The sequence below is a fragment of the Planococcus sp. RAB007_Raresut genome, assembly GCF_057369535.1.
Genome location: NZ_JBXYIF010000001.1, coordinates 518,858 through 575,596 on the forward strand (window position 1 = coordinate 518,858; position 56,739 = coordinate 575,596).

General features: G+C 44.2%; 62 protein-coding genes (1 of these 62 running past the window's edge). 14 read left to right on the top strand and 48 right to left on the bottom strand.

The features are described 5' to 3' along the window. From AC2Q9J_RS02540 to AC2Q9J_RS02630, 19 genes are all read right to left on the bottom strand, one after another. On the bottom strand, positions 1–140 hold the 5' portion of the coding sequence (locus tag AC2Q9J_RS02540) for a small basic family protein (RefSeq protein ID WP_084244998.1). 223 nt of this gene lie to the left of the window's left edge; the window shows 140 of its 363 coding nt (coding positions 1–140); it begins with the start codon at positions 138–140; the stop codon falls past the left edge of the window. Positions 141–142: 2 nt separating this feature from the next. Then, the gene (locus tag AC2Q9J_RS02545) at positions 143–859 is read right to left on the bottom strand and encodes a DUF881 domain-containing protein (RefSeq protein ID WP_282020765.1); all 717 of its coding nucleotides are present in this window, start codon (positions 857–859) and stop codon (positions 143–145) included. Positions 860–875: 16 nt separating this feature from the next. Beyond that, positions 876–1,601, bottom strand: coding sequence for a DUF881 domain-containing protein (locus AC2Q9J_RS02550; RefSeq protein ID WP_282020766.1), 726 nt, complete (start codon positions 1,599–1,601; stop codon positions 876–878). Then, positions 1,579–2,364, bottom strand: a complete 786-nt coding sequence (locus AC2Q9J_RS02555) for a cell division protein FtsQ/DivIB (RefSeq protein ID WP_084244992.1) — start codon at positions 2,362–2,364, stop codon at positions 1,579–1,581. The genes AC2Q9J_RS02550 and AC2Q9J_RS02555 overlap by 23 nt, the downstream gene beginning before the upstream one ends. A gap of 194 nt (positions 2,365–2,558) precedes the next feature. Beyond that, on the bottom strand, positions 2,559–3,917 hold the full coding sequence (gene murD, locus AC2Q9J_RS02560; protein WP_499036910.1) for a UDP-N-acetylmuramoyl-L-alanine--D-glutamate ligase: 1,359 nt from the start codon (positions 3,915–3,917) through the stop codon (positions 2,559–2,561). Next, on the bottom strand, positions 3,918–4,886 hold the full coding sequence (mraY, locus tag AC2Q9J_RS02565; protein ID WP_084244988.1) for a phospho-N-acetylmuramoyl-pentapeptide-transferase: 969 nt from the start codon (positions 4,884–4,886) through the stop codon (positions 3,918–3,920). 24 nt (positions 4,887–4,910) lie between these two features. Next, a complete protein-coding gene (locus AC2Q9J_RS02570; protein WP_499036912.1) occupies positions 4,911–7,151 on the bottom strand; it encodes a penicillin-binding transpeptidase domain-containing protein in 2,241 nt (746 codons plus the stop codon). Continuing rightward, the gene (ftsL, locus tag AC2Q9J_RS02575) at positions 7,148–7,510 is read right to left on the bottom strand and encodes a cell division protein FtsL (protein WP_499036914.1); all 363 of its coding nucleotides are present in this window, start codon (positions 7,508–7,510) and stop codon (positions 7,148–7,150) included. Before ftsL ends, AC2Q9J_RS02570 begins: the two co-directional genes overlap by 4 nt. A gap of 12 nt (positions 7,511–7,522) precedes the next feature. Next, the gene (rsmH, locus tag AC2Q9J_RS02580; RefSeq protein WP_499036915.1) at positions 7,523–8,461 is read right to left on the bottom strand and encodes a 16S rRNA (cytosine(1402)-N(4))-methyltransferase RsmH; all 939 of its coding nucleotides are present in this window, start codon (positions 8,459–8,461) and stop codon (positions 7,523–7,525) included. Positions 8,462–8,482: 21 nt separating this feature from the next. Beyond that, positions 8,483–8,914 carry a division/cell wall cluster transcriptional repressor MraZ gene (mraZ, locus tag AC2Q9J_RS02585; RefSeq protein WP_499036917.1) on the bottom strand — a complete coding sequence of 144 codons (432 nt, stop codon included), beginning with the start codon at positions 8,912–8,914 and terminating at the stop codon, positions 8,483–8,485. 148 nt (positions 8,915–9,062) lie between these two features. After that, positions 9,063–10,703, bottom strand: coding sequence for a bacillithiol biosynthesis cysteine-adding enzyme BshC (gene bshC, locus AC2Q9J_RS02590; protein ID WP_499036919.1), 1,641 nt, complete (start codon positions 10,701–10,703; stop codon positions 9,063–9,065). Between the two features lie 83 nt (positions 10,704–10,786). Then, positions 10,787–11,164, bottom strand: coding sequence for a DUF3397 family protein (locus AC2Q9J_RS02595; protein ID WP_499037337.1), 378 nt, complete (start codon positions 11,162–11,164; stop codon positions 10,787–10,789). Continuing rightward, the gene (locus tag AC2Q9J_RS02600) at positions 11,164–12,024 is read right to left on the bottom strand and encodes a 2-dehydropantoate 2-reductase (RefSeq protein WP_499036921.1); all 861 of its coding nucleotides are present in this window, start codon (positions 12,022–12,024) and stop codon (positions 11,164–11,166) included. Before AC2Q9J_RS02600 ends, AC2Q9J_RS02595 begins: the two co-directional genes overlap by 1 nt. 80 nt (positions 12,025–12,104) lie before the next feature. Beyond that, positions 12,105–13,655, bottom strand: coding sequence for an acyl-CoA carboxylase subunit beta (locus AC2Q9J_RS02605; protein ID WP_499036923.1), 1,551 nt, complete (start codon positions 13,653–13,655; stop codon positions 12,105–12,107). A gap of 31 nt (positions 13,656–13,686) precedes the next feature. Continuing rightward, complete coding sequence (locus AC2Q9J_RS02610) at positions 13,687–13,902, bottom strand: acyl-CoA carboxylase biotin carboxyl carrier protein subunit (protein ID WP_084244969.1); 216 nt, start codon at positions 13,900–13,902, stop codon at positions 13,687–13,689. Further along, positions 13,899–15,248: an acetyl-CoA carboxylase biotin carboxylase subunit gene (locus AC2Q9J_RS02615; RefSeq protein WP_499036924.1), complete on the bottom strand. Its 1,350-nt coding sequence runs from the start codon at positions 15,246–15,248 to the stop codon at positions 13,899–13,901. Before AC2Q9J_RS02615 ends, AC2Q9J_RS02610 begins: the two co-directional genes overlap by 4 nt. 194 nt (positions 15,249–15,442) lie before the next feature. Then, the gene (locus AC2Q9J_RS02620) at positions 15,443–16,195 is read right to left on the bottom strand and encodes an enoyl-CoA hydratase/isomerase family protein (RefSeq protein WP_499036926.1); all 753 of its coding nucleotides are present in this window, start codon (positions 16,193–16,195) and stop codon (positions 15,443–15,445) included. A gap of 420 nt (positions 16,196–16,615) precedes the next feature. Continuing rightward, positions 16,616–16,792 (bottom strand): 50S ribosomal protein L32, encoded by a 177-nt coding sequence (rpmF, locus tag AC2Q9J_RS02625; protein ID WP_033541041.1) that lies wholly within the window; start codon positions 16,790–16,792, stop codon positions 16,616–16,618. 24 nt (positions 16,793–16,816) lie between these two features. Beyond that, positions 16,817–17,350 carry a YceD family protein gene (locus AC2Q9J_RS02630; RefSeq protein WP_499036928.1) on the bottom strand — a complete coding sequence of 178 codons (534 nt, stop codon included), beginning with the start codon at positions 17,348–17,350 and terminating at the stop codon, positions 16,817–16,819. Between the two features lie 127 nt (positions 17,351–17,477). Between AC2Q9J_RS02630 and AC2Q9J_RS02635 the strand changes: the two genes are divergently transcribed. Next, a complete protein-coding gene (locus tag AC2Q9J_RS02635) occupies positions 17,478–18,680 on the top strand; it encodes a nucleotidyltransferase (RefSeq protein ID WP_499036930.1) in 1,203 nt (400 codons plus the stop codon). Here the strand turns inward: AC2Q9J_RS02635 and AC2Q9J_RS02640 are convergent. From AC2Q9J_RS02640 to rsmD, 3 genes are read right to left on the bottom strand one after another with little or no spacing between them, the layout of a single operon-like run. Further along, complete coding sequence (locus tag AC2Q9J_RS02640; protein ID WP_499036932.1) at positions 18,668–19,693, bottom strand: SepM family pheromone-processing serine protease; 1,026 nt, start codon at positions 19,691–19,693, stop codon at positions 18,668–18,670. The two genes, AC2Q9J_RS02635 and AC2Q9J_RS02640, sit on opposite strands and share 13 nt — an antisense overlap. A gap of 54 nt (positions 19,694–19,747) precedes the next feature. After that, complete coding sequence (gene coaD / locus AC2Q9J_RS02645; RefSeq protein ID WP_084244957.1) at positions 19,748–20,227, bottom strand: pantetheine-phosphate adenylyltransferase; 480 nt, start codon at positions 20,225–20,227, stop codon at positions 19,748–19,750. Then, positions 20,220–20,795: a 16S rRNA (guanine(966)-N(2))-methyltransferase RsmD gene (rsmD, locus tag AC2Q9J_RS02650; RefSeq protein ID WP_282020775.1), complete on the bottom strand. Its 576-nt coding sequence runs from the start codon at positions 20,793–20,795 to the stop codon at positions 20,220–20,222. The genes coaD and rsmD overlap by 8 nt, the downstream gene beginning before the upstream one ends. Before the next feature lie 84 nt (positions 20,796–20,879). Between rsmD and AC2Q9J_RS02655 the strand changes: the two genes are divergently transcribed. Beyond that, the gene (locus AC2Q9J_RS02655; RefSeq protein ID WP_499036935.1) at positions 20,880–21,260 is read left to right on the top strand and encodes a DUF7147 family protein; all 381 of its coding nucleotides are present in this window, start codon (positions 20,880–20,882) and stop codon (positions 21,258–21,260) included. Here AC2Q9J_RS02655 and AC2Q9J_RS02660 read toward each other — a convergent pair whose 3' ends face one another. Continuing rightward, the gene (locus AC2Q9J_RS02660; protein ID WP_084244951.1) at positions 21,261–21,533 is read right to left on the bottom strand and encodes a YlbG family protein; all 273 of its coding nucleotides are present in this window, start codon (positions 21,531–21,533) and stop codon (positions 21,261–21,263) included. Between the two features lie 162 nt (positions 21,534–21,695). Here AC2Q9J_RS02660 and AC2Q9J_RS02665 point away from each other — a divergent pair, with 162 nt between their 5' ends. Further along, complete coding sequence (locus AC2Q9J_RS02665) at positions 21,696–22,601, top strand: glycerophosphodiester phosphodiesterase family protein (protein ID WP_499036937.1); 906 nt, start codon at positions 21,696–21,698, stop codon at positions 22,599–22,601. 189 nt (positions 22,602–22,790) lie between these two features. Here AC2Q9J_RS02665 and AC2Q9J_RS02670 read toward each other — a convergent pair whose 3' ends face one another. Then, positions 22,791–23,237: a YlbF/YmcA family competence regulator gene (locus AC2Q9J_RS02670; protein ID WP_499036939.1), complete on the bottom strand. Its 447-nt coding sequence runs from the start codon at positions 23,235–23,237 to the stop codon at positions 22,791–22,793. A gap of 74 nt (positions 23,238–23,311) precedes the next feature. On the opposite strand from AC2Q9J_RS02670, the gene AC2Q9J_RS02675 reads away from it, so the two are divergent. Then, positions 23,312–23,794 (top strand): PaaI family thioesterase, encoded by a 483-nt coding sequence (locus AC2Q9J_RS02675; protein ID WP_499036941.1) that lies wholly within the window; start codon positions 23,312–23,314, stop codon positions 23,792–23,794. Positions 23,795–23,800: 6 nt separating this feature from the next. On the opposite strand, the gene AC2Q9J_RS02680 is transcribed toward AC2Q9J_RS02675, so the two are convergent. After that, the gene (locus AC2Q9J_RS02680; protein WP_499036943.1) at positions 23,801–24,865 is read right to left on the bottom strand and encodes a CAP domain-containing protein; all 1,065 of its coding nucleotides are present in this window, start codon (positions 24,863–24,865) and stop codon (positions 23,801–23,803) included. Positions 24,866–25,007: 142 nt separating this feature from the next. On the opposite strand from AC2Q9J_RS02680, the gene AC2Q9J_RS02685 reads away from it, so the two are divergent. Beyond that, the gene (locus AC2Q9J_RS02685) at positions 25,008–25,373 is read left to right on the top strand and encodes a YugN family protein (protein ID WP_499036945.1); all 366 of its coding nucleotides are present in this window, start codon (positions 25,008–25,010) and stop codon (positions 25,371–25,373) included. A 146-nt stretch (positions 25,374–25,519) separates the two neighbouring features. After that, a complete protein-coding gene (gene ytvI, locus AC2Q9J_RS02690) occupies positions 25,520–26,578 on the top strand; it encodes a sporulation integral membrane protein YtvI (RefSeq protein WP_499036947.1) in 1,059 nt (352 codons plus the stop codon). A gap of 51 nt (positions 26,579–26,629) precedes the next feature. On the opposite strand, the gene AC2Q9J_RS02695 is transcribed toward ytvI, so the two are convergent. The 7 genes from AC2Q9J_RS02695 to cyoE form a co-directional block, all read right to left on the bottom strand. Continuing rightward, positions 26,630–27,094, bottom strand: a complete 465-nt coding sequence (locus tag AC2Q9J_RS02695; RefSeq protein ID WP_499036949.1) for a DUF420 domain-containing protein — start codon at positions 27,092–27,094, stop codon at positions 26,630–26,632. A gap of 24 nt (positions 27,095–27,118) precedes the next feature. Further along, positions 27,119–28,042: a cytochrome c oxidase assembly factor CtaG gene (gene ctaG, locus AC2Q9J_RS02700; RefSeq protein WP_499036950.1), complete on the bottom strand. Its 924-nt coding sequence runs from the start codon at positions 28,040–28,042 to the stop codon at positions 27,119–27,121. 208 nt (positions 28,043–28,250) lie between these two features. After that, entirely contained in the window at positions 28,251–28,583 is a 333-nt protein-coding gene (gene ctaF, locus AC2Q9J_RS02705) for a cytochrome c oxidase subunit IVB (RefSeq protein ID WP_499036952.1), read from the bottom strand. A 1-nt stretch (position 28,584) separates the two neighbouring features. Beyond that, the gene (locus tag AC2Q9J_RS02710) at positions 28,585–29,211 is read right to left on the bottom strand and encodes a cytochrome (ubi)quinol oxidase subunit III (protein WP_499036954.1); all 627 of its coding nucleotides are present in this window, start codon (positions 29,209–29,211) and stop codon (positions 28,585–28,587) included. Next, positions 29,198–31,087 (bottom strand): cytochrome c oxidase subunit I, encoded by a 1,890-nt coding sequence (locus tag AC2Q9J_RS02715; RefSeq protein ID WP_499036956.1) that lies wholly within the window; start codon positions 31,085–31,087, stop codon positions 29,198–29,200. The genes AC2Q9J_RS02710 and AC2Q9J_RS02715 overlap by 14 nt, the downstream gene beginning before the upstream one ends. Before the next feature lie 33 nt (positions 31,088–31,120). After that, on the bottom strand, positions 31,121–32,203 hold the full coding sequence (coxB, locus tag AC2Q9J_RS02720) for a cytochrome c oxidase subunit II (RefSeq protein WP_499036958.1): 1,083 nt from the start codon (positions 32,201–32,203) through the stop codon (positions 31,121–31,123). Between the two features lie 47 nt (positions 32,204–32,250). Continuing rightward, a complete protein-coding gene (gene cyoE / locus AC2Q9J_RS02725; RefSeq protein ID WP_499036960.1) occupies positions 32,251–33,168 on the bottom strand; it encodes a heme o synthase in 918 nt (305 codons plus the stop codon). A gap of 348 nt (positions 33,169–33,516) precedes the next feature. Here cyoE and AC2Q9J_RS02730 point away from each other — a divergent pair, with 348 nt between their 5' ends. Beyond that, complete coding sequence (locus AC2Q9J_RS02730; RefSeq protein WP_499036962.1) at positions 33,517–34,428, top strand: COX15/CtaA family protein; 912 nt, start codon at positions 33,517–33,519, stop codon at positions 34,426–34,428. A 33-nt stretch (positions 34,429–34,461) separates the two neighbouring features. On the opposite strand, the gene pyc is transcribed toward AC2Q9J_RS02730, so the two are convergent. The 3 genes from pyc to AC2Q9J_RS02745 form a co-directional block, all read right to left on the bottom strand. Continuing rightward, the gene (pyc, locus tag AC2Q9J_RS02735; protein ID WP_499036964.1) at positions 34,462–37,902 is read right to left on the bottom strand and encodes a pyruvate carboxylase; all 3,441 of its coding nucleotides are present in this window, start codon (positions 37,900–37,902) and stop codon (positions 34,462–34,464) included. Positions 37,903–37,917: 15 nt separating this feature from the next. Continuing rightward, the gene (locus AC2Q9J_RS02740; RefSeq protein ID WP_499036965.1) at positions 37,918–39,084 is read right to left on the bottom strand and encodes an FtsW/RodA/SpoVE family cell cycle protein; all 1,167 of its coding nucleotides are present in this window, start codon (positions 39,082–39,084) and stop codon (positions 37,918–37,920) included. Positions 39,085–39,150: 66 nt separating this feature from the next. Beyond that, positions 39,151–39,432: an Fpa/YlaN family protein gene (locus tag AC2Q9J_RS02745; RefSeq protein ID WP_084244919.1), complete on the bottom strand. Its 282-nt coding sequence runs from the start codon at positions 39,430–39,432 to the stop codon at positions 39,151–39,153. Between the two features lie 167 nt (positions 39,433–39,599). Here AC2Q9J_RS02745 and AC2Q9J_RS02750 point away from each other — a divergent pair, with 167 nt between their 5' ends. Genes AC2Q9J_RS02750 through AC2Q9J_RS02760 form a run of 3 tightly spaced genes read left to right on the top strand, consistent with a single transcriptional unit; the run spans position 39,600 to position 40,771 of the window. Further along, the gene (locus AC2Q9J_RS02750; protein WP_499036967.1) at positions 39,600–40,106 is read left to right on the top strand and encodes a peptidyl-prolyl cis-trans isomerase; all 507 of its coding nucleotides are present in this window, start codon (positions 39,600–39,602) and stop codon (positions 40,104–40,106) included. A 12-nt stretch (positions 40,107–40,118) separates the two neighbouring features. After that, positions 40,119–40,322 (top strand): YlaI family protein, encoded by a 204-nt coding sequence (locus tag AC2Q9J_RS02755; protein ID WP_499036969.1) that lies wholly within the window; start codon positions 40,119–40,121, stop codon positions 40,320–40,322. After that, a complete protein-coding gene (locus AC2Q9J_RS02760; RefSeq protein WP_499036971.1) occupies positions 40,322–40,771 on the top strand; it encodes a hypothetical protein in 450 nt (149 codons plus the stop codon). Before AC2Q9J_RS02755 ends, AC2Q9J_RS02760 begins: the two co-directional genes overlap by 1 nt. Here the strand turns inward: AC2Q9J_RS02760 and AC2Q9J_RS02765 are convergent. Together AC2Q9J_RS02765 and typA are read right to left on the bottom strand one after the other, a co-directional pair. Further along, a complete protein-coding gene (locus tag AC2Q9J_RS02765; RefSeq protein ID WP_499036973.1) occupies positions 40,765–41,091 on the bottom strand; it encodes a YlaH-like family protein in 327 nt (108 codons plus the stop codon). The two genes, AC2Q9J_RS02760 and AC2Q9J_RS02765, sit on opposite strands and share 7 nt — an antisense overlap. Positions 41,092–41,113: 22 nt before the next feature. Continuing rightward, on the bottom strand, positions 41,114–42,961 hold the full coding sequence (typA, locus tag AC2Q9J_RS02770) for a translational GTPase TypA (RefSeq protein ID WP_499036975.1): 1,848 nt from the start codon (positions 42,959–42,961) through the stop codon (positions 41,114–41,116). Positions 42,962–43,070: 109 nt separating this feature from the next. On the opposite strand from typA, the gene AC2Q9J_RS02775 reads away from it, so the two are divergent. Beyond that, the gene (locus AC2Q9J_RS02775) at positions 43,071–43,256 is read left to right on the top strand and encodes a YlaF family protein (RefSeq protein WP_499036977.1); all 186 of its coding nucleotides are present in this window, start codon (positions 43,071–43,073) and stop codon (positions 43,254–43,256) included. 107 nt (positions 43,257–43,363) lie between these two features. Here the strand turns inward: AC2Q9J_RS02775 and AC2Q9J_RS02780 are convergent, their stop codons facing one another. Continuing rightward, a complete protein-coding gene (locus tag AC2Q9J_RS02780) occupies positions 43,364–44,155 on the bottom strand; it encodes an inositol monophosphatase family protein (protein ID WP_499036979.1) in 792 nt (263 codons plus the stop codon). Between the two features lie 86 nt (positions 44,156–44,241). Further along, positions 44,242–44,436, bottom strand: coding sequence for a YkzI domain-containing protein (locus tag AC2Q9J_RS02785; protein ID WP_499036980.1), 195 nt, complete (start codon positions 44,434–44,436; stop codon positions 44,242–44,244). 164 nt (positions 44,437–44,600) lie between these two features. On the opposite strand from AC2Q9J_RS02785, the gene AC2Q9J_RS02790 reads away from it, so the two are divergent. After that, positions 44,601–45,218: a YktB family protein gene (locus AC2Q9J_RS02790; RefSeq protein WP_499036982.1), complete on the top strand. Its 618-nt coding sequence runs from the start codon at positions 44,601–44,603 to the stop codon at positions 45,216–45,218. A gap of 54 nt (positions 45,219–45,272) precedes the next feature. Here the strand turns inward: AC2Q9J_RS02790 and AC2Q9J_RS02795 are convergent, their stop codons facing one another. Both AC2Q9J_RS02795 and AC2Q9J_RS02800 read right to left on the bottom strand, forming a co-directional pair. Continuing rightward, on the bottom strand, positions 45,273–45,548 hold the full coding sequence (locus tag AC2Q9J_RS02795; RefSeq protein ID WP_499036984.1) for a UPF0223 family protein: 276 nt from the start codon (positions 45,546–45,548) through the stop codon (positions 45,273–45,275). A gap of 14 nt (positions 45,549–45,562) precedes the next feature. Beyond that, complete coding sequence (locus AC2Q9J_RS02800) at positions 45,563–46,528, bottom strand: NAD(P)H-dependent flavin oxidoreductase (protein WP_499036986.1); 966 nt, start codon at positions 46,526–46,528, stop codon at positions 45,563–45,565. Positions 46,529–46,662: 134 nt separating this feature from the next. Between AC2Q9J_RS02800 and AC2Q9J_RS02805 the strand changes: the two genes are divergently transcribed. Further along, complete coding sequence (locus tag AC2Q9J_RS02805; protein WP_499036988.1) at positions 46,663–48,132, top strand: aminotransferase class I/II-fold pyridoxal phosphate-dependent enzyme; 1,470 nt, start codon at positions 46,663–46,665, stop codon at positions 48,130–48,132. Between the two features lie 38 nt (positions 48,133–48,170). Here the strand turns inward: AC2Q9J_RS02805 and AC2Q9J_RS02810 are convergent, their stop codons facing one another. From AC2Q9J_RS02810 to AC2Q9J_RS02835, 6 genes are all read right to left on the bottom strand, one after another. After that, positions 48,171–49,022, bottom strand: a complete 852-nt coding sequence (locus tag AC2Q9J_RS02810; protein WP_499036989.1) for a polysaccharide deacetylase family protein — start codon at positions 49,020–49,022, stop codon at positions 48,171–48,173. Positions 49,023–49,158: 136 nt separating this feature from the next. After that, positions 49,159–50,568 (bottom strand): dihydrolipoyl dehydrogenase, encoded by a 1,410-nt coding sequence (gene lpdA / locus AC2Q9J_RS02815; protein WP_499036991.1) that lies wholly within the window; start codon positions 50,566–50,568, stop codon positions 49,159–49,161. A 4-nt stretch (positions 50,569–50,572) separates the two neighbouring features. Beyond that, complete coding sequence (locus tag AC2Q9J_RS02820; protein ID WP_499036993.1) at positions 50,573–51,964, bottom strand: dihydrolipoamide acetyltransferase family protein; 1,392 nt, start codon at positions 51,962–51,964, stop codon at positions 50,573–50,575. Between the two features lie 27 nt (positions 51,965–51,991). Continuing rightward, a complete protein-coding gene (locus tag AC2Q9J_RS02825; RefSeq protein WP_499036994.1) occupies positions 51,992–52,969 on the bottom strand; it encodes an alpha-ketoacid dehydrogenase subunit beta in 978 nt (325 codons plus the stop codon). A gap of 3 nt (positions 52,970–52,972) precedes the next feature. Beyond that, positions 52,973–54,085, bottom strand: coding sequence for a pyruvate dehydrogenase (acetyl-transferring) E1 component subunit alpha (pdhA, locus tag AC2Q9J_RS02830; RefSeq protein ID WP_117312506.1), 1,113 nt, complete (start codon positions 54,083–54,085; stop codon positions 52,973–52,975). Between the two features lie 255 nt (positions 54,086–54,340). After that, positions 54,341–54,985: a YkyA family protein gene (locus AC2Q9J_RS02835; protein ID WP_499036996.1), complete on the bottom strand. Its 645-nt coding sequence runs from the start codon at positions 54,983–54,985 to the stop codon at positions 54,341–54,343. Between the two features lie 146 nt (positions 54,986–55,131). Between AC2Q9J_RS02835 and def the strand changes: the two genes are divergently transcribed. Then, a complete protein-coding gene (gene def, locus AC2Q9J_RS02840) occupies positions 55,132–55,698 on the top strand; it encodes a peptide deformylase (RefSeq protein WP_499036998.1) in 567 nt (188 codons plus the stop codon). A gap of 47 nt (positions 55,699–55,745) precedes the next feature. On the opposite strand, the gene AC2Q9J_RS02845 is transcribed toward def, so the two are convergent. Next, positions 55,746–56,516, bottom strand: a complete 771-nt coding sequence (locus tag AC2Q9J_RS02845; protein ID WP_499037000.1) for a Cof-type HAD-IIB family hydrolase — start codon at positions 56,514–56,516, stop codon at positions 55,746–55,748. Between the last annotated feature and the right edge of the window lie 223 nt (positions 56,517–56,739).

Here is a 56,739-nt window from a genome sequence, read left to right on the forward strand (position 1 = left end):
GCTCTAATGCCTCCGAAGAGAGTGTCCAAAGCGGCAAGAACTGCGATTGACAAATAATTGGCGTATTCCGGCGGTATCCGTATATCTGTCAACAGGCCAAGTGATAAGCCAAGAATCAGCCCTAAAATTGAAAGCCACACCGCTATTCCTCCTCCGCCGCTTCTAAATATTCGAGCTCAAGCTCGCCGTCGTAGCCTTCTACTGTAATTTCTTCCTGCGGCTCCATCACATTCACTGAAAAATTGTCGATATAAAAATTATCCAGTATTGGAGATGCTTTTAGATGATTGGAAAGTTTCTCTGCATTGTCCAGTGTACCTGCCGCAATTTTCATCTTAAAAGGCGGTGTACCGATCGGCTTGCCGTTGATCGTAGTCCGTCCGTTAATATCACGGATAGGGCTTGTGTTGATCATCCTTTTTCCATCTATTGACAGCTCGATCCCTTTGAATCTGTTGATCTCGTTAACAAACCGGATCAACAGAGCCGGTGAAATCTGTTCTATATTTTGACCCGTAACTATCGCTTCCTGTGAAGGTTCGATATGTACTTCGAGGCCCGGACCAGTTATTTCAGTCAGACCGGCATCCTGCCGCAGCACTTCCACTGTTTCTTTTAAAACTTGTTCAGGACTGTCATTTGCTGCTTTTTCATATTTTGATAATGTTTCATCCAATGTACCGATTTCTGATAATAACTCAGAGTGAAGCTGCTTTTCCCTTGCTAATTCCTGTCTGATTTCCCAAACATCCCGAGTATCCCTTGAATCTGGTTCGTTGACGGTATTAAACTGGATGGCGGTCATCAGGCCGATGACGAATAAAATCATCGTAAACCGGGAAATAACTTTCTTTTTCATGCAACTCCCCCCTCAATCATGATTCCGACAAAAGGGCAGGCATTGTTATATCCAAGCCCTCGTCCATTGTGACGACGATATTATCGTTGACCAGCTGATCGAGGACTCCACCCGGCAGCTCCAAAGAAGCTGCGAGCACTTCGGGTTTGCCGATTGCTTCAATCGTAAATGGCGCTGGGTATTTCACTCCATCGACTTCAATGACCGGTCCCGTGCAAACGATCGTAGAATTCGAATGAATCCGCTGGCCGTTTACCGCGACTGCTTCCGCCCCGGAAATATACATCTCGTGGATCACCTGAAAAACATGGCTCTCATGGACAATATAATCATTCGGATTTACAGTTTGCGACCCGTATTCTCCGTCTTCCAGGATAATTTTCAGCCCTTCTCCTTCGACTGGCATCAAACCGACGTAGCGCCGCAGTTTTTCTGCTTCCGCAGCAATTTCACTGTAGTTTTCCTGGCCGGATGAAAATTCACTTTCAAACTCCTGCAATACATCCTGCTTCGACTGCATTTCTTCCCGCAGCGTCTTATTGCGCTCCTGCTGTTCGATCAATTCTTCACGGAACTTTACTTCCTTTTCGAATTGTGAATTTGCAGCAAAGTTATCACCGCCATCGTTGGACTGTGAAAGACTGTAGGAATAGGAGAGGATGAAACCGAGAACCAAAAACACAAGAGAGAAAATGATGGATTTGCTGACGTTCTCCCGCTTACGGCTGTTCGGTTTCTTCATCTTCCACGACCTCCTTCGGCGGGCCATAGACGTCATCATAGGAGCGGAATGTTATGCCGACTTCCATATCAAAAACGCCTTTTTGGCCATCTTCCAGCTGGGCAGTCAGTGAAGGGTAATAATCAAGTTTTTCCGCAAGACTGTTCAATTTTGCACGGATTTCATTGCCGTCAGTCATGTATAAAGTGATATTGGCTGATGCTGTTTCGCCTTCAGTCAAGATAAGCTGTGACAGCATATTCGAAACTTCAGGATCAAGCTGCTCCAATTGCGATGAAAGTTCGAGCCGTGTTTCTTCGGTTTCAAAATTAGTGAAGATGGGGCCATCCACTTTATCCACAGGCAATTCAACCGCGTAGCCATTGGCCAATAATTTCTGATAGCCTGCTTCTTTTTCCAAATAACCGATGGCTGGATATTCTTCTACTGTAATCTCTACACCCGTCAGCCATTTTTTGTCTGCCGAGGCATTTTTGACCCAGTCAAGCTCTGAAATATCTCCCGCCACTTCTTCAGTATTGAAAGACCACATCGAATCGCCGACATCCAGCTTGCTCGCTGTGATGTATTCCGTTTCCTCATACAAGTCCTCTCCGTTTACTGTAATGGATTGGATTTTACTGTATTTTGTCTGGCTGTAAACCAAGACCATCAATATAATCAGAAAAATGAACAGCAATGCCAGGAATTTGCGATTGGTTCTTTTTCGCCGACGCTCACGAAGCGTGGGGATGCGTTCTTCTATATCAATCACTTTATCCATAATTGCTGCTCCTTTCTTTATGATCTGGATGTCTTATGCCTCACAGAGCTGAGCGGCCGCTTTCGCTTTTCTCGGTGTCCAGACTTAGCGGCCAACTCCTCGAGTCGTAAGCCACTTTGGCTGTGCGGCTGAAAACATGCCGCTTCGCCAAATCGTCTTACGCTTGTCGGAGCTGAGCGGCCGCTGTCGCTTTTCTAAGCTTCCGTCACTTTTCTTACCGCTTCGATGAAAGCATCTCCACGGATTTCAAAATTTTCGTATTGGTCCCAGCTTGCGCAAGCCGGCGATAAAAGAATCGTGTCGCCGTTTTCAGAATGGCTTACAGCTTTTTCTACTGCGCTGAGCATGTCTGAGACCTTTTCAACTCGCTGCACACCGCAATCGGCTGCGAATTCCCCGAACCGGTCGGAAGTTTCACCGAATGTTACAAGGGCCTTCACTCTATTCATATAAGGCCTTAATTCTTCCAGCGAATGATTGCGTTCAAGACCGCCAGCTAATAACACGATATTGCCGGGGAAAGCTTCCAATGCGCTTTTCGTTGCCAGCGCATTTGTGGCCTTTGAATCGTTGTAGAATTTGCGGCCTTTCCAGTTAACGACGAATTGCGAACGGTGCTTGACTCCTGTAAATGACGACAGTACACGGATAATGGTTTCTTCCGTTCCTCCCCATAGGAGTGCAGCTGCCGCTGCCGCTAAAATATTTTCAAGGTTATGCTGTCCACCGAGCATAATTTCGGAACGGTCAATCAGCTTTTTCCCTTGCCAATAGACGTATTCGTCATCTGCGCTGATGCTTTCTTCCGTTTTCCCTTTCAATGTAAAAGGGATGAGCTGAGCTTTGCATTTTTGGGCGTAAGCCGCCAAGTGAGGCTGATCGGCATTATAGATGAAATAATCTTCGGATGTCTGATTTTGTGTCAATTTCATTTTTGATGCTTCGTAATCCTCTTTTGTACCGTGGTAATCAAGATGCGCTTCATAAAGATTCGTGATGATGGCGATGCGCGGACGGAACGATTCCGTTCCTTTCAATTGGAAAGAAGATAATTCGGTGACAATCACATTATCAGCTTCCGCATGTTCCGCAACGCCGCTGGCCACTGTCCCAATATTCCCCGCTATCAAAGGTTTCTTTTCATCCTGATTCAGCATATGGAAAAGAAGTGTCGTAGTAGTCGTTTTGCCGTTCGATCCTGTAATCCCGATAAATGGAGCTTCACTGATCTTATATGCAAGCTCTATTTCAGTCCAAACTGGAATCCCTTTTTCTTCCGCAGCGCGAATCATTGGATTGGTATACGGAATACCCGGGTTTTTAACGAGAAGTTCGAATCCTTCATCCAGTAAATCTTCCGGATGGCGGCCACAAATGACCGTTACACCCAGATTCAATAACTCTTGCGCTTCGGGATTTTCTTCAAATGGCTTGGCATCATTCACTGTTACAAAGGCGCCGAGTTTATGCAAAAGCCGGGCAGCTGTAAAACCGCTTTTCGCCAGTCCGAGAACCAATACCTTTTTTTGATGAACCTGTACTAACTCTTTCATTTACATGACCTCCAAAACAACGGCAATAATCGCGGCAATCAAGCCAACGAGCCAAAACACCGTAACGACTTTCCATTCAGACCAGCCGCTCAATTCGAAATGGTGATGGATCGGACTCATTTTGAATATGCGTTTTTTTCTTAATTTGAAGCTGCCGACCTGCAGTATGACTGAAGCCGTTTCAATTACAAACACAAGACCGATCAACAATAGCAGCAATTCCTGTTTCAGGAGAATCGATACCATTGCCAGTGCACCGCCCAAGGCAAGGGATCCTGTATCACCCATAAATACTTTTGCAGGGTATTTATTGAAGATAAGGAAGCCGATTAACGCTCCGGCTGTGATGAAAGTGAATAGAGCAATCGCGTTTTCGTCCTGTCTGATAGCCAAGACTCCAAAAGCGGCAAAGGCGATTGAAGCTGTTCCAGCCACCAAACCATCCAAGCCATCTGTCAGGTTGACGGCATTCGAGAAACCGACCAGCCAGAATATGATGAACAATACATACAAGCCTGACAGCTCAATAGAAATGTCAGTAAATGGAATAACTAATCCTGTATCGAATTCTATCATGCCCAATAACAGGAATGAAACAACAGCTATGACAATCTGAGCGATAAGCTTTTGCAAAGATGTCAAACCAAGATTGCGCTTCAGCACAACTTTGATAAAGTCATCGAGGAACCCGATGAGCCCATAACCGAACAGCACCAATAAAAGAATCATCAGTTCCACTGTCAATAAATCTGTGAAAAAGGCTACCCCAAATGCCGTCAAAATGATGGCTATGAGAAATACAAGTCCCCCCATGGTCGGCGTCCCTGTTTTTTTCATATGCGATTCTGGGCCTTCTTCGCGGATGCTCTGCCCGAATTTCATCCGTTGAAGCAACGGGATGAAAACAGGCATCAATCCGGCAGTTAACAATAAAGCAATTCCAAATCCGAGTAATAAGTAAACGTCCATTAGTTTTCTCCTTTAAACATCTTCCTATTCAGATGTATCTTCTGTAATTATTTCTTCAGTATTTTCTTCTTCAGGGATGCCCTCAGGCCCATCAGTCATTTGGACTTTATAGGAATCTTCAGGAGTCTGAAGACGGACCACTACAGGTTCACCTTCGGCAATTTTCACTCCTGCCGACAAGCTCTGATTCACTGCATAACCCTGTCCCACAATTTCCAATGATAATCCGCTGAGAGCCTGAAAAGCAAGCAATTCCCGTTTAGACCAGCCTTTGAAGTCCGGTAAAACAGTCTCTCCTTCAGTTTGCAGGATGACCGTCCCGCCGGCCAGCAGCATTTCCCCTTTTTCAGGGTACTGGGCACTGATTTCTCCAGCACTTCCAGTGGTGGCTACTTTAATGTTTCGTGAACCCAATTCCGCCGCAACTTCATCAGATGTTTTACCGGCATAATCGCCGATTTCGACAACAGGCGTTTCTTCAATATCTTCCGGTTCGATGTTTAAATACTTCAAACCGTTCTCCATTACTGAAGTGAAAATATCTGCAACAGGTTTTGAGCCATGTTCAGTCACATCCATATTCGGTTGTTGTACCCCGACATACATGACCAGTTCAGGATCTTCAGCAGGCGCCATGCCCACAAACGAGAAAAGATAATTATCTTTTCCGGTCATATATCGGCCATCATCGCCTGGTATCTGAGCAGTACCGGTTTTACCTGCAACTGTGTAATCCTGCAGAGCAAAACGTTTACCGGAACCTTCTTCAGCAGTTACAGTCGAAGCCATTACATCACGGACAATCTTGGCCGTTTCAGCTGAAATCGGCTGTCCTGCCTCTTCAGGCTTACCTTTTAATGTAACTTCGCCAGTGTCCCGATTTTTTATTTCGTCTATAATATATGGTTTCATCATTACGCCATCGTTGGCAAAAGCTGTCGTTGCCTGAATCATTTGGATAGGTGTAACGGTGGATCCCTGACCGAATGTCAAAGTCAGTTTATTGATTTCCCGTTCATCAAGGATTTTTCCTGCCGCTTCTCCCGGGAGATCGATGCCCGTCTTTTTGCCGAAACCGAAAGCGTCGATGTAATTCATGAACGTATCAGGTCCGATGCGTTCGAGCAGATAAGCCATAGATACGTTCGAAGAGCGCTGGAAACCTTCCAGATAACTGATGGTGCCCCAGCCTTTTCTTCCGTTATGATCTCCTATGACCGTGTTGCCGAATTGATAGGATCCCGACTGGTACGTGGCATTCGGATTCCATTTCCCTTCTTCAACCGCTGCAGCCAATGTGAACATCTTCATCGGCGAACCCGGTTCGATGGTCAGTTGGATACTTTCGTTAAGCCAGTTGTCTGATAGGCCTTCACGTGTATTCGGATTGAATGAAGGACGTTGTGACATCGCCAGTATTTCACCCGTTTTAGGATTCGCGATCAAAGCGATCATCCGTTTTGGATCATATTCTTCCTGAACTGAAGACATGGCATCTTCCAAAAAGTTCTCCAATGTCTTATCCAGTGTCAATTTGATATCGGCTCCATCAACTGCCGGCGTGACAGCCGATTCACTGTTGGGCAGCAAAAAGCCCCATTTATCAGTGTCAAACTCCACTTTCCCGTTTTCACCGGTTAAAATATCATCATAAATCAATTCAAGCCCCATTTTCCCTTTCGTCACCATATCCCCATTTTCCAGCTCTTCTTTCATTGCAAAACCGATTAAATGGGAAGCGAATACTCCATTGGGATATAAACGCTTAAGGTTTTGGATAAACAGGACGCCCGGCAGCTCTTCTTCTTTCATCTCGAGCATTTGGGTGTGGCTGATTTCCCGTCCGGCAGACCCGAATTCAACCTGGTAACGGCCAGCTTCCTGCCCTTGTTTTAATGTTTCATAAATTTTTTCTCTTGGCGTTTCAATATATTTTGAAAGGATATCAGCTGTTAAATTGATATCCGTCACATGGCGTGGGTCACTCGTCTTTTGAGTGGCCTTTTCATCTACTACAGCAACAAGTTTATAAGACAGCGTATCTTCTGCAATAATTTCTCCGCTGCGGTCGAGAATTTTTCCCCGTTCCGCCGTAAGCACTTCTTCCTGGCTATATTTGGCGGCAGCTTTGGCGGCCAATTCCTGACCTTCGACCTGTCCTGTCGCCTGAATAGTTACAATTCTTGCCAATAAAAGGAAAAAGAGCCCTGCGAAAACTAAAAACAGCAGAAAGGCTCCCCATTGAAATCGAAACTTCTTCTTCATTGCCCAGGCACCACTACTTTTACATTTTGCTCATCCATTTTCAAGCCAAGCTCTTTCGCTTTTGCCCAAATGCGCTCATATGTAGATAGTTCACTTACTTGCACTGTCAAGTCCGTATTTTGTTTCTGAATTTCACTAATATCATTTTCAATTGTTTGAATTTCATGGGTGGTCGCCTGAATAGTGGCTTGATTTTGAAGAACCAGCAATGCGCACAAAACGAATACAGCCAGGAAAGAAAGATACAATACTTTTTCGCCTTTTGTAATAAGGCCCTTTTTTCTGACCGGCTGTTGATTCGGAATGTGAGGAACGGCCGGCTGTTGGATATAGGTTTCTTTTCTTGCATTCAACGCCATAAAAACACGTCCTTATTCTCTGATTTTTTCTGCGATTCTCAATTTTGCTGAGCGTGATCGATTGTTATGCGCCAATTCTTCTTCCGAAGCTAGGATTGGTTTTCTTGTAATCAGCTTCAGCATTGGCTCTTGTCCTGATGGAATTACTGGGAAATTTGGCGGTAATTCAGGAAGTGATGAAGCTTCCTTGAAAATCGTCTTACAAAGTCGGTCTTCCAGCGAGTGGAAAGTTATGACACTGATTCGTCCTTTTGGAGCCAATAGTGTAATGGCATCCTGCAAGGAAGTTTCAGCTGCCCCAAGTTCATCATTGACCGCTATACGAATTGCCTGGAAAACACGTTTCGCGGGATGTCCGCCTGTTCTTCGGGCAAACGCAGGAATACCGTCTTTTATGCATTCCACTAGCTGGCCGGTAGTTTCGATTGGCGCTTTGTTTCTGGCAGCCTCTATTTTCCTCGCGATTTGTTTGGAGAATTTCTCTTCTCCGTAGCGGTAGAAAATCCGTACCAAATCTTCAAAAGCCCATTCATTTACAACTTCATATGCGCTTAGAGAAGCGCTTTGGTCCATCCGCATATCAAGCGGAGCATCGTTATGATAGCTGAATCCACGTTCAGGCGTATCCAGCTGAGGAGATGAAACGCCGAGGTCATAAAGAATGCCATCGACTTTTTCAATCCCCCGCTCTTCAAGTTCACTTTTGATATCCTTGAAGTTCGCGTGTATAAAAGTGATTCTATGTACATAATCTTTCAGCTTTTCCTTTGCGTGCTCGAGTGCCGTCATGTCCTGATCAAAACAGAACAGATGACCTTCATCGGAAAGCTGTTGGACCAAATACTCACTGTGTCCTGCGCCTCCAAGAGTGCAATCCACATATATGCCGTCAGGACGAATGTTCAGTCCATCGACAGTCTCATGGAGTAAAACCGTGGTGTGGTTGAACAATCCATTCCCTCCGTTTCTAATTTAAAAGTCGAAATCCACCAAGTTTTCTGCGATGTCGTTAAATGAGTCTTCAGAGTCTGCAAAATATTCTTCCCAAGAGTCTTTTGCCCAAATTTCGAATCGATTGGAGACACCCAGAATGATGCATTCCTTTTCAAGTTTTGCGTAAGTTACCAAAGTTGAGGGGATGTTGACGCGCCCTTGTTTATCGAGTTCCACTTCAGTGGCCCCCGAGAAAAAGAATCGGGTAAATGCACGTGCGTCTTTTTTTGTGACAGGAAGTTCTTTCAGTTTCTCTTCGATCTTCTGCCATTCATCCATAGTGTAACCAAATAAGCATTGATCCAGGCCTCTGGTGATCACAAAATTCTCACCAAGTAGTTCACGAAATTTAGCGGGCACGATTAATCGTCCCTTTGAATCAACGCTATGTTGATATTCGCCCATGAACATACCCTTCACCCCACTTATTGTAATTAATGTACCACAATCCCCCACTTCCCACCACTTGTTTTTGAAATATTTCATGAATGTTACAGATTAATATCTCATATTAACTTCTTGAAACAAAAAAAAGCCTGCCGCAGCAGACTTTTAAGCATCAAAAATAGATTATCTTGTGATTTTTGTCATATTTCAAATCCAGCGCCAAAATTCGAGTTACAAGGTCTAAACCATAATCGTTCATGTATGGAATTGGATTAAAGATTCTCTCTTGCAAAGAGCCATTCGGCAATATTTCATTTTCAAGCAAATCATAATGTCCGAATTGAACACTATTTTGCAGCACCACTTCATCTTCCAGTTTATGTTTGAGGAAGTCGAGCTGTTTCAAATGAAACTGAAGATTTTTTTCCACCAATGGTGCCAATCCTTTGCTGACTTCAGCTATTCGCTTTTGGATCGAATCATAATCCGTCTGGATCTTGGCTTCCAAATCCTCTATCATTTTTTCAGCTTCTTTTTCCCTGACAGCATCAAGCAGATCGGCTTTTAATACCCGTGTTTTCTGTTTGATCGCCACATCTTCAAAATTCAATTCGTATTTCTCAAGCAGCAGCTGCACTTTGCGGTTGACCAATGTCATCCCGAGACGCGGCATAATGACCGGCATTTCCATTCCGAGAGTTTCAAATGCTTTTTTAAACAAGCTCCAATAAGCGATTTCTCCCGGTCCGCCGACAAAAGCGAGAACAGGGAAAACCATTTCCTGCATTAACGGGCGCGTCACGACATTATTACTGAGCATTTCCGGTGACTGCTCCGCTATATCAAGCAATTCATTTTGGCTGAAGCGAACCTTCCCGTCATTGCCTATAAAAGCATCACTATCCCTTTTAAGGAGAATCCGTTCCCCTTTGACGGTAATGAAAAGATGTGCTGCATCTTCTTCGGCGGATAGTGGGGGATTATATCCTTTTTCCACAAGTTCCTGCTCAGCCGTGTAGACCTCTTTAGCGATAGATGGAGAAAGCTTGATAAGACGTTTAAAAAATTCCGACTCATACTTTCTCATTTCCGGATGAGCCGCGTCGATCATCAAAAGCCCTTCCTCATCAAAGAAGTGATTCAGCAATGCTGAAAAGAATTCAGTATACGTTTCAGTTGATTCCAGAAAACCGAATATCAGCTGCTGCAAATCTTTCGAATGCGAAGTTTCAGGCAGGCTTCTGAAATACTCATTCAGGAAATCCGAGATTTTTGTTTTATTTAATATTGCAGTGGTGGCCGTTTTCTTACCGTACTCCACATGCGGAAAGTTCAATTTTTCAACCCGCCCATTGATTTCCCTGTACAGATGGCTTATTTCAGCTAGATCATGGTCTTCTCCGGCTATCCAAAAAACCGGCACCACTTTCGCGTTCAACTGTTCTTTGGCTTGCTTTGCCAGTACGATTGCTGAAATGGCTTTGTGTATCGTATAAAGTGGACCTGTCAGAAGACCTGCCTGCTGACCGGTGACTACTACCGAAGCCCCGTCCAGAAAATCCTGCAGATGCTCTTCCGTTTTTTCGGAAATTCCGTAAGGTTCCATATAATTCCGAATAACCGTACTTAAGCGCTGCCGGTCTACATCATGGTTCTGAAGCTTTTGCTGCCTGCCGGCAAAAGAATTTACATCTGGATTGTAAGAAAAATAACGGCGCAGGTTTTCATCGCCGTTTATGTAATCATTCATAAGTTTGCTTGAAGGCGGTACGAATTGCTCTATTAATTTCATCTTGCGAATCCCCTTTTCCATTACATACCACCTACTATATCAGACCGTGCATTACTTTTAAAAAAAATTAGCTTGTGATCAATAAAAAGACATCGACAGCTGCATCAGATGAAACTGATGACCGTCAATGTCAAACCTGCCAACCATATAAGAACGTAACTCATTGACAACAAGAGGAAATACAGACGCCAGGTCTTTCTGATATATTTCAGCACTTCGATTTCCTTTGACTTCTTCCACTCAATTATAAGCAAAATAATTGCGATTAGAATTGCTGTTACAGAAACAGCAAATGAGATATTCACTCCCCATAATGCTTCCATAGAAACGGGTACTGATACAAACAGCAGAAAGGTCGTCACATCAGCCGACAAGCCTATCGCTCTTCTTTTGAGCTTTTTACGGGTGAGGAAAATAAGCAAAATGAATGCAAGAAACGGAGCAAAGATAAAAATTGCGCCTATTGTATGTATCAAGTTCATCACTCTTTTTCAGCCGCCTTCAGTAAATGATAGAATGTCTGCAAAATAGGCAGTGTGTAAGGCGACCGCCTGATTGTATACAGCAGGATTGTATCCAATTCCAATGGTCGTCCAGCCAGTTTATCCGCAAGCATTGAAGACGTGTTTTCCGCTGTCGAGGCGCATAATGCGGTTACTTGCTCAAAAGGTAGGAGCGTTTCAATTTCCGGAAATGCGGAATACAATTCCGTATAAATATTCTTCAACAGCTCATAAGCATGGGGATTGCTTAACAGTTCCCCGTTTTTTATAGACAGCAGTGCAGTCAGGGGATTGATCATCGTATTCAGCAAGACTTTCCGAAAAAGCATTTTGTCCGCGTCAGCATGCCATTCCGACTTTACTCCGTTGATATTGAGTAAAGGAAGGAAGCGTTTTTCATCTCCACTTAATAAAGCGAACTTAAACAGGCCTTTACCGGTGTGCTTGACCTCTATGTCATTAACTTTCAGCGCTCCATGTTCCACGATGCCTGCGGCGATATTTTTTTGCGGCAAGTTCGGAATCGAGTCTACATGCATCATTCCGTTTTGCATGAAGACGATGGAATTATCGACACAATTGCTTTTAAGCTTTTTAATGACATTAGGCAATTGCCCATATTTTACGGCAATTAATATGAAAGCATTGGGTGGTATACGGTCCCATTCCGTATAGGCATCGATAAACTGGATTTTCCCATCACGATTGATGCCTCTTGCATTGATCTTTTCTGCTTGTTCCGGCGTCCGGGTGATCAATTGGACACCGCAGCCTGCCTCTTTTAACAGCGAAGCTGTCAGCATACCTACTGCTCCTGCTCCAATAACAGCAAAATTCATGATAACCCTCCCACCCGCGAAATCTGATCTTTTTAAAAAGAAGCCTGCCTATAAGGCAGACTTCACTTTCATACAATTCATTATACAGGAGTAATTGCGTGTTTTCGATAAGGCATCGGTAAATCTTTTGTTTCATATATCGACAGCCTTTGCGACAACACTTGGCGAAGATCGGATGGCGCCACAATTTCATCCACGATGAGTTCGGAAGCCAAACGGTAGATATCAATCTCTTCTTTGTATTCCTGATGTTTTTCCTGAACGTATTTCAAACGTTCTTTCGGATCTTCAATCGCTTCGATTTTATTCGAATAAACCGCATTGACCGCAGCCTCCGGTCCCATTACGGCAATCTGTGCTGTAGGCAATGCGATGCAGACATCCGGTTCAAATGCCGGGCCAGCCATTGCGTAAAGTCCTGCTCCGTACGCCTTACGGACGATAACGGATATCTTCGGCACAGTAGCTGAACTCATCGCAGCGATGAATTTCGCACCGTGGCGGATGATCCCTGCCCGTTCCACTTTTGTTCCGATCATGAAGCCTGGAACATCAGCAAGGAATAAAAGAGGGATCGAGAACGCATCACAAAGATTGATGAATTTCGCTCCTTTATCCGCTGAATCACCGAATAATACGCCGCCTTTCACTTTCGGCTGGTTCGCCAAAATGCCGACCACCTGGCCGTCAATGCGGGCAAGTCCTGTAATCAGTTCCGGTGCGAAAAGCTTTTTGATATCGAAGAAAGAACCTTCATCGATCAGCTGATCGATCAATTCGTACATATCAAAAGGCGCGTTTTGGTTTTCAGGAATAATCGCTTCCAGCGTACGTCCTGCTTTCGCAGCCTTCGCTTCAATTTTTTCAGGTTTGATGGCGAAGTTCGCCGGGAAGTTCGTCAAATAACGGCGGGCTTCCGATATCGCTTCTTCTTCTGAAGAAACAAGTACATCGCCCACCCCGCTGACTGTGCAATGCATGCGGGCTCCGCCCATTTCTTCGAGTGTCACTTTTTCCCCGATGACTTTTTCAGCCATTCGCGGAGAACCAAGATACATCGAAGCGTTTCCTTCGACCATGATGACAATGTCACAGAAGGCCGGTATGTAGGCTCCGCCTGCGGCTGAAGGTCCGAATAATAAGCATACCTGCGGCACCATGCCGGACATTCTTACTTGGTTGTGGAAAATTTTACCCGCCCCTCTGCGGTTCGGGAACATCTCCAATTGATCTGTAATGCGCGCTCCTGCAGAGTCGACCAAATACAGCATCGGAACCTGCATTTTTTCAGCAGTTTCCTGTATGCGGATGATTTTCTCTACTGTGCGGGAACCCCATGATCCCGCTTTAACCGTTGAGTCGTTAGCCATAACGCAGACCGTCTGGCCATTGACTTTTCCGATTGCTGTTACAACGCCATCAGCCGGTAGGCCTTCAGCCTCCACATTCGCAAAGCGTCCATCCTCAGCGTAGTTTTCATCATCGAAAAGCAATTTCAAGCGATCACGCACGAATAGCTTATTGCTTTCCTTCATTTTTTCATGGTATTTCGGTGCGCCACCGGCAAATATTTTTGCCAGCTTTTCTTCAAGCCGTTCATTATACCCCGTTGTTTCAGTTGTTTTAGTCATTATGCCTGCCCCCTTTGCTAGTCGATAGCGATTATTCCCCTAAAGTCACCAAAGTGTCGCCTTCGTTAACGAATCCGCCAACTTCAACATTCACTTTCTCAACGCTTCCTGCAAATTCGGCTTCAACCGGAATTTCCATCTTCATGGACTCGATAGTCAAGATTGCCTGGCCCGCTGTTACCGCGTCGCCTTCTCCTACTAATACGTTTAATACTGTACCTGCCATTGTCGCTTTAAGTTCTTTCATATTGTTTTTTCCTCCTTCGATTTTTCCATCCATTGCGGCAATACAGCTGTCGCGTATTCCCCCGAGATGAATTCCTGTGATTCGATGAATTCCTTAAATAACGGAATATTCGTTTTTACCCCATCAATTGTAGCATGATTGAAAAATTTCTGTGATTTCGATAATGCATCCATCCGGTCTTTGCCCGTGATGATCACTTTTGAAATCATCGGATCGTAAAACGGTGTGACCGCATTCCCTTGTTCGTAGCCGGTTTCGATTCGGGCACCTTCGCCCCATTCGATTTTTTCAAGCTTGCCGGGCGATGGAAAGAAAGTTTTTGGATCTTCCGCATAAATCCGGTATTCAATTGCATGGCCTTTAGTCGTTATCTCATCTTGCGCCGGCAGCTTGCCGCCTCTTGCCACATCAATCTGCCATTCAACCAGGTCAAGCCCTGTCACTTCTTCAGTAACCGGATGCTCCACCTGCAAACGCGTATTCATTTCAAGGAAATAAAATTCATTTGATTGATCGACGATGAATTCGACTGTACCGGCGTTGCTGTAACCTACCGCTTCACCCGCACGGATTGCGGCTTCACATAGGCGTTCGCGCACATCCTGCGGAAGATGAGGTGATGGTGATTCTTCAATCACTTTCTGGTTGCGGCGCTGCACAGAACAATTGCGCTCAAATAAATGAACGATATTGCCATTTGAATCACCGAATATCTGAACTTCGATATGGCGGGCATCCGCGATGAATTTCTCAAGATACACGACATCGTTGCCAAAATAAGCTTTAGCACGGTTTTTTACGGAATCAAATTGCTGACTGAGCGCTTGCTCACTTTCACAGCGCACCATTCCGATGCCGCCCCCGCCTCCGCTGGCTTTAAGCATCAGTGGATAGCCGATTTTATCAGCTTCTTCAATCGCTTCATCAAGTGAAGCTACGCCTTCTTCCGTTCCCGGTACAACAGGCACTCCAGCTTTGATCATCGCGCGGCGGGATTCGATTTTGTCACCCATCATGTCAATGATGCCACTGTCCGGACCGATGAAGATCAATCCGGCTTCCTGCACTTTGCGGGCAAATCCGGCGTTTTCGGATAATAGGCCATAACCTGGATGAATTGCGTCCGCATTATGTTTTAGAGCCGTTTCAATGATTTTTTCTGCCTGTAAATATGACTGCACCACCGGATTCGGACCGATCAGCACAGCTTCCGTTGCTTCACTTACATATGGCAGATCCCCATCTGCCTCAGAGTGGATAGCAATCGTTTCGATACCGAGGCGTTCGCATGTACGAATAATGCGTCTTGCAATTTCTCCCCGGTTCGCAATCAGGATTTTCTTCATATTTGAAATACCCCCTATGTTTTCTCCCTTCTATAGCATATATGAAGTTTGTAAGCGATTTCAACTATTGGCTGAAAATATTTCTGAATATACGGGCATCGGATATCCTTTTATAACAGGAATAGAAGGATTATTTACTGTTAAAATTAAACAAATAAAAACCTGTCACTGGATGAGCAACAGGTTCAGCCTTCTTATTTTTTTGGTTTTTCAAGGAATCTTGCTACAGCTTCATGATGGGCTGTGCTTGCCCATAACTGGGCACAGCGCCGGATTTCAGCTTCCACACGTTCCTTAAGGTTTGTCGCGCGCCAGTTTCTGACCGCTATTTCCTTATAAGCACGATGCACTTCAGGAAGTACGCCCCGGAATAAAGCGATAAAATCTTCGATATCTGCATCCTCTCGGATGATTGCAGTTGCCCAGCCGTTTTCAAGCAGTTCTTCCGCCGAATACAGTCGGGCTTCACTAAGCATCTTTAAAGCACGGTCATGCTGAAGCGCTTCAAACAAGTAAGTTCCGCCTCCCCAGCCGCTGGTGATTGCCAAAGTTCCTTGGATAAAGCCGGCTTTCACATGGCTGCGGACGAGTCTGTAATCGCAGGCAGTTGCTATTTCACAGCCGCCTCCCACTGCTGTTCCGTTGACAAGAGCAGCGACAGGCACGGGCAAAGTTTTAATCTTGTAAAGCACATCTCCCATCCGATTAAGCATGGGATATGCTTGTTCTTCTGTTTCTAAAGCGTGAAAAACCGACAGATCTCCACCGGAGCAGAATGCTTTTTCACCGGCAGCTGTAATGATGACCAGACGCGGCAACTCTGTTGATGCCCGTTCAATCAGTTCTTCCAAACCTTCTATCACTTCCGCATTGACAGCATTGCGGATTTCCGGCCGGTCGATTGTAAATGTCATAATACCTTCGGCTGTTTCGATCTTATAGGCCATTTCAATTCACCTCGTGAGTGTGAGTATGTAAATATAAACGCTTTACTTTTGAAACAATATATACCGCTTCGGCGCTTAGGACAGTGCAAAGATTATGCTCCTGCGCACTGCTCGTCGCAAAGGATGCGCCATCTTCGTATGGCGAACCTTGCCTCCCGCAATAAGCCGAGAAGACCACTCGTCTTTGCTCCGTCGGCATTCGCCTGCTCCATAGGCGCGCCTTTGCTGAGAGAAATTTCTAAAGATATGGAGCAAAACAGCGGAGACTCCCAGGCGACCAAGCTCAGTGCAAGCAGCCAGGAAAGCGTAGCTGTTTTGCGGAATATCTGTTTTATAGTTATTTCATTTAATCTTATGTACAGAGAAAAAGGCTATCGAGAGCCATGGCCTCTCAATAGCCTTTTAGCAGCAAATACTGTTTTATTTGCTTGCTACAACTTCTTTCCCTTTGTATGATCCACATGCTTTGCAGACGTGGTGAGCCAATTTCGATTCGCCACAGCTTGGGCAAGTTACCATGCCCGGCACGGACAATTTGAAATGCGTACGGCGTTTTCTTTTAACGGTTTTGGACGTTCTTCTGAACGGTACAGCCATTGGTGACACCTCCTTACAGTGATTCTATTCATCTGACTGATCGAAATACTTTGCTAAATCAGCAAGTCTTGGATCCGGTTTTGGTTGTGCTTCTTCTTTCTCCGCCTGAACTTCTTCGTCTGTCGAATATGACCATTCTTCGCCGCCTTTGATAACGGCTTGATCGGCATCTTCCTTAAAGACCTGCATCGGTATTTCCAGAAGGATAAGTTCTTCGAGGACCGGCTGGAAATCTATTGTTTCCGTTTTGACCGCGTGAACATTATCGTCTGTATCTCCCAGGCCATGTTCTGACCAATTGAAGATTTCAACCGATTCAATATCTACAGGAAACTCGACATCTTCCCAAGTTCGTGCGCAAGGCAAGATTAACATGCCTTTGAGCTGAAGCTGGCACGTGAGTTGTTGCGAACCAATTGTGCAATGTCCTGTGACGTGGATGGGTGAAATATCACGAATATCGCTATTGCGTTTTTTCACTTCATCAAGATTGACCATCTGGTCGATCTTCATCCCGTCTTTGCGATGCTTTTGAAGCTGTTGAATCGCTATTTTCATAAGTAATCACCTCAAGACAACAAAGTTGATTATATAATGAGCAGAAAAAGATGTCAAGAAAAAATCTTGTCACACTATTCCTGGCATCGTTATACTTAGACTTAAGTTTACCAAAGGAGTTGGGCGAATGAAAGCTGCAGGCATCATAGTTGAATATAACCCGTTTCACAATGGCCATCTGCATCATGCCAGAAGTGCCAAAAAAAGTTCAGGAGCCGACATATTGATTGCTGTTATGAGCGGCCAGTTTCTGCAGCGCGGCGAACCGGCATTCGCCGATAAATGGAAACGGACTGAAATGGCCCTCGCCAACGGTGTCGATTTGGTCATTGAACTGCCGTATGTTTATGCTACTGCACAAGCATCGGATTTTGCGAGAGGATCCATCACCCTGCTCGATGCCATCGGCTGTGAAGCTTTTTGCTTCGGAAGTGAACAAGGTGACATTGAACCTTTTCTTAAATCCCGTCAATTGCTGAATCGGGAAAATCTTGATTATCAGCAAAGAATCCATGAAGCGGTCCAGTCAGGCATCAGCTACCCCAAGGCAATGAACGAAGCCTATCAGGCTGTGACAGAAGGACAGGAAGGCTTTGCTGATTTGACGCAGCCGAATAATATTCTGGGCTATCATTATATAGAAGCGGCAGAGCGAATTTCGTCTTCAATGCAGCCGCTGACGATCCAGCGGATTGGCGCAAATTATCACGATCCGATTCAAGAGGGCTTGTCCATCGCCAGTGCGACGGGAATTCGAAAAGCTTTTTTTGAAGGCGGATCGCTTGATGAACTTTCCACTTACCTGCCTGCTTATTCAATCGAAGCACTTCAAAACTTTGCAGAAGAGTACGGCCGTTTCGGCAGCTGGGAAACTTTTTATCCAATGCTCCGCCATACTATATTGAGAGATAAACCGGAAAACCTCCGTCGATATGCAGAGGTGACAGAAGGAATCGAAAACCTTATTTATGAAGCCGCCACAAAAGAACATGATTTTGAAGCATTTATTGGCCGAATAAAGTCAAAACGTTTTACCAGAACCCGTATACAGCGAATGCTGACCCATATTTACACTGGCTTTACATGGGATATGCTTAAATCCTTCGAGCAGCCCTCTTATTTGCGTTTGCTCGGCATGACACAAAACGGCCGTCAGTATTTGAATGCACAAAAAAAGAATATCAGCCTGCCCATCATCAGCCGCGCCGCCGATTTGGCGGACAACAGCATGGGCAAACTTGATATTCACGCCAGCAGTCTCTATATACTGGGTCTTGGAAGCAGTAATTTGAAAAAAGAATTTACAACACCGCCGATTTATTTCGGTTGAAGCTGCTCTAAATAATCGAGCGCATCCTGCAGCGTTTTAACCGGCACGATTTCCATATCCGTGCCGATTTTTTCTGCAGTTTCCACTGCCACGTCATAATTGCTTTCGCTGTCAGCGGACACTTCGTCATCCGGCGCAAAGAATATATCCATGCCATCGTTGTCAGCCGCCATCACTTTTTGATCGATCCCGCCGATGCGCCCCACTTCTCCTTCACTCTCCATAGTCCCAGTGCCAGCTACATCGTAGCCTTTGGTGATATCTTCTTCGAGCAGCTGGTTGATGATTTCCAAAGTGAACATCAAACCGGCGGATGGCCCGCCAATTTCTTCGGAATCGATGGATACTTCCGGTTCTGTGGTAATCGTTTTATCTTCTACAAAGGATATTCCGAGGCCGGCCCGCTCAAGGTCAGTCGGAAGAGGTTCCAATGTAATTGTCTCGATCAATTCCCGCTCATTCCGTTCAATCACCAATTCCACAGCATCCCCGACCTGTTTTTCAGCCAGATAATCAATAAAGTTCTGTTGACTCTCAAAATCATTGCCATCAATGGACAGCACCCGGTCACCAGCTTTCAGGCTTTCATCAGCCGCTCCGCCTTCCAGTACATTCAAGACAAAGACACCCGCCGTTTTCACTTCGTACGGCATTTCAGCAGTTTCAAACGCCGCTTTTAAGGCATTGACCTGCGAATCAGACATCAATTTCAATTGGCGGACATTATACTCTTCTTCTGTTTCATGCGGACTGCGAACCTGTTCTGGCTGCAATACCTTATAGCCATCCTGAAACTGGGCATATACATAAAGCGCCGGAGTTGCATTCAGCATCGATACAGTCATCAGACTGAAGCTTCCTTCATCATCTTCATCGCCATTTTCAACTTCCACAAATGGTGACAGCTCATAAGCGCTGCCCGGACGCGTAATATAGCTGTCCATCCGGTAGAAGGAAATAAAGACGACAACTGCCATTAATATCAAATACATGATCATACGTTTATTTTTCATGAGATTACCCTCTCTATTCAAAAAAGAATAACAAAAAAGCCACGGAATCGTGACTTAATCGAATTTTTTCTTCAAGGCTTTTTCAACAGCTTCCGGCACCAGGCCGGAAATATTGCCGTTGTATTTCGCCACTTCTTTAACGATGCTCGAACTGAGGAACGAATATTGATTATTTGAAACCATAAACAATGTCTCTATATCTTCATTCAGGAAACGGTTCATCGAAGTGATCTGCATTTCGTATTCGAAATCCGATACTGCCCGCAGTCCCCTGATGATCGCATTCGCTTTGACTTCCACCGCGTAATCAATCAGCAAGCCGCCAAACGAATCCACTGTTGCATTTGGAATCGCACTGGTCACTTCCGCAATAAGCGCTATTCGCTCTTCCACATTGAACAATGGATTTTTTGAAGAATTATTCATGACAACGACTTTAACTTCATCAAAAATCTTTGAAGCTCTCTTGATGATATCCAAATGCCCCATCGTAATTGGATCAAAACTTCCCGGTACTACGGCAACCTTACTCAATGATTTCTCCCTCTTCCCCTGTATAGCGATAAATTGAAATGGCGATACCGCCGTAATTTTCATTTTTAAACCGTTCGAAATATTTGGTGCGATCAGCCAGCTGGACCCCTTTTTCGTGCTCGCAGACTACTATCGTGTCCGTCGTGAGGATCCCATTTTCAGCTGCATAATCCATCAAGTCATACGCCTCCGTGATATGGTACGGTGGATCCAGGAACAGCAGCCTGGCCTGGAAATCATTTTTCTTCAGGATTTTGATCGCCCGCTTCGCGTCGTTGCGGTAAACTTCCGCTTGTCCGTTAAGACGGGTCTTTTCCAGATTTGCCCGGATTGTTTCGATGGCTTTGCTGTCCTTATCAATAAAAACGGTTTTATCTATCCCGCGGCTCAAGGCTTCAATGCCAAGCCCACCGCTTCCTGCAAAAAGATCAAGTGCATTGCCGCCATCGAAGAATGGGCCGATCATATTGAAAACCGACTCTTTTACTTTATCCGTCGTCGGCCTGGTGGAATTTCCCGGTACCGCCTTTAAAGGCAGCCCTTTTGCCTTGCCTGCAACTACGCGCATGTTTCTGCCTCCCAGTTTTGATGAAATTATTGATGCAATCCACCTTATAGATGGTAGAATGGGTACTGGAAAGGACGTGTTAAAATGATCCAGCGTTTTATCGAGCTTGGAGAAGGTTACGGAGATATTTACGAACTCCGTGAATTGATGATGACCAACCGCAGCCGTTTTATGCACGGTTTTGCATTCGTCTCAAAAGACATGGACGGAAAAACCGTTCTATCAGTAGCAGCTGCATTCAAACCAGCAGAACAGGGTAATTTCATGCCCATTTACATTTGCCGTGAAGGAATTCCTAAAAACTCGAAACGGCTTGAATTATTCGAGGAGGCTGTCAAAGAACTTGGCGGGTTGCCGATCTTCATGGATGTTAAGCATTCCACCGTCTATGCCGACCGCAAGTTTTACTTCAGCCATCTGATATCCGTCTTGCGCCTGAACCATTATATCCCGCCGATGCAATGATCAAAGGCCGATTTTATAATCGTATTCCTTAGCTTTATCGGGTTTCGCATTTTCGTATTCAGTCTTGATGAATGGCCGTTGGGATTCAAGCACTTGCTTGACATACGGCAACTTCAACAGTTTCGCTTTTGTAGTTTCAATGACATCCTGATCCATATATAGAACGACATATTTCAATTTCCGTGAAATGAAATGAACATGTCCAAACTTGCGCAATGATTTTGCCTGTTTCAAATGATGCACATAGACAATCAGTCCCTGGCGATCATGCATAGCCATCCCTCTTTTCTTAGCTTCTAGAATACCATAGGAAAGAAAAAAGCCGCAACCGCCATTCAGGGAAGTTTGGGCCGATACAGCATATTAACTGACATTGCTTTTCATTATTGGATATAATGGATTTAGCGTCACTATACGAGGGGGTATTACATAGCCATGGGTAAAAAAACGAAAATAGGCATAGCTGCGGTTGCAGTCGGAGCAGCGGCCTGGGCAGGTTCAAAAGCTTTGGTTACTGCACAGCCACGCCCTAAAAAAAATGCACTGGAATATGACCGTCCGATGATTCTCGCGCATCGCGGGGGTTCCGCTCTTGCGCCTGAGAATTCAATGGCCGCATTTAAAAAAGCTGCGTCGTACGGTATAGACGGTTTCGAAATCGATATACGCCTTACCAGCGATGAGGAACTGATCGTATTTCATGATGAGTTCGTCGACCGGACTACGGACGGCGCTGGCAAAGTAGCAGATCTGACACTCGAAAAACTTCGCACACTTGATCTTGGCTACCATTTCGAAGATCTTGAAGGCAATAATTCCTACCGTGGCGGAGATGAAAGGATCATCACCTTGCGCGAATTATTGGATGAATTCCCTGATATGTATATCAATATCGATATGAAGGATTCGCCGGAAACATACGAAGGCAGTCTGTTGCCTTCCAAACTTTGGCGCCTGATCGAATCTGCGGGCGTGGAAGAACGTGTTGGCGTCACCAGCTTCTTCGACGAACAAATCGACCGGTTCAATCTGTACGCACAAAACCGTGTAGCAGTAGGTGCCGGAGAAAATGAGATCAAAAAAGCATATGCTGCATTTAACAGCCAATTTGGACACCTGTACAAGCCGCGTGCCGATATGATGCAGATTCCTATCCGTTCTTCAGTATTTAATCTCGTATCACCCCGTTTTATCTCATTTTTGGGTGACTTGAACATACCTGTGCACTACTGGACCATCAATGATCCGGAAGCAATGCGAGCGCTGGTGGACACAGGAGCTAAAGGCATTATCACCGATCGCCCTGACTTGGCAGTGGAAGTCCTTAAAAAAGCAGAATAAGATATCACATAACAAAAAAAACCGGCGAGAAAAAGCAATGCTTTTTCTCGCCGGTTTTTTAGGGTTAAGAAAGGATAGTATCCTTAAGTCACCAATGGCTTTGGAGGAGCGGATTTTTGTCCAGACTCCAGCGGCAGCGGGCGCTTGCGCTTTTCGTTGTCCAGACTCCAGCGGCCGCGTGCACTTTTCTTATGCTGAACAAGAACAGCCGCCGCCAGTTCCACAGCTTCCTCCACAAGAGGAATCTGAAGAAAAGAAAGGATTGCTGGAAGGGATTTTAACCGCCTCCGAAACTGAACGGCCGATTATGAAACTTACCTGATCAATCAGATCCTGCAATTCATTTTCAGCCAGCCGCAATTCAGCAATCTTCTCGTTGAGGTCCAACTTCCGTTTGTCGACACGGATACGTTTCATGACATCCTTATAATCCGGATGATACTTTCCGAAACGCTGCACCTCTTCATATAATTCTTTTAAACGGGCAAAAGCGGTGATTTCATCCGCCAGCTCTTTATTATCGTAAACAGCACGGTGAGCTTGTCGATATTGCTCAGCCTGCTCAGATTGTAGTATCATTCTACTTAACTCTTCGGCAGAGTCAGTAATTTGAACCCATTCGTAGGTCATGATCACAAGTATTACCTCCTCTACGGTTCAATTATATCAAACATACAAATATTTTAATACATAAAGAAAGGGTTGTCATCATGAAGGATTTAATGGCGCAATTTAAAAGAGCCGTGGATAACGGCTCTTCGGAAGATATTCAGATTCTTTCGCAGTTTCTCGATAATCTGGAAAAGAAACAAGCGGGCGGCTTCACCACCTATTTAAGCGCAGCGCTCGGTATGGAAAGGCAGCAGCAAAATGGCAGCTGGACTGTCAGTATTCCCAATACGCCTTTCATCCATAATAATATCGATATCCCCCACGGCGGAATTTTAGCCGTTCTTCTCGATACAGCTATGGGCACGCTGGCAAATAGTAAATGCCCGGAAGGTTTTGGTGCAGTCACGACGAATCTGGCCATCCATTACCTGACAGTCGCTGCTGAAGAAACCATCACAGCCGAAGCCCAAATCATCCGGCAAGGCCGCCATACGATGGTCATTGAAGGGAATATATACGAAACCGGCGGAAAGCATATCGCCACTTCCACCGGTTCCTTTTTTATCGTTCCAAAACCTTGATTAGTTTTATTGTTTTTCAGCTTTGGTCGGTTCCTGCCTTAAAAAGCTTTGTGTGTAATATTTCCCGAATACACCGACCCCAATTTGATTGAACCTGCTCGAGTATAAAGTATCCCTATGGTCTTCGGAGTTTATCCAGCCATGAACAGCTTCAGCTGCGTCATAATATTGGGAGGCGGTATTTTCAGCCGCTTCCTCATATATGATGCGGGAACTTTTCAATCTTTCTTCCAGTCCTTCAATTTTAATATCTTCAGATGAGAAATCCTGTCTGGCAACATTGCGGCTATGCCGTTCAGCCAGCATACTGACCGCTGAATTGACAGTCAACGGTTTTTGCTGATTATGCAGCCTATAGACATTTGTCAGATCGACAACCTGTTTAGCATTCGCTTTGTCGATGGATGCCTGCAATGCGGAAGAAGGATTGATGGGTACCAGCAGATTTCCGACATACATCATGTCATATGGCTGGTGTCGAATCAGCGTTTCCGCATCCATGAAACGCACCGCTTCAAGCGTCCCATCTTGTTCATCAATATAAAGCTGTGCGTAGACGTCTTCAAAACTGACCAGTATTCTGGTTTCACGGTCTTCCCCGCTCAAGCTGAATGTATAGATATTTGTTCCGTATTTCACCGTGACTTCGTCTTCAATAATCGTAAACCGGTATAAATCTTCTATACTTTGTCCAATGCTGTAAGGAGACGCATCCGACGCAGTACCGGCTGTATAGACCTGCACAACCTTCTGGTCCTTCACCCCAACCATTTTATAATTGGAATAAGACTGATTATAAACCCACCATTCATATCCGAACGCGGAAGGCTCGATCCGGGACGGCTGCCCGTAATCATCGATCCATTCCTCAGAGGGTTTTCCGATATAAACGGATATCCCCTCTCCAGGACGCTCGACCGCTAAAGGGTTTTCAATAATTTCCTGTGCAGGCAACGGGTCCACTTTTCTTGGGGCTTCTAAAATGTCATTCTCATTTATCGACGAATCAAAATAAAAAAATGTAATGAGGATGATTGACAGAAATATCATGATACGCAATAAATTCTTCAATCGTCTTCCACCCTCCCAAGCTATTTTCATCAATTATAACAGCCGCCTCTATACTGACACAATCTAGCCATTGCAACAAGCGCAAATTTCATCTATTATTAAAGGAGCATTGAGTCAGTTTTGAGATAGAGGAGGAGATCCTATGTATTTTGAAAATACAGGACTTGAGGACATTCTGGTAGATTTCAATTTGCTCCAGCATATTATGGGCAAACACGGTATGACTAAAGAAGGGCAGTGGGATTACGAGCGAGTAACATTCGACCGTAAATTCGATGTCCGTGAAGGCCGCTATTATTTACGCGTATTCGCTTACGCGGTAGATGGCGATATTGATGCGGGCGACGCAACTGTAAAAGTTCTGAAGCCAGTAATCGGTAAATACTACTACCCATTCGGCGTGGAATACGGCGAAGACGAGCATTTCCCTGAACATCTGCTGAAAACATGCGCCGATATTCTGGCGACTATTAAATCCGAATTAAAAGCATTTGAAATCCAAGTGTAAAAAAGCAATCACGCCTCTATAAGGGCCGTGGAAGTCTGGACACTTGAAAAACCGCAGTTCAACATTGAACTGCGGATTTTTTTAAAAAGTTTTCTTTATTAAAAGGTATTGATATAATTATAATATAATGTTTTGGGAGGTTTATCGTGGCAAAATGGTGGAATAAAAAGATTTTAACTATAATACTTATTATTTCGTTATTAATACTAATTTCGATATACATAATTCCAATTGCCATACCGCTTATATTAGCCTTGCTGACGGCTATTTTTCTCGAACCCTTTGTCGTCTTTTTGCAGCAACGCTTAAAATGGCAGCGCAAATCAGCAGTGATCACTGCATTCATCGTGTTTTTGCTGCTTGTATCTTCCTTCTTGTATTGGACCGTAACATACCTGATAGGCAAGCTGATTCAGGTTTCACAAAATATGCCTGAATACATCAACAGCCTGTCTTCTATCTGGGAAGAAATGCAGGACTTCTTCCTTCGTTCTTCTGAAGAATTTCCAGTTGAAGTTGTGAATTCATTTGAAACAGAACTGGCCCTTTTTCTTGAAGGAATTCGCGACTGGGTACTGACCATCGTCAACTATGACACAGTCACCAATCTTTTAACTGGCATCCCTTCTTTCCTGGTCAGTTTTATCGTTTTCCTTATCGCGCTATTCCTATTCATGTTGGACCTCGACGACTTGAAACGAATTCTTTTCAGCAGATTGAAAGATACCACAGCGGAAAAAGTCCGCTTTATGTCTGCCCGGTTAAATAATGTCATTTTCGGTTTTCTGAAAGCACAATTTCTTGTCAGTATCATTATATTCCTTGTTTCGCTTGTCGCGCTGCTGTTTATCGCGCCTGAAGTGGCTATCGTTATGTCCCTCATCATATGGGTCATCGATTTCATCCCGATCCTTGGTTCGATCATCGTCCTGACACCTTGGTTCATCTACGAATTCATCACAGGAGACGTCGTACAAGGCACTCAATTGGCTGTCCTGGCACTTGTTCTGTTGATCATCCGTAGAACTGTCGAACCAAAAGTCATGGGCTCTCACATTGGCCTGTCGCCACTTGCAACATTAATTGCGATGTTTATCGGATTACAGTTGATCGGCTTCCTTGGATTCTTCATCGGTCCACTGATCGTTATTCTGTTCACGTCAGCACGTGAAGCTGGCATCATCAAAATTGACTTTAAGATATGACAATTAAATTTTTCCATAGAAAAAGGAGAACCCAATGAGGTTCTCCTTTTCTTATTCTCCGCCTAAAATCGCTTTAATGACAGAAGTTGTCGGTCCGCCTTTATAGATTACATATAATAGAGAATAAACCATAACACCTGTGATCGCTGTAAAGAACCAGATCACGCTTGTGAAAGGGCCTATTTTACGGTGTTTATCCAAGCGGTTCTTCAAACCCCACCAAATGGTGATCAGCCCCATAACCCCTCCTGTTGTAGCCAAGGTAATATGGAATATCAGGAAAATCGTATAAAAGATTTTATATTCTTCCGGTCCGCCGAAAGCGGTGTTTCCAACAAAAATTGTGCGCGAAGCATAAATGATGAAGAACGTCAGAGCAGAAGCACCTGCTGCAAGCATCACCTTTTTATGGGCTTCGATTCTGCGCTGCCGGATTAAATTCCAGCCGATCGCTACAAAAATAGCGCTCAAAACGATAAAAAATGTACTGATAGTTGGTAATAGCGGTAAATCCATTTCTTCTAATCCCCTTTTTATGCTTTACCCATTATGTCGGTGATAAGCCATCTCTTTTCGATCCTGCAAAACTTTCGCAGTAATTTCATCTGCATTGTCGTTTTCATTGCGAAGCCATTCATAAAACACCAGCCAAATGAAAACCGTAAATACTAATTCCTGAAGCACTTTCATCGTAATTCCGCCAGTCCGTTGGTCTTCAATTAAACTCATGGACGTAAACAGCTCGGGACCGGAGAGATTCAATTGTGATAAAGTTCCGACTGGCACACAAAGAGCCATTGCCTGAAGCCAGGCGTCCGCGTCTGTGTATGTCGCATAGAACGGCGAACTGCTGAATATGATCAATGCACAGGCAGGGGTCATCAGGACACTCAGACCAAACAGGAACCCAAGTTTTTTCAAGCCGTGGAATTTATGCATCCCTTCCAGATTATTGACTACAGGCCACCAGTAGAAAATCGCGAAAATGAATAACAGGCTGCTGACAATTGCATGGAGCAGCATGTCCTGTTTAACAAAATCGAATACGAGCGGCAAATGGTAGACTGAGAAAAATAATCCGAATAAGATCAATGCCAGCATGGGTGTAGTGAAAAACATGAACAACGGTCTGATAACCGGGAGATCGATGAACCATCTCCAAAGCCATGTTGGAATTCCCATAATGATCAATGGAGGCGCCAGCAGCAAGAGGAACGCCATCTGCACCATGTGCATCGTAAATGTAATATGTCCCAACAGATCGACTGGCGACCCTTTAATAATATATAACAAGGCCATTCCGGAAACGAACAGCAGAGCTTCTTTTTGTTTTAAAGGTTCACTGTCCTTAAATTTTCCTCTCCACTTGGTAGTGATTAAAAAATAGAAGAGAGTGATTAAGACGAGGGCTCCTAAGTAATACGGACTCCATAAAGCCTGAAATCCGAAAATACTGATTGGCATGCCTAACATACCTCCTTTTCCTCAAGTACCCCCATTATATAGCGGAAGCCCCTGTATATCAATGAACGAATCATGACATTTCCCGCACTCTTGCTACATTAAGAAATACTCCGTTCATTCTTTCTGTTACTTCATTATTAAAATGAAGATATTAGTGCACAAAAAATCCCCCCTCACGTTAATGTGAAGGGAGATTTTATATTGCTGTTTACCACCAAACGATCGTGACAAGTGCCAAAAGCGTAATGAAGGCAACAAACATCCCACTGAACATAAAGAATGCAACTGTTCCGTGGCCTTTATTGCTTAAGTGCATGAAATGATATAGCTGAAGGACTACTTGAACCGCAGCCAATAAAAGAATGATTGGAACGATCAGGTAAGCCGAGAATCCAGCCGCCACCATCGTGAATGCTATCAATGTAAGGAAAATCATGATTGCAAACGATGTTAGCTGGTGACGCATTTCAGTAGTTCTTTTCTTCTTTAAAAATTCGTGCTCAGCGTGTGATCTGATTTTTTCAGGTGTATCGTGTGCCATATTAACCGATCACTCCCATCAAATAGACTACAGTAAAGATGAATACCCATACTACGTCGATGAAATGCCAGTATAATGCTGCAAGATAGAATTTAGGTGCGTTATACATATTCAATCCGCGTTTTGAGTTGCGGACCATCAACGCGATAAACCAGCTCAGTCCGAATAATACGTGGGCACCGTGCGTTCCGACAAGTGTAAAGAACGCGGCACTGAAAGCACTGGTCGTATATCCGAAGCCAAGGTGGACATAGTGGTTGAACTCATAGATTTCAAGTCCAAGGAACGTAAGTCCAAGCAAAACAGTTATGCCTAGCCAAGCCTGCATGGCTTTAAAGTTATGGTTTTTCATGTGATGCATTGCGTAAACACTCGTTAACGATGAGGTCAAAAGAATCATTGTCATCGCAAATACCAGTGGAAGTTCGAATAATCCTGAAGCCGTAAATTCTGACGCTTCTGGTCCTCTGTCTTTTAAAGCCAGGTAAGTGGCGAAAAGAGACGCGAAGGTTACAGTTTCAGCAGCCAGAAGCAACCAGAATCCGACGAACTTGTTTTTACCTTCCAATGTCGCCGTTTCAGGATGATCCGGCCAGGATTGAGCGGTATATCTCTTATTTAAGTCCATCGGTGTTGCCTCCTCTCTTAGCGTCTTCAAGCAATTCTTCTTTCGTGATGTGGAAGCCTAAATCATCTTTCAATGAACGGACAAGCATCGAACCGAAAGTGATTCCTAGACCGATAATCAATACAGCTAAAGCCCATGGTTTTGTATCGTCTTGGAAGTAAAGTGCACCAAATGATGCAACGAACATACCGAATGACATGATCAACGGAATAATAGAGCCGTTTGGCATGTGGACGTCGCCGATTGGCTCCGCATAGACCATACCTTCTTTATTGCCTTCCATTTTTTCGATCCAGTACGTATCCAGACCGCGAACCAATGGAGTTTGAGCAAAGTTATAGAATGGCGGCGGTGAAGGAATTGCCCATTCAAGCGTACGGCCGTCTTCCCATGGATCGTTGCCGACACGTACATTTTTAACCGATGTGATGACAACGTTGATCAGAAGTACAATGACACCGATCGCCATGAATAAAGCGCCTAGTGAACTGATAGCGTTGAATAGGTCCCAGCCCTGGTCAGCGCCAAACGTATAAACGCGGCGTGGCATACCAAGAAGACCAAGGAAATGCTGGATAAAGAATGTCAGGTGGAAACCGATGAAGAACGTCCAGAAAGTGACCATTCCCAGTTTTTCACTCAACATTGTACCGAACATTTTCGGCCAGTATAGGTGTGTACCTGCAAGAATTGCCAATACTACCCCACCAACAATTACGTAATGGAAGTGAGCGACAATAAAGTATGAATCATGCAACTGGTAATCGAGTGGTGCAATAGCCTGCATTACACCTGTTACCCCACCGGCAACAAACGAAGGAATAAACGCGATCGCATAAACCATCGGTACGGTGAATTTGATGCTGCCTCCCCAGATGGTGAGAAGCCAGTTAAAGATTTTGATACCGGTCGGTACCGCAATGATCATTGTTGCCAAAGCGAAAACTGCGTTTGCAGTTGGCCCAAGACCTACTGTGAACATGTGGTGAGCCCAAACCATGAATCCGTAGAAACCGATAAGGATTGTGGCAAATACCAATGCTGTGTAACCGAACAGGCGTTTTCTCGAGAAAATCGCGAAGATTTCAGAGAAGATACCGAACGCCGGCAAGATCAGGATATATACTTCAGGGTGACCGAAGATCCAGAACAAATGCTCCCAGATAATCGTGTTACCGCCCATTTCGACAACGAAGAAATTCGCGCCGAACATACGGTCAAATACCATGAAGAACAAGCCTACAGTCAGTGGCGGGAATGCCAATAAAATCAATGCTGAAGCGACAAACGTCGTCCAAGTGAACAAAGGCATTCTCATATAAGTCATGCCAGGAGCCCGCATATTGATGATTGTTACAAGGAAGTTAATCCCCGCGATCAATGTACCGAAACCTGAAATTGTTAATCCTAGAGAGTAAAAATCAATTCCGTGCCCTTCAGAAGCTAAAGCGAGAGATGCATAGTTCGTCCAACCTGCATCAGGCGCGCCGCCCATGAACCAAGAAAGGTTCAGGAAAATTCCTCCGAAGAAGAACAGCCAGAATCCTAATGAGTTAAGGAATGGAAACGCTACATCGCGTGCACCAATCTGAAGAGGCATTATGGCGTTCATAAATGCCAGCAATATTGGCATCGCTGCCAAGAAAATCATGGTAGTACCGTGCATGGTGATCATTTCATTATATAATCCTGCACTCAGGAAATCATTTCCTGCCTTCATCAACTGGATCCGGATCATCATTGCTTCCAGTCCACCTACAAGGAAGAAAAAGCCGCCTGAGATTAGATAGAGGATAGCGATTTTCTTATGGTCTACTGTTGTCAGGTAATCCCATATGACTGCGCCGACTCCTTTTTTTTGTGCTAAAGAACTCACACTGTATACCTCCCTTTTTACACTCTGACGCGTTTACTCCTCAACAGACAGACTCATTAGGTACGCTGCTAGCGCATCCAATTCCTCTTCGGAGAATGGCTCTCCACCGTTGTTAGTTTCACCGTCAGGCATCAAGTTTCCTGGTTTATATTCCTGTGGATCTTGAATCCAATTTTTTAAGTTTTCTTCGTTATGTTCCAGATATCCGGCTACGCGGTTGCGGTCACCGAATGTCGTAAGGTTTGGTCCGGCCATTCCAGCAGGTCCAGCACCTGAAACAGCGTGACAGCCGATACAGCTGTTTGCGAAAATTTCTTCGCCTTCAGTAGCCAATGTTTCAGTTGCAGGTTGAGCCTCTTCCTGCATGGAAGCAACCCACTGATCGAACTCTTCGCGGTCAACAGATTTAACTTTAAAATCCATCAATGCGTGTGAAGGTCCGCAAAGCTCAGCACACTTGCCATAGAATACGCCATCTTCAAGTTCCGAAGATTCCTGATCAAATTCAAGATAGAATTTGTTGACATTTTCCGGGTTAACATCAAGTTTACCGCCGACTGAAGGAATCCAGAAGGAGTGTTTGATATCAGCAGAGATTAAATTGAAATAAACACGTTCGTCAGTTGGAACCACTAATTCCTGTGCAGTTACAATGCCCTGTTCAGGATATTCAAATTCCCACCAATATAGATAAGCGGTTACATTGACTGTAAGGTTCTCCTGATTTCCTTCTTCGTCAGTCGAATCCATAGCAGTCACATCAGCCAAGTCAAATGTTGAATAGACTGTTGGAACAGCAAGGATTAATAGCAGTACGATCGGCACTGCTGTCCAGATGAACTCAAGTTTCGCACTACCTTCAACTTGTTCAGGAATCATATCGTCCCCTAGTTTAGAGCGGCGGAACTTAACAATTGCCAGTACGAAGATTATTGATACGACTATAATTACGAAAGTCATAACAATGGTAGACAATATTAAAAGGTTGAATTGGTCCTGCGCAACCTTGCCAGCAGGGATCAGAGTTGAAATCTCTTCACGCCCACAGCCCGACAGAAAGACGAGCAATGCAGTCATCAAAGCGAAAAGACGCCAGTTAGTAAGTCCTTTCATCATAGCTTTTCTTACCCCTCTCTCATTTAAAAGTTTTTAAGTATAGGAAATTAGACGAAAACAGCGAATATGATCATTGAAACGAAAAGGATCGTCATATAATTCAATGAATAGATAAACATATTCTTCGCCCATTTCAGATCATCTTCCACTCCAAAGCCGCGGATAGCCAACAATAGCCAACCGAGATTCAAAAGTGTTGCTAAGATGAAGAAGCCAATTCCCAATTCCGGCAAAAGGAATGGTAACGGGAACAGCATCAAAACCCATGCCAGCATAGATTTTTTTGTCCGGTGGAAGCCTTTTACCACCGGCAGCATCGGGATATTTGCAGCCCGGTACTCTTCCGTCCGTTTCATGGCAAGCGCATAAAAATGCGGCGGCTGCCAAATGAACATAATCAGGAACAATGCCCAGGCACCGGCACCCAATGTCGGTTCAACTGCGGCCCATCCGATAAGCGGTGGGATTGCTCCCGAAATACTGCCAACAATCGTGTTGCTGACATGCCTTCTCTTTGACCACATCGAATACAGGACCACATAAGCCAGAACTCCTGCTATTCCGAGAACCCCTGCTGAAACAGATGCGGAAAACAAAAAGATTTCGCCTAAAACAATGAAAGAAACAGCGAGTGCCAGAACAGCAGATGGTTTAAATCTTCCTGTTACTGTTGGCCGTGATTTTTTACTCGCCATCAATGGATCGATATCTGTATCAATATAATTATTCATGGCAGCAGAACCTGCTATGATCAATGCTGATCCGACCAAGGTGTAGACGAGGATGTCCAAATGCTGTAGAAAATGTCTGTCAGAAAACTGAAACGCCAGCCACAGCCCAGTGAATACTGTAATCAGGTTTGAATTCACAATCCCGATTTTTATAAGTGCCAAAAAATCCTGGACAAAGGTGGTAGTTTCCGGCGTATCATGAGCTTCTGCAGACATAGACCGGCCGTTCGACATTCAACCTCCTCCTTTCAAAGTTGTAAGCATAGTCCGCTAACCATAACTATATCTAAATTCCAGCCGTTTTTCTACATATAACTGAAATTTAACGATAAAAGCTATGAATATGGGGAGTTAGCCTCAAAATGCACTCACCCTATCATACATCACCGCAACTGCATTTTTAATAATGAAAAATAATAGTTTTTGAACAGTTTGTGAAGGCTCGCTGTAATATGTCCAAATATCGAAAGTTTCCGGTATTGCTGATTTTCCGTTGTGTTTTAAGCTGACTTTCGCTATTATCGAGTATGCAGGATATGGACGGAAAAATGTATTTTCATATAGAAAAAGTAGGTGGCATTCTTGCAGCAAAACAAATATATAAAATGGTTCGCAGTGGCAGCTACAATCGGTATGCTTTTCATTCTGCTCGGCGGTGCACTCGTCACTAAAACCGATAGCGGAATGGGCTGCGGACGGCACTGGCCTGGCTGTAATGGCCAATTGATTCCTGATGTAATAACTGCCGAAGTGCTCATAGAGTTTTCCCATAGATTGGTTACGGGAGCTGTCAGCATTCTTATCGTAATTCTGGCTGTCTGGGCGTGGAGAAAGTTCGGCCATGTTCGTGAAACCAAATTTTTAGCTGTTACTTCTGTATTCTTCTTGATTTTACAGGCATTGATCGGTGCAGCACAAGTTCTATGGGGCCAAGGTGATTTTATACTCGCTCTCCATTTCGGTATCTCCCTCATCTCTTTTGCATCTGTATTATTGCTGACCCTCCTTGTTTTTGAAGTGGATCGAAAATTTGATACAGAGAAATTGAAGATTGGCAGGACACTGAAATTCCACACGATTGGCGTAACTTTATATTCTTATATTGTTATTTATACCGGTGCGCTTGTACGGCATACGAACTCCAGTCTCATTTGTTCAGATTGGCCGCTATGCCAAAACGACTCGTTCGCTCTCCCTTCTAATATGTATGAATGGGTTCAAATGGGACACCGTGCTGCAGCTGGTTTAATAGTCATCTGGATCGGTATCATCATGTGGCACGCCATCAAGAACTACAAAGACCAACGGGCAATTTACTGGGGCTGGATCATCGCCTTCACAATTGTAATGATGCAAGCGACGACAGGCATGCTGGTCGTACTGACAAAGTTAAATCTTGCTGTTGCTTTATTGCATTCCCTTTTCATCAGTTTATTATTCGGGCTTTTGTGTTATATGGTACTACTTGTTTCAAGAAGTTATTCAAAATCATAAAAAACAGCGGACGCATTTGCGCCCGCTGTTTTTTTAATTTCTTTCCATTTCAATTAATAAGTCGCCAGTTGAAATGCCATCTGCGGCATTCACATGGATTTCCGTAATCGTTCCGTCGAAAGGTGCTTGCACCGTTGTTTCCATTTTCATGGCTTCTGTTACAAGCAGATGGTCGCCGCGTTTTACCTTGGCGCCTTTCTCTGCAACTACTTTCAATACAGTGCCAGGCATCGTAGCTGCAATATGACTTTCTTGTGTAGGATCCGCTTTAGGTTTAGCAGCACTGTCAGTTTCCACTGTCATATCTGTGATACTCACTTCGCGCGGCTGTCCATTCAATTCAAAATAAATGGAACGTGTACCATCTTTTTGCGGTTCGCCAATAGATACCAATTTAACGATCAGCGTTTTCCCTTTTTGAATTTCCACTTCTATTTCTTCCCCGAGCCTCATTCCGTACAGGAATGTCAATGTATCGAGTACCGAAACATCACCGAATGTTTTATTCGTTAATGAATATTCTTCAAAAACTTTCGGATAAAGTGCGTATGCCAGCACTTCATGGCTCGTAACCGGACGATCCAGCTTCTCAAACAGCATTTTGCCGATTTCTTCAAAATCAGCTGGTTCCAGCAATTCACCAGGACGGACCGTAATCGGCTTGCGCTCCTTCAAAACCACTTTCTGCAATTCTTCGGGGAATCCGCCGTGAGGCTGACCGATATAGCCTTCGAAGAATTCGATGACCGATTCAGGGAAATCAATTGTTTCACCGCGAGTGATGACCGTTTCCTCATCCAGATCATTCTGCACCATAAACAGCGCCATATCCCCAACCACTTTTGATGAAGGCGTAACTTTTACGACGTCACCGAAAAGCATATTTACACGGGAATACATTTCCTTCACGTTTTCCCAGCGCATTCCCAGACCGACAGCTTTTGCCTGCTGCTGCAGATTGCTGTATTGGCCGCCGGGCATTTCATGAACGTAAATTTCCGAATGCGGACTGTTCATGCCACTTTCAAAATCGCTGTAATATTTACGGACATCTTCCCAGTAATGCGAAAGTTTTTCTGCTGCCTGAATATCCATACGGACTTCGCGTCCGCTGCCGTTCATCGCGTAATACAATGAATTCGAGCTTGGCTGAGAAGTCAGCCCCGCCATTGATCCGAGTGCAGTATCGACAATATCGACGCCCGCCTGGATGGCTTTCGAATACATATAAATGCCGTTGCCGCTCGTATCATGTGTGTGAAGGTGGATCGGCAATGACACTGTATCCTTCAACTCGGAAACTAAACGGTAGGCAGCTTCAGGCTTAAGAAGGCCTGCCATATCTTTAATGGCTAAAATGTGGGCGCCGGAAGCTTCGAGCTCTTTCGCCATATCTTTATAATATTGAACTGTATATTTATCACGGCTCGGATCCAGGATATCGCCGGTGTAGCAAATTGCCGCTTCTGCAATTTTCCCGCTTTGCCTTACTTCGTCGATTGCCACTTCCATGCCTTTGATCCAGTTAAGACTGTCAAAGATGCGGAATACATCGATTCCTGCTTCTCCTGATTTACGGACAAAATCACGGATGACATTATCCGGGTAGTTTTTATAGCCTACCGCATTCGCTCCGCGGAAAAGCATCTGGAACAAGACATTCGGCATCTGCTCCCGCAATTTGATCAACCGCTGCCATGGATCTTCCTTCAGGAATCGGTAAGAAACATCAAATGTCGCTCCTCCCCACATCTCCATCGAAAACAGATCTTTTTGCAAGTGCGCCGTTTCTTTTGCGACCGCAAACATATCATGTGAACGGAGTCTCGTCGCCAACAGAGATTGATGGGCATCACGGAAAGTCGTATCTGTCAGGAGAACATCTTCCTGTTCATGGATCCACTTAGCCAGTCCTTCCGCTCCTCTTTCATCAAAAATTTGCTTAGTGCCTGGCGGCAACTTCGTGCTCAGATCAATTTCCGGCTTTCTAGGCGCTGCATGAATCGGTTTCTTTTTCTTTTCAATCCCCGGGAACCCATTGACTGTAACATTGCCGATATAGCTCAGCAGCTTGGTCCCGCGGTCTTGCCGCACGGGGAACAGGAACAGTTCCGGCGTTGAATCGATGAAGCTGGTATCAAAATCACCTTTAATGAAGCTTGGGTGTTTAACTACATTTTCTAAGAAAGGAATATTTGTTTTAATTCCGCGTATACGGAATTCCTGTAAATTGCGGTCCATTTTGCCTGCCGCTTCTTTGAACGTAAGCGCCCATGTCGACAATTTAACAAGCAAAGAATCATAATATGGAGAAATAACAGCGCCCTGGTAGGCGTTTCCGGTATCCAAACGAACACCAAAGCCCCCACCTGAACGATAAACCATCAGTTTGCCGGCATCCGGCATAAAGTCATTGACCGGGTCTTCAGTGGTTACACGCGATTGAATCGCAAAACCGAATAACGGAATTTCATCCTGCGACGGTATGGAAATCACGTCACCGTGAAGCTCATGCCCTCTGGCGATATGGATTTGGGAATGGACGATGTCAATTCCGGTAATCATTTCCGTAATCGTGTGCTCCACCTGGATACGCGGATTTACTTCTATGAAGTAAAATTCATCATTTGATACAAGGAATTCAACAGTCCCTGCATTTATGTAATCGATATTTTTCATCAGCTTTACTGCCGCTTCACAGATTTCATTGCGCAGGTCGTTGCTGATGGAATTGGATGGCGCTATCTCCACCACTTTTTGGTGGCGGCGCTGAATCGAACAGTCACGTTCGTAAAGATGGACGATATTGCCATATTGATCGCCAAGAATTTGGACTTCAATATGTTTCGGTTTTTCAACAAATTTTTCTACATACATTTCATCTGATCCGAAAGCCGCTTTTGCTTCTGATTTCGCTCTTTCATACGCTGATGCCAGCTCTTCCTCTTTACGGACAATCCGCATACCGCGGCCGCCGCCTCCAAGAGATGCTTTAATCATCAAAGGAAAACCAGCTGTCTTAGCGAATTCTTCCACTTCCTGCAGAGATTCCACCGGTCCATCAGTTCCAGGGATTACAGGAATTCCGGCAGCGATCGCTTGTGAACGCGCTTTCACTTTATCGCCGAACATATCCAAATGCGCTGAAGTAGGCCCGATGAACAAGATTCCTTCCTCTTCACATCTGCGGGCAAAATGAACGTTCTCGGATAAGAAGCCGTATCCTGGATGGATGGCGTCAGTATTCGTGTCTTTTGCGATACGGATGATGTCTTCAATATCAAGATATGCGTCGATCGGCTTCTTTCCTTTTCCTACCAAATACGATTCGTCTGCTTTATAACGATGATATGAACCGCTGTCTTCTTGTGAATAAATTGCAACTGTTGGAATTTTCAGTTCTGTACAGGCGCGAAAAACCCTAATAGCGATTTCTCCGCGGTTTGCCACCAAAATCTTATTGATCTTTTTCACAATGCAGCACACCCTTTATTTTTTTGTTTTTTCATATTTGTGGAACATGGAGACATTCATTAATACTCCCATAGCTAACGATAACAAAATTACGGAAGTTCCGCCATAACTTATAAATGGCAAGGTAACCCCTGTCAGCGGAATAAGCCCTGACAATCCCCCCAGATTAACGAAAGTCTGTATGCCGATCATGCTTGCGATACCCGCTGAAAGCATACGTGCCAAAGGATCTTTCGTAGTCATGGCAATCGACAGGCCTTTCAATACAATAAACCCAAGGCCCCCAATCACAAAGACAACACCAAGAACTCCAAGTTCTTCCGCTACTATGGACATGATGAAATCCGTATGCGGTTCCGGAAGGTAGCCCAGTTTCTGAATGGACTGCCCCAACCCCAAGCCACTGATCCCACCTGAACCGATAGCAAGATAACCGTTGACTATTTGCATACCAAAACCAAGCTCATCAACAAAAGGATTTAAAAATGCTTCAAGACGGCCCAGCCGTTTTTCCGTCAAAATCATGTCCTGCGCAAATATGAGAAAAGGCACAATGAATATAGCGGCAGCCGCCGCCACAATTCCAGCCAGTTTCAAAAACATGCTGAACCGGATTCCACTGGCCGCCATGACGCTGAGCCCTACTAATGCGATGATTCCCATTGACCCGATGTCAGGCTCTCTGAACACCAGGAACAACGCGAAAGCCAGAACGATAACAGGCGGTATGATTGATTCGTTCAGTTGATTGATTGTACCTTTTTTGTATTTATTCGAGAAAACTCCAGACAGATAAAAAATTAATCCCACTTTTGCAATTTCAGAAGGCTGGATGCTGGCAAAACCGATGTAAATCCAGCTCTGCGCCCCGCCTCCGGCATAACCGATAAAGTGCACTAGGATAAGGCCGCTGAAAACGACAAAGAGAATCGACATCATCATCCACTTCTTGCTGAAATGCTTATATGGAAAAATGGCACCGAGTACGAATGCCGGCAAAGCAAGCGCTAAATTGACTACTTGCTGGTTAAAGAAGTGGTTTGGTTCCCAGCCATACCTGTAGACGGACCAAGCCATGCTTGCACTGTAAATCATGACCAGGCCAAAGAGGGTTAATGCGAGATAGGTAAAAAGCAGAGGGTAATCAAAATTAGCGGCGTACCGCTTTATGTACTGTTTCATATATTCAAACCTCATTTAAATTTTTTGTTAGTAAAAAAACTCAAACAAAAATCGTTTGAGTTTGCTTTATTTATTCGTATACGCTTCATGAAGGATGGATAATTTCTTTTCCAGCGTATCCATTAAGTTTTTACCGTCTTCTTTTTCAATCAGGCCAAGCTTCACTGCAAAATCAATTTCACGCGATAGACCGAACATTTGCGTATCAAGGACTTCTTCATATAATGGGCAGGACGGCAAAGTCAGATTGTCCATTTGGACTTTTATCAATTGCTCTATTTTCAGCGCATCGGCTTTGAGGAGATCCAACGCTTTATGCTGATAAGTTTGTTCTTCTGTATGTTCCATGAGGACTCCCCCATTTACTGAAATTTCTTCTATTCAACCTGTTTAAAGTGTATCTTTTAAACAGCCAAATTGCAAGCCTCCTCTTCTTCAGAAGCAATCACTTTAGGAACTTGACAAAGACAGGTATACTGATAGAAGAGAGATTATCTAGATGGAGGGTATTACTAATGGAATATATTATTCAATTCAAAGGCGATGTTAAATTTAAACTGACTCTGGATCCTACAGTATGGATTTTTGACGACCGAAAATTGGACCTTGAGAAGTATTTTACTGAAGAACGCATCGAACGTGATGAAATGGAAGAATACAAACGTGGCATGGGTGAACATTGGTCACGTGAAATTATGGAAGGCGCAACAGTACCGCCAACTTTAAATTCAGAGAAAAAATATAAAAAGCAAGAGAAACAGGATATGCTTACAGGCACATTCGGCATCCTCTTCAAACCCTTCATTGAAAATGCGGAACCTTTCGACACAGCAGAAACTGTTGTTTTTGAAACTGCTGAAGGTGAATTCAGCTTCCCGCTCCAAGCTTCAAAAGAATTGGTATTGAAATTCAGTCATGAAGGAAAGCCTCTCCGCGAGGACGGACCCGTCCATGTACTGTTGCCTGACGGAAGCAATCTAGGCAATCCAATCACCAATATATCAGCCATCCGGGTAGAATAGGAGTGAAGCAATATGCGCGTTAAATGTGTAATTTGTGACACCATCGAAGAGTTGGTGGATGATACACTTGAGGCTAAGCGCCTCAGAAACCGCCCCATCCATACCCATATGTGCCATAACTGCCATGATAGAATTGAGCAGCGTACTAAGGAGCGGCTCGCAACAGGGAAATTCCATTTCTACCGCAGCTCGCGCAAAATTGAGGAAGACTTTTGATGAAGTTCCTCAAAGGGGTCTGGATCGGATTTTGGAGCGGACTGATTCTGGGTCTGTTATTTAAATGGATACAGGCTGTAACCGGCGTAAATGTATATCTGCTATTGTTGAATGTGGATTTTATCCCTATCATCGGCGGCATAGAATGGTCTGAAATGACCGAGTTTATATTTCATACCGTGGTTTCCGTAGTCATCGGGATCGTCTATGTCTATTTCGCCAAACGCCGTCCCTATACTTTTGGTCAATTGACCGTTCTTAGCCTGATCCTTTGCTCGCCGACATATTTTCTGTACTTTGTATTATCTTCTTTGGCGATTACCGACCAGGTCCCGGGCCTTACCGATTGGGAAGCAATCACTTATTGGATATTCGGGCATCTCGCCTATTCTCTGCTGCTTCCAATCCTTTATAAAATATTCGAAAGAAAAAACGCTGCATCTCAATGAGATGCAGCGTTTTCGCGTTTTTCGCGCCATAAGCGGATTTTATAGAGAATCAGAATAAGCGCGGCAATTACCAGTCCTTCAACCACAGGCAGGAAGAAGGCCAGGAATGTAAGCCCTAATCCACCAGCAGCAAGGAAGATGCCGATCACGATGTTTTTTCCGAGCGGCAGTTTCTTTGCAAAACCCAGTTTATAGACAAAAGCCGAGAGGAGCAGGATTACCGCAAATAATGCATATCCTGCTGCTTCAATCGGCAAATTCAGATAAAGTACTCGGGCTACCGGATACATACTTTCATAGACAAAAGATTGATCGTCCACGGATTATACATCCTTCCATTCTTTATTCTTCGATAGCAACTTTTTTCTTCTTAGCCATACGCTCACGTTCGTTTTTATCAAGAATCTTCTTGCGTAAACGAATTGTTTGCGGTGTAATTTCACAGTACTCATCATCGTTCAAGTACTCAAGTGCTTCTTCAAGGCTCATCAGACGCGCTTTTTTCATTGTCGTTGTCTGATCTTTATTCGCTGAACGGATGTTTGTTGCAGCTTTGATCTTAACGATGTTTACAGTCAAATCGCTGTCGCGGTTATGTTCGCCGACGATCATGCCTTCATAAATCTCAGCACCAACTTCAACAAATGCAGTACCGCGGTCTTCGATTCCCATTAAGCCGTAAGTTGAAACTTTACCGCGCTCCATAGATACCAATACACCTTGACGGCGTCCGCCTACGCGGCCTGAAGCCACTGGCTGATAGCTGTCGAATGTGTGGTTGATGATTCCGTATCCGCGAGTCTGAGTAAGGAATTCTGTTGTATAACCGATTAATCCGCGAGCAGGCACGTTAAATACCAGACGAACTTGTCCATTACCATTGTTGATCATATCCAGCATTTCGCCTTTACGTTCACCAAGTGATTCAATGATTGCGCCTGTGTATTCTTCCGGCACATCAACTTGTACACGTTCAACTGGTTCACAGCGGACTCCATCAACCATACGAACAATTACTTCCGGTTTTGAAACTTGAAGTTCAAATCCTTCACGGCGCATATTCTCGATAAGGATCGACAAATGCAATTCTCCGCGTCCAGAAACAACCCAGGCATCCGGTGAATCTGTCGGATCTACGCGCAAGGAAACATCCGTTTCCAATTGAGCATCCAGACGCTCCTGAATTTTTCTTGATGTAATGAATTTACCTTCTTTACCTGCAAATGGACTGTTATTTACAAGGAAAGTCATTTGAAGAGTCGGTTCATCGATACGCAGAATCGGTAGAGCTTCCTGATGGTCCTGTGGACAAACAGTTTCACCGACGTTGATATCTTCCATACCAGAAATGGCAATCAAATCGCCAGCTTCAGCTTTTTGGATTTCAACACGTTTCAGACCCATGAAACCATGGATTTTTGTAACGCGGAAATTCTTAACTGAACCGTCAAGCTTCATCAATGCTACCGATTGTCCGACTTCGATCGTTCCGCGGAATACGCGTCCGATACCGATACGTCCAACATAATCATTGTAATCAAGCAAAGCAACCTGGAATTGTAGTGGCTCATCTCTGTTATCGATTGGCGCTGGTACATGTTCCATGATTGCATCATAAATAACCTGCATGTTTTCTTCCTGATCTGCAGGATCTGATGAAAGACTTGCAGTACCGTTCATACCTGATGCGAAAACTACCGGGAATTCCAGTTGTTCGTCATTTGCTTCAAGTTCGATGAACAATTCGATGACTTCGTCAACCACTTCTTCAGGGCGTGCGAAATCACGGTCAATTTTGTTTACAACAACGATTGGCTTCAAGTTCTGCTCCAAAGCTTTTTTCAATACAAAGCGAGTTTGTGGCATACAGCCTTCATAAGCATCAACAACTAAAAGGACTCCATCAACCATTTTCATGATACGTTCCACTTCTCCACCGAAATCGGCGTGTCCAGGTGTATCCAAAATGTTGATTTTAGCGTCTTTATATTGGATCGCAGTATTTTTCGCAAGAATTGTAATTCCGCGTTCTCTTTCAATATCGTTAGAGTCCATTGCACGTTCTTCCACATGTTCGTTTGAACGGAAGATACCAGATTGCTGCAGCAGCTGATCCACAAGCGTCGTTTTACCATGGTCAACGTGGGCAATAATCGCAATGTTTCTTAAATCATTTCGTAAGTTAGTCATAATTTCACTCCAATATTCTTTTTTCATGTCTATAACTGTGCTAGTATAGCACATATAGGGAGAAAACCCTAAGATTTTATTTCAGCATCCATTAGCAGGAGGAAAATAAATGAAAAATATTAAATGGATCTTTGTTCTTTACTCATTAGCGGCTATTTTGTCTATGGTGGGAATCGGTCTCGCAGTAGCATTCCGCAGCTTTCCGATGATTTTCTTGGCAATAATTGTATTGGGTGTCATCATGGTTATGGGCTTCAAGAAAAAACGTTCAATGATAGAAGCAGGTATACTGTAATAGATATTTAATTATCTTATTTGATAAGAAAATACCATTTCAGTGATTTTACTTCAACAAAACAGTTTCTGTACAAAATAAAAAAGGATGCGTCTTGCGCATCCTTTTTATTTTGCTTGAATATAGTTTTCCAGTATTCGTAAATGTATGGAGGGGTTCGCTGCAAGAAAGGTATCCTGTTTCAAAAGATTTCCTGGTTCACCTTTAAAATTAGTGGTGATCGCTCCAACTTCTCTGGCAATAACCATTCCACCCGCAATATCCCATGGTGAAAGCCTCATTGAAATATAGGCGTCTATCCGGCCGCTGGCAAGATAGGCTAATTCAAGAGCGGCGGAACCATAGGACCGAATGCCGCGTACATCCTGAATCAACTTCAATGTGCCATTATGGTCGAAATGGCGATTCGGAACTGCCCAGGTCGCATTCATCGCAAGGATTGATTCTTCAATCCTGGTGTTGTTCAAGTCCCTCAAGCGTTCATCATTATAATAAGCGCCCCCGTCCTTGACGCCATGATAAAGATCGTCGTTTACGACATCATATATGTAGCCCAATTTGCCGACACCATCTTCGTAGATGCCGAGGGAGATTGCGAAATTCCTTTTTTGATGAACAAAATTCATCGTTCCATCAATCGGATCAAGCAGCCAGATAACACCGTGATGATCACTGATGTCATCGCCGAAGCCTTCTTCACCAAAAATCCGATGTTCAGGGAAATCGCGATTAATATTGGATATAAAAAACTGCTCTATTTCTTTATCGATATTCGTAACAAGATCATTCGCATCGGATTTTGATTCGATGGATATATCCGACAGGAAAGAATTCCGTATTTTATGTCCTGCTTCTTTAATCATTGATTTGATGTATCTGTCCATAGCGTGCAAATCCATAAAAAAGCCTCCTCTGTTTCCATTAGTATAACGTCAAAAGGCACCCGCTGTCATACTCCAGCAGGTGCCTTTATAAATGTAAGTTATTAAAGCGCATGAAGTGCCTCCAGTTCCACGTGTATTTCCTGAAGCCGTTTTTTGCTTTTATCTATTTCCTGCTTATTGGCTTGCTGCATAGCATCAAAGAGGGAAGCAAGTTCGTAATCTAATTCAAGCTTCAATACGTGGATATATTCTTTTTCGACGTCTGCTTTACGGATTATTTGGATCATCTGTTTCATCTTTAGCACCCCTTCCCCTTTTTGATTCCAATAATTCCGAAAAATTAAGGTAGTTAACAATCTTTTACCCGATTGCAACGAATCAAAAACGTCTTTCTATAATTTTTTATCGAAGTCCTGTAAAATGATTCTTATGTGTATCTTTTAAGGGGGAAAATCAGTTTATGTCTTATTGGAACGAGAAACATTTCAAAGTATTCGAAACTCCAGGCCTTGAAGCCAGAATGGCGGCCCTTGTTGAAAAAGTGCGGCCGAAATTCGAGGAGCTTGGTGAGCAGTATTCAGCTTACTTCTCTGGTAAAACCGGCGAAGAATTCCACCCGCATGTAGCAAAGCATATGCGCCGCACTGTTAATCCGCCCAATGACAGCTGGGTAGCCTTCGCTCCCAATAAACGGGGCTATAAAGCTGTTCCGCATTTCCAGATTGGACTTTGGGAAAGCCATGTATTCATCATTCTGGCTGTTATTTATGAAGCCAACGGAAAAGCGGCGATGGCTGAGCGACTTTTAGATTCAGAGCTTATGCTTAATCTGCCCGGAGATATGGTTGCATCCGGTGACCATATGAAACCGGAAGCTTCTTCTGTCAACGAGCTGGGCGAAGAAGGTCTGAATAAATTATTGGAGCGTCTTCGGGATGTCAAAAAAGGTGAGTTTGTCATCGGCCGCCATCTCCAGCGTGAAGAAGCCGATAATTTAAGCAAAGAGCAATTCGATGAACTTGTTGAAAAGACTTTTGATGAATTGCTGCCAATCTACAATAAGATGCTGGATAAATAATAACTGGCATAAGCCACAAACACCGCAGCGGAAAAATTCCGCTGCGGTGTTTGTTTATTTCCCCATTTTAATCTTGGGGCCAGTTGCAGATGATTTCAGTTCTTTTATAACCGGAAAACTGGCATAGCCGCTTTCCTCTTCGAATTCCCTGAAATAAGTTTTTTCTTCTGAAATTGAAGGAACCACCTGTTTAAATTTGCGGTATCTTGCCATCATATCGTCCCGGCTGATCCCTTTTTCATAGGCCATTTCGATGCCTTCAAAAAAAGTTACCACATCCACTATCTCCTCTGTATTCCAATCCATTGAAAAAGGATATGAATAGTCCATCATTTACTCCTCCTCTACTCAAAGCTTCCCCATTTCTTAGAGATTCCTGCCGCATCTTCCATCATTCTATCAAATAATTCCTTTACAGTGGGCACGTCCTGAATCATCCCTGTCACTTGTCCCGCCCAGCCGAATCCACGATCGTTTTCCCCTTCATAAATAAAGCGCTTATTTGCTTCACCGCTGATATACTCTTTCAACGAATCATAAGTAGGCGTTTCGTGTTCGATTTCAAGAATTTTATCGGTCCAGCTATTTTTAAGGGTTCGAGCAGGGGCGCCAATGCTGCGTTTAATGATGACTGTATCGTTTTCTGTACTGTTGATCAACGCATTCTTATAAGCTTCAGAGGCGTGGACACATTCTTTCGTCGCGATGAACCTTGTCCCCATCTCCACTCCTTCAGCTCCTAATGCCAGAGCTGCCATCAAACCGCGCCCGTCTCCAATGCCGCCTGAAGCGATGACGGGGATTGATACTGCATCAACCACCTGAGGAATCAAAACCATTGTGCCGATGTCATCGCGGCCCAAATGACCACCGCCTTCATGGCCAACCACCATTACAGCATCCGCTCCAAGCTTTTCAGCCTTGATTGCTTGTTTACGGGCAGCCACCAGAACCAATTTCCGGATGGAAGTCCCCTCCAGCTGTTCAAAAATCGGTGTCGGGTTTCCTCCTGTCATGGAGACGACCGGCACGTTTTCTTCAATCGCCACTTCCAGCATGTGTGAGAATTGTCTGCCATGGTCCCCAATGGCAAAATTGACGCCAAAAGGTTTATCAGTCATTGATCTTACTTTACGGATTTCTTCCCTCAATTCACCGGGAGAAGACAGGCTCATCGCTGTAATTTGTCCGAGCCCTCCTGCATTGGATACAGCAGCAGCAAGCTCTGCATAGGCCAAGTATGCGAGGCCACCTTGTATGATGGGTATTTGAATGCCCAATAATTCAGTTATGCGTGTTTTAAGTTGCATCTTGCCACTCCTTTCTTTCTGCTTATCCTGTATTCGATACAGATAAGTAAAATCCTTTTATTTTTATAGAATAGCTTGCACCTACATGCTATAATTCATCTTGTTTTCATTTTTATAAGCGAGGTGGTAATCCATTGTCACAATTAGAAACTCCTTTATTCGATGCTTTACTGAAGCACCGCAATCGACATCCAATACAATTCCATATTCCCGGCCATAAAAAGGGCCAGGGCGTCGACCCAGCGTTTCGTGAGTTTGTCGGCGATAATATTCTTTCCATAGATCTGATCAATATTGCACCGCTTGATGACCTGCATTCACCTAAAGGGGCTATCAAAAAAGCACAAGAGCTGGCTGCTCAGGCTTTTGGCGCTGACCATACTTTCTTCTCAGTCCAGGGTACGAGCGGCGCTATTATGACAATGATTCTGAGTGTCGTGGGACCGAACGATAAAATTCTAGTTCCCCGCAACGTCCATAAATCGATTATGTCCGCTATTGTTTTCGCAGGTGCCGTTCCGATTTTTATCCATCCTGAAGTGGATCCTGAATTAGGTATTTCCCATGGGATATCTGCGGAAGCCGTTGAAAAAGCGTTGAATGAATATCCGGATGCAAAAGCGGTTTTAGTCATAAATCCTACTTATTTCGGTGTAGCAGCTGATTTGAAACGGATTGTTGATATTGCGCACGACCGGCAAATACCTGTATTGGTAGACGAGGCACATGGCGTCCATATCCATTTCCATAAAGGCCTTCCGGTTTCGGCGATGGCGGCAGGCGCTGATATGGCGGCTACTTCCGTCCATAAACTGGGCGGTTCAATGACACAAAGTTCCGTGTTGAATGTCCGTGAAGGGCTCGTCTCTGCAAAACGGGTGCAATCGACACTGTCGATGCTGACAACAACATCGACTTCCTATCCTATTCTGGCATCTTTGGATACAGCCAGAAGACAATTGGCAATCCACGGAGCCGACCTTATTGACCAGGCTATCCGTCTTGCAAATGACGCACGCAAGCGCATCAATAAAATCGCGCATTTGAATTGTGTCGGCAAAGAATTGCTGAAGACTTCTGCCACCTATGACATGGATCCGACCAAACTATTGATCAGTGTAAAAAATCTCGGCATCACCGGTCATCAGGCGGAAGAATGGCTGCGGGAAAACGCCAATATTGAAATTGAGCTTTCCGACCTTTACAACATCCTTTGCCTTGTAACCATCGGAGATACCCGTAAAGAATTGAACTTGCTGGTTAACGCGCTGCAGCGGATGAGCGAAGCCTTCGATCATGAAGCTGCAGTTATAGAGCCGACAGTCTTGCTGCCGGATATTCCAAGATTGGCGATGACTCCGCGCGACGCTTTCTATGCAACTACAGAAGTTGTGAAGATCGATGATGCAGTCGGACGTATTTCTGCCGAGTTCATCATGGTGTATCCACCCGGCATTCCTATCTTCATTCCAGGTGAAATCATCACCCAGGAAAATATTGAATATATCCACATGAACGTGGAAGCGGGGTTACCTGTTCAAGGACCCGAAGATGATACATTAAAAATGCTGCGCGTCATCAAAGAGCAGCTGGCAATCAGATAAAAAACGGAAGCGCAAAATTATGCGCTTCCGTTTTTCTATTATTCAATGCCTTCAATTGTAGCCGGGTCGATAAATTCGTAGCCTTTTTCTTCCAGACCCTGCACGATTGCCGGCAATGCTTCAGCAGTCCAGGCACGGTCATGCATCAGAAGGTTTGCGCCATCCCGCATAAATTCTGTGTTCACCATAATATCAGCCAACGCTGCAGCATCCATATACTGTTGCTCCCAGTCATAGCCGAATGTCCAGTTCATCAGAACCATTCCTTCTTCTTCCACTACAGCTCTGCTGAAATCAGTGTTGACGCCATGTGGCGCACGGAAGAATTCCGGACGTTCCCCGATGATTTCCTCAACCAGATCGCTCAACTCAATAATTTCCTCACGCTGCTGTTCTTCGGAAACCGATTTTAAATTCGCATGTGAATATGTATGATTGCCTATGGCAAATCCCATATCATGTATTTTTTTCAAATTTTCTTTTTCTTCATCTGTATCAAGAAAATGTCCATTCACAAAAAAGATTGCCGGAACATCCAGTTTCTTCAAAGTTTCGGCCATCGCTACACCTTGTTTGTCCGGTGCATCATCAATTGTAATCAATACCGCTTGCGGATTTGCTCCTGCAATCGGCTCAACTGATGAATTGGCCGGATTTACACGATAGAGTGGTTCAGCCTGTGCCGCTTCCGCTTCTGCGGTTTCTTCAGCCGTTTCTTCTTCAGTTGTTTCTTCCTCAGTGGAATCTTCAACAGAATCCTCTTTCATTTCAGAAGTCGTTTCTTCAGTTTCATTCTTTGTATCAGTTGCAGCCGAGTTATCTTCGCCACTTGAGCAAGCGGTCAAAAGAGCCAATCCTGCTGCCATGAGTATCCATTTTGCCTGTATCATCTGTAGTATCACCTTAGCCCTTTCGCACATAATATTACCACATTTCTACAAGTCTTATCAAAACAAATCATAAAAAAATACTCCTCAATCGGAAGTGGAAACTCCGGCTTGAGAAGTATTAGTTTATAACAGAATTTTATTTGATAATATGAATCGGCGTTCCAAGAGCAACTTCCGCTGCTTCCATAGAAATTTCAGCCAATGTAGGGTGTGCATGAATTGTCATCGCAATATCTTCCACAGTCATTCCTGCTTCGATAGCCAATCCAAGCTCAGCGATCATATCAGAAGCACCGACGCCCACGATTTGTGCTCCAAGCAATAAACCGTCAGATTTACGTGAAACTAATTTCACGAAACCGTCAGTAGCATTAAGAGACAAAGCACGGCCGTTTGCAGCGAATGGGAATTTCGCAGCCGAAGCTTCGAAACCTTCTTCTTTTGCCTGTTCTTCAGATAGACCGACGCTCGCAAGTTCCGGATCTGTAAAGCAGACAGCCGGGATAGCCATATAATCAACTTCAGACTTCTCGCCTGCAATTGCTTCAGCAGCTACTTTACCTTCGTAAGACGCTTTATGCGCCAATTGAAGTCCAGCTACTACGTCACCGATTGCATAGATGTTAGGGATGCTTGTGCGGCACTGTTTATCAACTTCAACCAGTCCTCGTTCACTCATCTTGATGTTCAATTCTTCAAGACCCATTTCATCTGTATTCGGACGGCGTCCAACAGTCACCAATACGTAATCGGCATCAACGGTTTTTTCTTCTCCGCCTGCTTCATAAGTAACGCTGACTCCTGAGTCCGTTTCTTCTACACCTTTAGCGGAAGCCTTCGTAATGACTTCTACACCTTTTTTCTTCAATCCTTTTTTGACGATAGCTGTCATCTGTTTCTCAAATCCGGCAAGAATATCAGGTGCGCCTTCAAGAATCGTCACTTCAGACCCCATGTTCGCAAAAGCGGTTCCAAGTTCAGTGCCGATATAACCGCCGCCGATAACAACAAGTTTCCCTGGAAGTTCCTGAAGCGCCAAAGCGCCGGTTGAATTGATGACGCGTTTAGTAAATTTAAAAGATGGAATTTCCACTGGGCGTGAACCTGTAGCGATGATCGCATTCTTGAATTTATAAGTTTGCGAAGATTTATCATCCATCACTTTTACTGTGTTTTCATCAACGAAATAAGCTTCACCACGGACAATCTCAACTTTATTGCCTTTCAATAAAGACTCGACCCCGCCAGTCAATTTTTTTACTACACCATCTTTGAAAGCTTGGGCTTTTTCAAAGTTCAATGAAACTTCTTTAGCTACAACACCCATATCTTCGGAATGCTGTGCTTCTTCAAAACGGTGACCTACAGAGATCATCGCTTTAGAAGGGATACATCCGACGTTCAAGCAAACGCCGCCGATATATTCTTTTTCAACGATTGTAACTTTTTGGCCAGTTTGCGCCGCACGGATTGCTGCTACGTATCCGCCAGGGCCTGAGCCGATGACGAGCGTATCTGTTTCGATTGGGAAATCTCCTACTACCATAATTTTACGCCTCCATTAATAGTAATTCTGGTTCACTTAACAAACGTTTGATGTGATTCAACGCGTGTTGCGCTGTCGCTCCGTCGATCATTCGGTGATCGAAGCTCAATGATAATGCTAACACAGGAGCTGCTACAATTTCACCATTTTTAACTACAGGCTTTTCCGCGATGCGGCCGATTCCAAGAATCGCCACTTCCGGATGGTTGATGACCGGTGTGAACCACTGGCCTCCAGCTGAGCCGATATTAGTGATTGAGCATGACGCGCCTTTCATTTCTGCAGAAGTCAATTTACCTTCACGCGCTTTAGTCGCAAGGGTGTTGATTTCATCAGAAATTGCGAATACTGATTTGCGGTCCGCATTTTTGATAACCGGAACCAGCAAGCCTTTTTCAGTGTCTGCCGCAATTCCGATATTATAATAATGCTTCTGGATCACTTCGCTCGTTTCATCATCAAACGACGTATTAAGTGCCGGGAATTCACGCAATGTGCTGACCAGCGCTTTTACTACGTATGGAAGATAAGTCAATTTAATTTCTTTCTCTGCAGCGATGTCCTTGAATTTTTTGCGGTGTGCAACAAGTTCTGTTACATCCACTTCATCCATCAATGCAACATGCGGTGCTGTATGCTTGGAATGAACCATCGCTTTCGCAATCGCTTTGCGCATTCCGGACATTTTTTCTCGGGTTTCAGGGAATTCGCCTTCAAGCGCTGCAGGTGCAGCTGTTTCAGCTTTTGGCGCAGATTCTTCAGATGATGCAGCCGCTTTATCAGCTGTTGCTTCTTTTGCAGGTTCATCAGCTCTTTGATCGCCGCTTAAGAATGCTTCCACGTCTTCTTTCATGATCCGGCCATTAGTTCCAGAACCTTTGACTTTTTTAATATCGACGTCTTTATCGCGCGCAAACTTGCGGACAGACGGCATTGCGATGATCCGTGCATTTGGATCTGTTTCTGTCGCTTCATCTGCCTGCGGCTGTTTGCCGGCGCCAGTATCGCCTTCAGGTTTCTGCTCTTTTGCAGGCTCCTTCTCGACATCCTGTCCGGATTCAGCTGTGCCTGCCTGAACTTGCTCTTCAGTTTCTTCTTCCACTTCAGGAGCTGTTTCTTCTTTTTCTGTTTCAGTTTCTGCTTCTCCACCATCTTCATCCGGAGAATCAATGCGGACAAGTACGTCACCCACTACTGCCACAGTGCCTTCTTCCACCAATACTTCTTCAACTGTACCGGAAACCGGTGATGGAATTTCAACAACTGCTTTATCGTTTTGGACTTCTACCAGTACATCATCTTCTTCGATCTTATCGCCGGCTTTGACGAACCATTTTACGATTTCACCTTCGTGGATACCTTCTCCGATATCCGGCAAACGAAATTCATAAGCCATCAGTTTCACCCTTTCTTCTCTATCTATTTAAAAAGTAAGCACTTTTTTCGCTGTTTCTACTATATCCTTCGCATTAGGAAGCCAAACTTCCTCTGCTTGTGAGAACGCAAATACAGTATCTGGAGCTGTTACACGCAAAACTGGCGCATCCAGGCTTAATATCGCACGATCTGTAATTTCTGCAACAACGTTTGCAGCAATTCCAGCTTGTTTTTGAGCTTCCTGAACCACCATTGCGCGGCCAGTTTTCTCAACAGACGCAATGATTGTTTCAATATCAAGCGGCTGCACCGTACGCAAATCGATGACTTCAACAGAGTACTCTTCTTTTTCAAGTTCTTCTGCAGCTTTCATACTTTCCTGGACCATTGCGCCATACGCGATGATGGTCAAGTCTTTCCCTTCACGCTTCACTTCAGCTTTTCCTAGAGGAATCGTATATTCTTCTTCCGGCACTTCCATGCGGAATGAACGATATAATTTCATGTGTTCAAGGAAAATAACCGGATCGTTATCGCGGATTGCAGATAACAGCAAACCTTTCGCATCGTATGGATTTGATGGGATTACCACTTTCAAGCCTGGCGACGCTGCCATCAGGCCTTCTAGTGAATCAGCGTGCATCTCAGGCGTATGGACGCCGCCGCCGAATGGTGAACGGATAGTGATTGGTGCGTGCTGGCTTCCGCCGCTGCGGTAACGCATACGCGCCATTTGGCCGCTGATTGAATCCATTACTTCAAAAACGAATCCGAAAAATTGGATTTCCGGAACAGGACGGTAGCCTTGCAAAGCCAAACCTATTGCTAATCCACCAATTCCTGATTCTGCTAAAGGTGTGTCAAAGACACGGTCTTCTCCAAATTCTTTCTGAAGACCTTCAGTCGCACGGAATACACCGCCGTTATTGCCGACATCTTCACCAAAAACAAGAACATTTTCATCATTTTTCAGCTCTATTTTCAGAGCTTCCGTAATCGCTTGGATCATCGTTAATTGTGCCATGGCTTACTTCGACTCCTTTGCTTTATAAATATCCATCTGCTCTTTAACATTAAACGGCATTTCTTCATACATAATACCGAGCAAGTCAGTCACTTTCTGTTTCGGAGCTGCATCAGCTTTCTTGATCGCTGCTTTGATTTCTTCTTTTGCCTGCTCCATTACTTCGTTTTCTTTCTCTTCGCTCCACAAGCCTTTGCCTTCAAGATATTTGCGGAAACGAACCAGCGGATCTTTCTTTTCCCATTCGCTGTCAATATCCGAAGTACGGTAGCGTGTCGGGTCATCCCCTGCCATCGTATGCGGGCCATAACGGTAGCAGAATGTTTCGATCAATGTCGGTCCATCCCCTTTTATAGCGCGCTCACGGGCATCGCGAGTCACTGCATAAACAGCAAGCGGATCCATTCCATCGACGAAAATCCCAGGAATACCAGCTGCTACAGCTTTTTGTGCTACTGTTTTAGCAGCAGTCTGAACTTCACGCGGAGTAGAGATTGCATACTGGTTATTTTGAACAATAAAAATAGCAGGCGCGCGGAAAGATCCGGCGAAGTTGATTCCTTCATAAAAATCCCCTTGTGAAGAACCGCCTTCTCCAGTGTAAGTAATTGCAACCGCTTCTTTTTTGCGTTTTTGAATACCAAGAGCAACTCCAGTTGCTTGAATATATTGAGCGCCGATGATGATTTGCGGCGGCAAAACATTCAAACCTTCCGGCATCTGGTTACCCATGAAATGTCCGCGAGAGAATAGGAATGCCTGTTCAAGCGGCCAGCCGTGCCAGATCAATTGTGGAACATCACGGTATCCCGGCAAAATGAAATCATCTTTTTTCAACGCAAAATGAGAAGCGATCTGTGACGCTTCCTGACCCGCCGTCGGCGCGTAAAATCCTAGTCGTCCCTGACGGTTCAATGAAATGGAACGTTGATCAAGAATACGTGTGTAAACCATTCTTCTCATCAATTCCTGTAAATCTTCATCTGAAAGATTCGGATTCGCTTCTTCATTAACGATTTCGCCTTCTTCATTTAAAATCTGGAACATTTCAAACTTTTCTTCGATTTCACTCAGTGTTTTCACTGGATCGAACTGCTGTGATTTTTTCGCAGCCATAAAAGCAACTCTCCTTTTAATCTGTATTAAAATACTTAACATTTTTTAGTAATACAAGCACATATTCCTATTCAGTATACGTTACTTGATTTAGACGGTCAATCTTGACGAACCTTTATACAGCAAGCATCTAAAATACGCAGAATATTCGTAACCTGAAAATCTGTATCATACACTCCTTGCCTCCTGTACTATATAACAGAAGATTCCATAGCATCTTTTATAGCACAGAAAAAAAGCGACCCTCAGGCCGCTTTACTCATTGTCCGCATTCATTTTTTCAATCAGATTATTTTTCATTTCATTAAACTGTTCAGTTTGCTCATTGAATGCTGTAACAGCGTCTTGGACTTCTTTGTTCTTGTCATTTACTGCTACGGTTTTTTCCTGAAGGACCTGCAATTCAGTTTCTTCATTCAACAGCATTTCATAAAGTTCTTTTTGCTCAGCCGCAAGCTCTTCATAAGTAGCGGCAAATTGTTCGTGAGCATCGAAACGATCATGCATTTTCGTTTTCAAAGCGGTCAAATCTGTTTTCAACTCTTCGTCTTCTGTCTCTTCAATCACAGTATCAATTTCCTGGAAGGCTTCTTCTGCTGAATCCATGGAATCTTTTTCAGTTTCCAACAACTCAAGGCGTTGGTCCACTGATGCAAGCGCCTCTTCAGCATTTGTTCTGACATCTTCTTGTTGTTCCTGGGTCAAAGCCATGATGGACTCGAATTTTTCCTGCTCTGCAGTTTCAAGTTCCTCCATTTCACTTTGAGTATCGCGATAATCGCTCTCTGCTTCAAATGTATCTTTAAGCACTGAATCCAATTGTTCTTCTGTCGAAGGACCTGAACATGCGCTTAAAAGCAATGCACTTGAAATTCCTGTTGCCAATATGTATCTTTTCAATCGAAACCCTCCTTATAACATGATTTAACTATATTATGATGCTCAAAAAAATACAACTGCCAATATGAGCAATTTTTCTTTCGCGGAATACTGGCGTTGCGTTATACTGTTAGGCATATGAAAGATGATTGAAAGGATTGAGTAGAGTGATTTTAATGAAAGACATCATACGAGAGGGCCATCCAACTCTTCGTGAACGGGCGAAAGAAGTTGAATTTCCGCTTTCTGCAGAAGATAAAAAGCTGGCGGAAGAATTGATGGAATACGTCGTTAATAGCCAAAACGAAGAAATGATTGAAAAATATGACCTGCGTCCCGGCGTCGGAATTGCCGCGCCGCAAGTTAATGTGGCGAAAAGGATTTTTGCCATCCATTTTGATGAGGATTCTGGTGAAGATCTGAGCATCATCGCGATCAATCCAAAAATTGTCAGCCATTCCGTTGAAAAAGCATATCTTGCTTCCGGAGAAGGCTGTTTGTCCGTCGATCGCTCAGTTCCGGGATATGTTCCCCGCTATGCGAGAATAACCATCAAAGCTTTCGATCTCGAAGGCAAAGAATACAAATTGCGCCTGAAAGGACTTCCTGCCATTGCATTCCAGCATGAACTGGATCATTTGAACGGCGTCATGTTCTTTGACCATATCAATCCGGACAATCCATTCGCAGAAATTGAAAATGCGATGCCCATTTCACGGGATATAGAAGAATAAAAAGGCTGGCGGAGATTTTTCCCGCCAGCCTTTTTGTTTGCCGTGAATTAAATTAATCCAAGATGGGCGAATGCTTTTGCCAATCCATCATCATCCACATGTTCTGTAATATAGGACGCAACTTTTTTAGTTTCCGGATGTCCATTATCCATCGCGACACTGTAGCCCGCCATCTTCATCATTTGAAGATCATTCAATCCATCCCCGAAAGCGATGGTATCTTCTAATGAATGGCCGGTCTTCACAATCAGCTTTTCGATGCCGCTGGCTTTAGATCCCCCCTTCGGCAGAATGTCACATGAGACGCGGTGCCATCGTACAAATTGGAAATCCTTAAAATTTTCATGATACTGCGCTTCTTCTTCTTTTGTACAAAATACCAGTGATTGATAAATATCATTATCAAGGTGGAAGTTCTGTTCCGTTACTGGATGCGGAAATTTTAAGCTTTTTAAGCTTTCATCGATATCGGGATGATAATCAATAGACGAAATCATCTTTTTTCCATTCATGAAAACAAGGGGATGATCTCTTTCTTCTGCAAAATGAACCACCTTTTCGAGCATAGCGGGGTCCAGTGCTTCCGTATGTACCACTTCATCATTGTGGACGATATATTGTCCGTTGAAAGTGATGAACGTATGGATATCCAGCTTTTCCAATAGATCAGTTATCATAAACGGTGCTCTTCCTGTGGCGATTGCCAGATCGTGGCCATTTGCCCGAGCGCTTTGAAGTGCTTCGAATGCAGAGTCAGGCAGTTCCTTTTTAGAATTCAATAAAGTCCCATCAATATCCAACAATAATAATTTCCCCATAATATCAGTCTCCAATCCATTGCCTGGCGGTGTTCGCCGGTTATTTCAATTCTTTACATTTGTCAGAATATACAGTATTATTTACGTAAGGAGTGAGCAGCCATGCTGAAACGTTTGAAAAGAAAACTTCTCAGAAGGCTTAACGGTATCATGAACAAAAAGAAAATAGCATAGCCATTATAGCCCTTCTTGTTAAAATAAGAAGGGCTATTCTTTATTTTAA

Coding starts and splice junctions, on each gene's coding strand:
- AC2Q9J_RS02545 (WP_282020765.1), bottom strand. CDS start 859: ATGAAAAAGAAAGTTATTTCCCGGTTTACGATGATTTTATTCGTCATC.
- AC2Q9J_RS02550 (WP_282020766.1), bottom strand. CDS start 1,601: ATGAAGAAACCGAACAGCCGTAAGCGGGAGAACGTCAGCAAATCCATC.
- AC2Q9J_RS02555 (WP_084244992.1), bottom strand. CDS start 2,364: ATGGATAAAGTGATTGATATAGAAGAACGCATCCCCACGCTTCGTGAG.
- murD (WP_499036910.1), bottom strand. CDS start 3,917: ATGAAAGAGTTAGTACAGGTTCATCAAAAAAAGGTATTGGTTCTCGGA.
- mraY (WP_084244988.1), bottom strand. CDS start 4,886: ATGGACGTTTACTTATTACTCGGATTTGGAATTGCTTTATTGTTAACT.
- AC2Q9J_RS02570 (WP_499036912.1), bottom strand. CDS start 7,151: ATGAAGAAGAAGTTTCGATTTCAATGGGGAGCCTTTCTGCTGTTTTTA.
- ftsL (WP_499036914.1), bottom strand. CDS start 7,510: ATGGCGTTGAATGCAAGAAAAGAAACCTATATCCAACAGCCGGCCGTT.
- mraZ (WP_499036917.1), bottom strand. CDS start 8,914: ATGTTCATGGGCGAATATCAACATAGCGTTGATTCAAAGGGACGATTA.
- bshC (WP_499036919.1), bottom strand. CDS start 10,703: ATGGAAAAGGGGATTCGCAAGATGAAATTAATAGAGCAATTCGTACCG.
- AC2Q9J_RS02595 (WP_499037337.1), bottom strand. CDS start 11,164: ATGAACTTGATACATACAATAGGCGCAATTTTTATCTTTGCTCCGTTT.
- AC2Q9J_RS02600 (WP_499036921.1), bottom strand. CDS start 12,024: ATGAATTTTGCTGTTATTGGAGCAGGAGCAGTAGGTATGCTGACAGCT.
- AC2Q9J_RS02605 (WP_499036923.1), bottom strand. CDS start 13,655: ATGACTAAAACAACTGAAACAACGGGGTATAATGAACGGCTTGAAGAA.
- AC2Q9J_RS02610 (WP_084244969.1), bottom strand. CDS start 13,902: ATGAAAGAACTTAAAGCGACAATGGCAGGTACAGTATTAAACGTATTA.
- AC2Q9J_RS02615 (WP_499036924.1), bottom strand. CDS start 15,248: ATGAAGAAAATCCTGATTGCGAACCGGGGAGAAATTGCAAGACGCATT.
- AC2Q9J_RS02620 (WP_499036926.1), bottom strand. CDS start 16,195: ATGGCCTATAAGATCGAAACAGCCGAAGGTATTATGACATTTACAATC.
- rpmF (WP_033541041.1), bottom strand. CDS start 16,792: ATGGCTGTACCGTTCAGAAGAACGTCCAAAACCGTTAAAAGAAAACGC.
- AC2Q9J_RS02630 (WP_499036928.1), bottom strand. CDS start 17,350: ATGAAAATAGCGATTCAACAGCTTCAAAAGCATCGCAAAGACGGGATG.
- AC2Q9J_RS02635 (WP_499036930.1), top strand. CDS start 17,478: ATGAAAGCTGCAGGCATCATAGTTGAATATAACCCGTTTCACAATGGC.
- AC2Q9J_RS02640 (WP_499036932.1), bottom strand. CDS start 19,693: ATGAAAAATAAACGTATGATCATGTATTTGATATTAATGGCAGTTGTC.
- rsmD (WP_282020775.1), bottom strand. CDS start 20,795: ATGCGCGTAGTTGCAGGCAAGGCAAAAGGGCTGCCTTTAAAGGCGGTA.
- AC2Q9J_RS02655 (WP_499036935.1), top strand. CDS start 20,880: ATGATCCAGCGTTTTATCGAGCTTGGAGAAGGTTACGGAGATATTTAC.
- AC2Q9J_RS02660 (WP_084244951.1), bottom strand. CDS start 21,533: ATGCATGATCGCCAGGGACTGATTGTCTATGTGCATCATTTGAAACAG.
- AC2Q9J_RS02665 (WP_499036937.1), top strand. CDS start 21,696: ATGGGTAAAAAAACGAAAATAGGCATAGCTGCGGTTGCAGTCGGAGCA.
- AC2Q9J_RS02675 (WP_499036941.1), top strand. CDS start 23,312: ATGAAGGATTTAATGGCGCAATTTAAAAGAGCCGTGGATAACGGCTCT.
- AC2Q9J_RS02685 (WP_499036945.1), top strand. CDS start 25,008: ATGTATTTTGAAAATACAGGACTTGAGGACATTCTGGTAGATTTCAAT.
- AC2Q9J_RS02695 (WP_499036949.1), bottom strand. CDS start 27,094: ATGGATTTACCGCTATTACCAACTATCAGTACATTTTTTATCGTTTTG.
- ctaG (WP_499036950.1), bottom strand. CDS start 28,042: ATGCCAATCAGTATTTTCGGATTTCAGGCTTTATGGAGTCCGTATTAC.
- ctaF (WP_499036952.1), bottom strand. CDS start 28,583: ATGGCACACGATACACCTGAAAAAATCAGATCACACGCTGAGCACGAA.
- AC2Q9J_RS02710 (WP_499036954.1), bottom strand. CDS start 29,211: ATGGACTTAAATAAGAGATATACCGCTCAATCCTGGCCGGATCATCCT.
- coxB (WP_499036958.1), bottom strand. CDS start 32,203: ATGATGAAAGGACTTACTAACTGGCGTCTTTTCGCTTTGATGACTGCA.
- cyoE (WP_499036960.1), bottom strand. CDS start 33,168: ATGTCGAACGGCCGGTCTATGTCTGCAGAAGCTCATGATACGCCGGAA.
- AC2Q9J_RS02740 (WP_499036965.1), bottom strand. CDS start 39,084: ATGAAACAGTACATAAAGCGGTACGCCGCTAATTTTGATTACCCTCTG.
- AC2Q9J_RS02745 (WP_084244919.1), bottom strand. CDS start 39,432: ATGGAACATACAGAAGAACAAACTTATCAGCATAAAGCGTTGGATCTC.
- AC2Q9J_RS02750 (WP_499036967.1), top strand. CDS start 39,600: ATGGAATATATTATTCAATTCAAAGGCGATGTTAAATTTAAACTGACT.
- AC2Q9J_RS02755 (WP_499036969.1), top strand. CDS start 40,119: ATGCGCGTTAAATGTGTAATTTGTGACACCATCGAAGAGTTGGTGGAT.
- AC2Q9J_RS02760 (WP_499036971.1), top strand. CDS start 40,322: ATGAAGTTCCTCAAAGGGGTCTGGATCGGATTTTGGAGCGGACTGATT.
- typA (WP_499036975.1), bottom strand. CDS start 42,961: ATGACTAACTTACGAAATGATTTAAGAAACATTGCGATTATTGCCCAC.
- AC2Q9J_RS02775 (WP_499036977.1), top strand. CDS start 43,071: ATGAAAAATATTAAATGGATCTTTGTTCTTTACTCATTAGCGGCTATT.
- AC2Q9J_RS02780 (WP_499036979.1), bottom strand. CDS start 44,155: ATGGATTTGCACGCTATGGACAGATACATCAAATCAATGATTAAAGAA.
- AC2Q9J_RS02785 (WP_499036980.1), bottom strand. CDS start 44,436: ATGAAACAGATGATCCAAATAATCCGTAAAGCAGACGTCGAAAAAGAA.
- AC2Q9J_RS02790 (WP_499036982.1), top strand. CDS start 44,601: ATGTCTTATTGGAACGAGAAACATTTCAAAGTATTCGAAACTCCAGGC.
- AC2Q9J_RS02795 (WP_499036984.1), bottom strand. CDS start 45,548: ATGGACTATTCATATCCTTTTTCAATGGATTGGAATACAGAGGAGATA.
- AC2Q9J_RS02800 (WP_499036986.1), bottom strand. CDS start 46,528: ATGCAACTTAAAACACGCATAACTGAATTATTGGGCATTCAAATACCC.
- AC2Q9J_RS02810 (WP_499036989.1), bottom strand. CDS start 49,022: ATGATACAGGCAAAATGGATACTCATGGCAGCAGGATTGGCTCTTTTG.
- lpdA (WP_499036991.1), bottom strand. CDS start 50,568: ATGGTAGTAGGAGATTTCCCAATCGAAACAGATACGCTCGTCATCGGC.
- AC2Q9J_RS02820 (WP_499036993.1), bottom strand. CDS start 51,964: ATGGCTTATGAATTTCGTTTGCCGGATATCGGAGAAGGTATCCACGAA.
- AC2Q9J_RS02825 (WP_499036994.1), bottom strand. CDS start 52,969: ATGGCACAATTAACGATGATCCAAGCGATTACGGAAGCTCTGAAAATA.
- pdhA (WP_117312506.1), bottom strand. CDS start 54,085: ATGGCTGCGAAAAAATCACAGCAGTTCGATCCAGTGAAAACACTGAGT.
- AC2Q9J_RS02845 (WP_499037000.1), bottom strand. CDS start 56,516: ATGGGGAAATTATTATTGTTGGATATTGATGGGACTTTATTGAATTCT.